This window comes from Pseudomonas sp. GW821-FHT02H09, assembly GCF_059421425.1.
The window spans coordinates 56212-111011 of the sequence record NZ_JBWKVA010000009.1 but is presented as its reverse complement, the minus strand read 5'-3'; the positions used below and the strand labels follow the sequence as shown (position 1 = coordinate 111011).

Genomic DNA, 54800 nt, shown 5'->3' with positions numbered 1-54800 from the left:
CATGACCTTTTTGCGCCCTACCCTGCTGACGCTCGCCTGCCTGCTCGCCTCACCAGGCTTCGCCGACGACCTGCCGTCACTTGGTGACGCCAGCTCTGCCATCGTCTCACCGCAACAGGAGCACCAATTGGGCCGTGCCTGGCTGGCGCTGTTGCGCAGCCAGGTGTCGCAGCTCAACGACCCGCAACTCAAGGACTACGTCGAGTCCAGCGTCTATAAACTGGTGGAAACCAGCCAGGTCAATGACCGGCGTCTGGAGTTCATTCTGATCAATAGCCCGCAACTCAACGCCTTTGCGGCGCCGGGCGGGATCGTAGGGGTCAACGGCGGGCTATTTCTCAATGCCCAGACCGAAGGCGAATATGCGTCGGTGCTGGCTCACGAATTGGCTCACTTGTCGCAACGCCACTTTGCTCGCGGCGTAGAAGCCCAGCAACGCCTGCAAGTGCCAATGATGGCAGCCTTGCTGGCCGGGATCGTGATCGCGGCCGCCGGTGCCGGTGATGCCGGGATTGCGACCATCGCCGGTACCCAGGCTGCGGCGGTTCAGGAACAGCGACGCTTCTCGCGCCAGAACGAACAGGAAGCCGACCGCATTGGCATTCTCAACCTGGAAAAAGCCGGTTACGACCCGCGCTCCATGCCAACCATGTTCGAAAGGCTCATGCGCCAGTACCGCTTCGATGCCAAACCGCCGGAATTCCTGCTGACTCACCCGGTCACCGAATCGCGGATCGCCGATACCCGCAACCGTGCTGAACAATCCAAACCCGGCGGCACCGAAGACAGCCTGCGCTATCAATTGATTCGCGCACGGGTCCAGTTGAACTACGAAGGAACCCCGGGGCTGGGCGCCAAACGCTTCCGTGCTCAACTCGATGAAAACCCGAACAATGAGGTGGCCCGCTACGGCCTGGCGATCGCCCAGATCAAAGGCAGTCAGTTCAATGAGGCACGAGAGAACCTCAAACAACTGCTGGCCAAATCACCGAACGACATCACCTATAACCTGGCGCAGATTGACCTGGACATCACCAACAACCGCCTGCCAGATGCCCAATCACGAGTCGATCGGATGCTCAAGCAGTATCCGGGCAACTATCCGCTGAACCAAGTGCGTGTTGAATTGTTGCTCAAGCAGAACCACCCCGCTGACGCCGAAAAAGCGCTCGAGGCTCTGCTCAAGACCCGTCCGGACGATCCGGATGTCTGGTACATGGTGGCGGAAACCCGCGGGCTATCTGGCAACATCATTGGCCTGCATCAAGCCCGTGCCGAATACTTCGCGCTGGTCGGCGATTACCGGCAGGCGATTCAGCAACTCGACTTTGCCAAACGCCGCGCTGGCACCAACTTCCCCCTGTCCTCAAGAATCGATGCCCGACAAAGGGAGCTGATGGACCAGGAACAAATGATCAAAGACATGATGCGCTGACCTTTATCCCGCCCACAAAAAAAGCCCGTCTCTTTCGAGACGGGCTTTTTAATGCCGCGAATAACCGGTTACCCGGTTATTCAGCCAGTTTGAAGGTAATGAAGCTGGCACGACCTTGACGTAGAACCCGCATCGACACCGAACGATTCTTCGGCAGCGCCTTGGCGATCTCGGTAAATTCCTTGGCCGAACCAATTGCCTGGTTATTCAAGTGAGTAATCACGTCGCCCGGCTGCAAGCCGATCAAGGCGGCAGGACCATCCTGAACTTCCTTGATGACTACACCACCCTTGAGGTCGTAGGTCTTCTTCTGCTCATCGGTCAGCTCAACCACAGCAACACCCAAACGGTTGCTGCTGCGCTCGACACCGGATTTAGGCAGGGCGTCCAACTCTTTACCTTCTTCAGGAATAGCGCCAACGGTCAGCTCGACGTTTTTGCGCTTGCCCTCACGGACGACTTCAAGCTTAGCCTTGGAGCCAGCCTTGAGTGCGCCCACCAGATGCGGCAGATCCGCAGACATGACAATCGGCTGATCATTCATGCTCAGGATCACGTCGCCCACTTGCAGGCCACCCTTGGCCGCCGGGCCGCCATCCTGGATCTGTGCCACCAGCGCACCGGCGGGCTTCTCCAGACCGAAGGACTCTGCCAGGTCTTTGTTCACTTCCTGGATCACCACCCCCAGCCAGCCACGGCTGACTTTGCCGCCGCTCTTCAGCTGATTGGAAACGTCCATCGCAACATCGATCGGGATAGCGAACGACACGCCCATGAAGCCGCCGGAACGGGTGAATATCTGCGAGTTGATCCCGACCACTTCACCGGCAAGGTTGAACAGCGGACCGCCGGAGTTACCCGGATTGATCGGCACGTCAGTCTGGATGAACGGCACATAGTTTTCGTTCGGCAGACTACGACCGATGGCGCTGACGATGCCTTGGGTCACAGTGTGATCAAAACCAAACGGCGAGCCGATAGCGACAACCCATTGCCCGGCTTTCAAGTCCTGGGATTTGCCCAGCTTCAGAACCGGTAGATCCTTGCCTTCGATCTTCAGCAGCGCCACATCGGAACGCGGATCAGTGCCGATCAACTTGGCTTTCAACTCACTGCGATCAGCCAGCCGCACGACGATTTCATCCGCATCGGCGATCACATGGTTGTTGGTCAGGATGTAGCCGTCAGGCGAGATAATGAAACCCGAACCCAGCGATCGGGCTTCGCGCTGACGATCACCACGTGGCGAACGCGGCTGCGGCATGCCGTGCTCGAAGAACTCGCGCAACATCGGTGGCAAGCCTTCCAGATCAGGCATTTGAGCCGAATCGGAGACCTTGCGATCAGGGAGTTTTTGGGTGGTGCTGATATTCACCACCGCGGGCGAAGCTTGTTCGACCAGCTGCGTGAAGTCAGGAAGCTCAGCCGCCTGGGCGGCGACCGTCTGACCCAGCAACAACACAGTGGCGACAATGGATAGATAAGACTTCAAACGTGGTATCGACATACGGCTCCCGTTACAACGAGCATGGTTAAGCGATATGGAGCAAGAAACACCGGGAAAATATACGCCGGTACTTTTGTTCCGGGAACAACAAACAAGGCCAGAGCCGAGGACTCTGACCTATAGAAAAATTCTGGATTCTTTGCAAGTTGAAATACTCACCAAATATTTCGACATCTCAATTGTGGAGTAGACATTGCTGAACTCTTGCACAACCAAACGCTTTGATGAGCATTACTTCAGCCGCTCACTGCTTGGACGCAGTGGCATCGGTGCGCATGGAAAGCGCAATCCGCTCAGCGGTGCCGATCGGTATCTCGCCAACCACCGTCACCATCACCTCACCCTCCGGCGTGGTCAGTCGTCGCGAAACCGCAACGGTCGGGCCTAGCTGAGTTCGGGTATCGGTGACTACCGCACCGTTGAGTGGCTCAAGGAACACCGAGAATCGTGCCAGGCCATCGTCATACATCAGACTATTGACCAGTATCTTCGTGTCCGGATCCTTGCGGGCAGCGCTGCTGGTCAATTCGAATCCTGGTGGCAACCAGTCTGAATGCCAAGCCTGCGCAGTCTTCACTGCCGAAGCCTTGTCGCTGTCGAGAACCACAGGCTTGCACTCGGCACTGGCTTGCAGCTCGCCGTCCTTGGGCACATCACCAGTATTGAGCTGGGTAAACTGGAACCGCTCAAGCAATTGCCCTTTGTCATTCAACAGCAATGACTTCAACGGCAAGCCTGTTTCACGGTCCAGATGGAGTTCGAAACCATACCGATGCTGATCACGAGGAGTCAGCGAAACTATGACTGCCGGTCGACCGGCCACGCGCGACCTGCCAATAACGGCAAGGTCATACCAATTCTTGAGCTTTTGTGGATCAAGTGCACGAGCGGTAGAGTTGGGAGCATCTCCAAGCCCTGCTATCAGTGTGCCACTGACGCATTGAGTATGCCCATCAATGCGCACGACCTCCTGAGCTGAGCCGTCGAGCTGAATCAAACGCTCGAGGACCTTGCCATCCTGGACGCGGTGCCAGATGTGATGGGAAGAAAAACTACCGTTACGCTCGTAAACGAAAGTACCGTGAAAGCTTTGCTGTTGCTCGGCCTGCCCCAGACGGGTCAACCAGTCCTGGGCTTCATCGGCATGGGCTGGAACAATGAACCAGCCACCAAGCAGAAGCGTAAGTAGAGGTATGGCGCGCATGATCCTCCTTAGCGGTTTTCCAGGCTTGCCGCACGGGCATAAGGCAGAGCGCTTTCAGTGCCTTTCAGTGCAGCTTGTTGAGCATGTTGACGCAAGTAGCCTGGCAGACGCTGATCATGCCAGCCTGGCTGACCTTGCAGCACACCATTGGTCATAGGACCAGCGGCTTCCGAGCTCTCACTATAGCCTGCCAACACCGCTGGTCCCTTAATTTGCGGAACAGCCAGACCTGGTTGAGTCGATTGCTGAGCCAATTCGACTCCCGCAATCTCATCGTGGTTATACAGGCGTACACCCGCCAGCACGGCAACCGTCACCGAAGCGGCAACAGCCAGACGACCCAGGCTGCGCCATGGACCACGAGTCGCTTTTACCGGTACGGTTTCATCTGCCAGAGCCGCAGAAACTGCTGCAGCGATGTCCAGACGAGGGAGCAACAAGTCCTTGTGCATCGCTGCCCGAGCGATTTGGTAACGAGCCCAGGTGTCGCGGGTTTCAACATCGTCAAATGCATTCAATACCCGACGTAATTCCAGTTCGTCCGCTTCGTTATCCATCACTGCGGACAGCGATTCCTGCAGGGCTTCACGACTCATGGCGGTTCCTCTCTTGGCTATCGCCGCTGTCTCGGTTATTCCTGCAACAACGGCTGCAGGGCTTTATCGATGGCTTCCCGAGCACGGAAAATCCGGGAACGCACGGTACCCACCGGACACTGCATGACGCTCGCAATGTCCTCGTAACTCAGACCATCGAATTCACGTAAAGTTAACGCCGTACGTAAATCTTCTGGCAGTTGCTGAATGGTTCGATGGACGGTGCCTTCGATCTCATCGCGCAGTAATGCACGCTCCGGCGACTCGAGATCCTTGAGGCCATGATCGCCGTCGTAGAACTCCGCATCTTCAGAACTGACATCGCTATCCGGCGGCCGACGGCCGCGTGAAACCAGATAGTTCTTCGCCGTGTTGATGGCGATACGGTACAGCCACGTATAAAACGCACTGTCGCCACGAAAATTGCCAAGTGCACGATAAGCCTTGATAAAAGCTTCTTGTGCGACATCCTGGGCTTCATGGGTGTCGTGCACGAAACGCACGATCAACCCGAGAATTTTGTGCTGGTATTTCAGCACTAGCAGATCGAAAGCTCGCTTGTCGCCGCGTTGAACGCGCTCTACAAGCTGCTGATCCTCTTCCTGGGTTAGCATGAACACTCCTCGTTAAACTCGGAGGAGGCTTGCATTACCAAACGATCTAGCCTGCAAACATAGACTCGGGTTTTTCGCAAAAGTTCTCCCCCTCCAAGCAAGTTTCCTGCGTGCTCTGATTTGGCACGCACGAAAAGCGCAGCTCGGGCAATGCCGGCCGCGCGAATAATCCTGTCGTCGAAACCACCTGCAAAGACCGGTACACAAATCCGGCGTAGCTCCGACACTCTCCCCCTCCTTCGGGCAACCTACTATTGAGCCTGCCCACCCGGCAAAAGTTCCACATTTTTATAGCTGCGCATAACGAACATTGTGCAACCGTGATGAGAAAAACGCCGCTTCGTCCTCGATATGGTCGTCTATTCGTCGATTTACCGGAAAATCAACCGACACACCGTCAGTCTGATGACAGTCTTTTCAGTCACAGTAGTTTCACAATGCCACGAAGGCCCGACTATTGTGCCGATCCCCCCCTCTATATACTAGTGGGCTGTATGGCTGCCTAGACTCGCCGATCCAGGTGTCTTGCGCCAACCCCGACCCGGGTCGCTTTGAGCGGAATCCTGAAATGAGCCAACAGTTTCAACACGATGTACTGGTAATAGGTAGCGGCGCTGCCGGCTTGAGCCTTGCGCTGACCTTGCCCGGTCATCTGCGCATTGCCGTACTGAGCAAAGGCGACCTCGCCAATGGCTCGACATTCTGGGCCCAGGGCGGCGTTGCTGCCGTGCTGGATGACACCGACACCGTTGAGTCCCATGTCGATGACACGCTCAATGCTGGCGGCGGCCTGTGCCATGAAGACGCCGTACGCTTTACTGTCGAGCATAGCCGAGAGGCGATTCAATGGCTGATCGATCAGGGCGTGCCCTTCACCCGCGATGAACAATCCGGCACCGAAGACGGTGGTTTCGAGTTCCACCTGACCCGCGAAGGCGGCCACAGTCATCGACGGATCATCCACGCCGCGGATGCCACTGGCGCGGCAATTTTCAAAACCTTGCTGGACCAGGCAAAACAACGGCCAAATATCGAACTGCTGGAACAACGAGTCGCAGTCGATCTGATCACTGAAAAGCGCCTGGGCCTTGGCGGCGACCGTTGCCTTGGTGCCTACGTGCTCAACCGCGGCACCGGCGAAGTCGACACCTTTGGCGCGCGCTTCACCATTCTCGCCTCCGGTGGCGCAGCAAAAGTCTATCTCTATACCAGCAACCCTGACGGCGCCTGCGGTGATGGCATCGCAATGGCCTGGCGCTCGGGTTGCCGGGTGGCAAATCTGGAATTCAATCAGTTCCACCCCACCTGCCTCTATCACCCACAAGCCAAGAGCTTTCTGATTACCGAAGCCCTGCGCGGCGAAGGTGCGCACCTGAAGCTGCCGAACGGCGAACGCTTCATGCAGCGCTTCGACCCTCGAGCCGAACTGGCGCCGCGCGACATCGTCGCCCGCGCCATCGACCATGAGATGAAGCGTCTGGGCATCGATTGCGTATACCTGGATATCAGTCACAAGCCGCAAGCATTCATCAAGACCCACTTCCCGACCGTCTATGAGCGCTGCCTGGAATTTTCCATCGACATCACCAAGCAGCCGATCCCGGTTGTCCCGGCGGCGCACTACACCTGCGGCGGAGTGATGGTCGATCAACAAGGCCGCACCGATGTACCAGGCCTGTACGCCATCGGCGAAACCAGCTTCACCGGCCTGCACGGGGCCAACCGCATGGCCAGCAACTCGCTGCTGGAGTGTTTTGTCTACGCCCGCTCGGCGGCCGCGGACATACTTGAGCAGTTGCCGAAAATCCAGGCGCCTCTGGCCCTGCCCGCCTGGGATGCCAGCCAGGTCACCGATTCCGATGAAGACGTGATCATTGCGCACAACTGGGATGAGTTGCGGCGCTTCATGTGGGACTACGTCGGTATCGTGCGCACCAACAAACGCCTGCAACGAGCGCAGCATCGTGTGCGTTTGCTGCTGGACGAGATTGACGAGTTCTACAGTAATTACAAGGTCAGCCGGGATCTGATCGAATTGCGCAACCTGGCTCAGGTTGCCGAATTGATGATCCGCTCAGCCATGGAGCGCAAGGAAAGCCGCGGCCTGCATTACACCCTCGACTACCCGAATATGCTGCCGGTTGCCCTCGACACTATTCTGGTGCCGCCCACCTACGCCGACTGAACTTGAGCCGAACCCGCAGGCGCCGGTGCACATCCGCCGCCTGCGAGTCATGCGGCACACAGATCGCCCGCACGCGCCGCTCACCGCGCAAACGAAAACGCAGCACGACGATCACTGGTAATGCCAGGCTGTCAGGCCGCAACTGTGCGGCCTGCCAGCCATGGGCGGCACTCCAGAGTTGCCAGCCATCGGCATTACGGCGCAAACCGGTAAACGAGGCGCGATGAGTCAATAAAATTTGCCGCGGTAGCGCCCACAGGCCATGGGCCAGGCACAGTACAACGCCGGGCAGACTCGCCCAGATCGGTATAGCGAGAAGAGATAGCGAACCCAGCGTGAGCATCTGAGCCAGAAGATACGCCGCCAGCAATTGCCGTGAGGCATGCCAGCGGCATTCGAAATGATTACTTGGGCTGGACACGGTCCAGAATCATCCGGACCATGCGCTGCAACTCAGGATCTTGCGATTCGGTACGTTCCATGAACCAGCCGAACATGTCCTGATCTTCACACTCAAGCAACTTGCGATAGCATTCGCGGTCTTCAGCATTCAAATGCGGGTAGACCTCTTTCACGAATGGCACCAGCAACACGTCCAGCTCAAGCATGCCGCGGCGGCTATGCCAGTAGAGGCGATTGAGTTCAACATCTTCGACCATGGAGCGCTCCTCAAATAGAGCGCAAGTATACAGGGGGCGGCTGCGACGAACAGTCGGCTTTGGTCGGGCACTACCTATCCTTTGTAAACTACCCATTTCAAGGGCGCCCCCTTATGATGTCCCCCAGACTTTTTACCCTGTGATGACCCATGGCTGATTCCGCATTTTTCTGCATCTTGTCTCACGAAGGCGTTCTTGCCGTTCGTGGCCCGGACGCCAGCAAATTCCTTCAGGGGCAACTGACCTGCAACCTCAATTACCTGAGCGAAACCCAGGCCAGTCTCGGCGCACGCTGCACCCAGAAGGGCCGTATGCAATCGAGCTTTCGCATCCTGCTTGAAGGCGACGGCTGCCTGCTGGCGATGGCAACCGAGCTCCTGGAACCGCAACTGACGGACTTGAAAAAGTACGCCGTATTCTCCAAATCCAAACTAACCGACGACAGCGCATCCTGGGTTCGCTTCGGTCTCGGCCAGGCGGACGCCGCTCTGTCGGCCCTGGGTCTTGATCTGCCACAAGAAACCGACGCAGTGGCGCGTGGTAATGGTTTGATCGCGATTCGCGTGTCCCCCGACAGAGCCGAACTCTGGGCTGCTGCGGATCAAGCCCAAACCCTGCGTGGTCAATTGTCCGGGCAACTGGTCGAAGGCGATCTGAATCAGTGGTTGCTGGGGCAAGTTCGCGCCGGCATCGGCCAGGTCATGCCGAGCACCCGTGAGTTGTTCATTCCGCAAATGCTCAACCTGCAAGCCGTTGGCGGCGTGAGTTTCAAGAAAGGCTGCTACACCGGCCAGGAAATCGTCGCGCGCATGCAGTACCTGGGCAAGCTCAAGCGTCGTCTGTATCGACTGCAACTGGACGCGGCCGAGCTGCCTGAGCCCGGCACGCCGCTGTTTTCCCCAAGCCACGGCAGTTCCATCGGCGAAGTGGTCATCGCCGCCAGTGCCGGACAAAACGTTGAACTGCTGGCGGTGCTGCAAGCCGAAGCAGCAGAGGGTGGCATCATCCATCTTGGCGCCCTTGAAGGCCCCGCCCTGCAACTGCTCGATCTGCCTTACCAACTGGACCGTGATCGCGAAATCCAGCGTTAATTGCAGCACCTTTTTTGCAATACCCTAGAGAACAGAAATGAGCGAGCTGGCGGAAAAGGTCCAACAGGATTTGGTTGAGGCCATCGATAACGATGACCTGGTTCTGCCAACGTTACCGGAAGTGGCCCTCAGGATTCGCAAGGCCGCTGAAGACCCGGAAATCAGTGTCAGCACCCTGAGCAAAGTGATTGGCCGCGATACGGCGCTGTCTGCGCGCCTGATCAAAGTGGTCAACAGCCCTTTGCTGCGTGCAACCCAGGAAGTGACCGACCTGCATACGGCGATCACCCGGCTGGGCGTCAACTACAGCAGTAACCTCGCCATCGGCCTGGTCATGGAACAGATTTTCCATGCCCGCTCCGAAGTGGTGGCGCAGAAAATGCACGATGTCTGGCGCAAGAGCCTGGAAGTGGCCGGAGTCAGTTATGCCCTGTGCCGCAGCCATACTCAATTGAAGCCGGATCAGGCGGCCCTCGGCGGGCTGGTGCATCAGATCGGCGTACTGCCGATTCTGACCTACGCCGAAGATCACTATGAGTTGTTGTCGGACCCGGTCAGCCTCAACCATGTGATCGAGCGCATTCACCCGTTGCTCGGCGACAAGCTGCTCAGGGTCTGGGAGTTTCCCGAAATGCTGGTAAAGCTGCCGGGGCAATACCTCGACTTCAAGCGCCGGTCGGAGCGGGTTGATTATGTCGATCTGGTGCAGATTGCCACGCTGTATTGCCACAAAGACACCGATCACCCGCTCGCCAGAATCGATCCCCTCAGCGTGCCGGCCCTCAAAAAGCTGGGCATCGATCCCGAGAACAAAACGATGTGCAGCGATCTGGAAGAGTCGCGTTCAATGTTTTATTAAACCGGATTTTTGTATCAAGGCGGCTATTGCATCGCGGGCAAGGACTGACAGCACAAGCATTCAGCCTTACCCCGCGATAAAACTCACCCGCACCTTCAAGCCGGCCTGCGCGCCGTCGTGCAGGCTGATCTGCGCCAGGTGAGCGCGGCAGATTTCGCCAACAATCGCCAACCCCAAGCCGGAGCCCGCGACCTGCTGATTACGCCGATAGAAGCGCTCGAACACCCGATCACGCTCCTCAAGCGGGATCCCCGGTCCGTCGTCCTCGACTTCCAGCACGGCTGGAGCGGTGACCCGCAGGATCACGTTGCCACCTGATGGCGTGTGGGCCAGAGCGTTGTCCACCAGATTGCTCAATAGCTCATTCAACAGTGTTGGCTCGCCGCGCAGCCACACCGGCTCGTCGGCTTCCAGGGCCAACGCCACGCCGCGCGCATGAGCCAGTGGCGCCATGGCCATACCCAGTTCGCGGGCCAACTGACTGAGATCCAGCAATTGTGCGCCACCCTCGGCAATCGCCCGCGCACCGTTTTCAACGCGAGCCAGGGAAAGCAATTGATTGGCCAGATGAGTCAAACGATCAGTGCCTTGGGCGGCGCTCTCTAAAGTGTTTCGCCAGATTTCCGGCTCCTTGGCGCGCAGACCCAATTCAAGGCGTGCCTTTAGTGCCGCCAGCGGTGTGCGCAACTCATGGGCCGCATCGGCAATGAACTGCGCTTGACGCTCGAACTGCCCACGCAAACGCTCGGTAAAGTGATTGAGTGCCCGCACCAACGGCCACAGTTCCCGCTGCACCTGCACCAGTGGCAAGGACCGCAGATCATCCGACTGACGCTCTTCCACCGCCGTGCGCAAACGCTCCAACGGGCGCAAAGCCGCACTGACCGCAAACCACACCAGCAGCAGCGCGCCCATCGCCAGCAGGCCCAGCCGCAACAAGGTATCGGCCATCAGACTGCGAGCCATTCTGACTCGCGCCTCATCGGTTTCCGCCACACGAATTTCCGCCATGCCGTTCATGTTCGGATCACTGACGGGCTTGAGCAGGCTCACCACTCGCACGTTTTGCCCTTGATAGGTGGCATTGTAGAAGCGCGCCAGCGCCGGATAATCGTCGGTACGCGGCGTACCTGGCGGTGGACCTGGCAGGTTTTCGTAGCCGGAAATCAGCTTCTGATGAGTGTCATTGACCTGGTAGTAAATCCGCCCGGCGCTGTCATAAGCGAAGGTATCGAGGGCGACGTAAGGCACATCGGCACTCAGACCTCCATCGCGCTGGGACAGGCCGGCGGCGATAGTCCGAGCCGAGGCCAGCAAGGTCCGGTCATAAGCGGTGTCGGCAGCTTCCCGACCGTTCCAGTAAGCGCTCAAGCCGCTGGCCACCATCAACACCACCAGCAACAGCGCGAGGTTCCACAGTAACCGCCAACGCAGACTGCCGGGCTTATGCATCGCGGCTTTCCAACAAGTAGCCAAGCCCCCTGAAGGTCACGATTGCCACTGGCTGTCCATCGAGCTTCTTGCGCAAGCGGTGGACGTAGATTTCGATGGCGTCAGGGCTGGCTTCTTCGTCCAGACCAAACACCTGCGAAGCAAGCTGCTCCTTGCTCATCACCCGACCGGGCCTGGCGATCAGCGCCTCGAGCACCGCCTGTTCGCGGGAAGTCAGGGTGAGCAATTCATCGCCCAGGGTGAAGCGCCGCGTATCCAGGTCATACACCAGCACGCCGCAACGCTGCTGGCGCTCGCCACCCAGCACACTGCGACGCAGCAGCGCCTTGACCCGCGCTTCAAGCTCCGTGAGTTCAAAGGGTTTTGCCAGGTAATCGTCGGCGCCGAGGTTGAGTCCATGAACCCGATCCTTGACGTCGCTGCGGGCGGTCAACATCAGCACCGGCAGGTTTTTCCCACGAGCGCGCAATCGCGCCAGCACCTCGAAACCGTCCATGCGCGGCAAGCCCACGTCGAGAACCGCCACCGCGTATTCCTCGCTGCTCAAGGCCAGGTCGGCGGCCACTCCATCGTGCAGCACATCGACGGTCAGACCGGTGCTTTTCAGCGCCTGGGCGACACTTTCGGCTAGCTGAAGATGGTCTTCGACAAGAAGAACACGCATGGATCACTACCTCATTCAGGAACGGTCGACACCATTCTTTGGCGCGGAGTTTACAGCCGCACCCGCCGCTGTGAAGCCTGAAAACAGTGAAAGTCTGCTGAAAGGTTAGCGAAAGGTAGGCCCGTTAGAGTCCAGCCGCGGACAGTTTCGACTGCCGTGACTATTGAAGATCAGTTAGAAAAACGCCTCGAAGCGTTTTCGCCAATAAGAACAATAACGGAGTACTTCACAATGCTGTCCATGCAGCCTCAGGCTCGTCCGCCTGCTCGTTTTTCCCGCTTTGGCCAGACTGCCCTTGCCAGTGCCGCCACCCTCGCCGGCTTTTCGCCGTTAAGCCAGGCAGCCTTCTTCGAAGACAGTAGCGCCACGTTCGAAACCCGCAATATGTATTTCAACCGCGACTTTCGCGATGGCACCAGCGCCCAGCAATCCAAGCGTGACGAATGGGCTCAGGGCTTCATGCTCAACCTGCAATCGGGTTACACCGAAGGCACCGTAGGTTTCGGTGTCGACGCACTGGGCATGCTCGGGGTCAAACTCGACTCCAGCCCCGACCGCACTGGCACCGGCCTGTTGCCAATCCATGATGATGGGCGTGCCGCAAACGAGTACTCCAAACTCGGCCTGACCGGCAAGGTGAAGATCTCCGCCACCGAACTCAAGATCGGCAGCCTGATCCCGGAACTGCCGATCCTCAAGCCCAACGACGGGCGCATCCTGCCGCAGACCTTCGAGGGCGGCCTGCTGACCTCCAGGGAAATCAAGAACCTGACCTTCACCGGCGGACGTCTGGACAAGGCCAAGGATCGCGATGACACCAACTTCGAGGACATCGCCCTCAACAACAAGAACAGCCGCTTTGTGTCGGGTGCCACTGGCAAGCATTTCGACTTCGGCGGCGTAGATTACAAGTTCACCGACAAAATCACCGGCAGCTACCACTACGCCCAACTTGATGACGTGTACAAGCAGCACTTCGTCGGCGTGGTCGCGTCGCAACCGTTCGGCCCCGGCACTTTCGCCACCGACCTGCGTCTGGCCATCAGTGATGACCAGGGCGCAGCCCGTGGCGGCAAGATCGACAATAAATCCCTCAACGGTCTGGTCAGCTATGCCTTGAACGGGCATAAACTCAGTGCCGGCTATCAGCACATGTCCGGCGATAGCGCCTTTCCCTATGTCGATGGCAGTGATCCGTACCTGGTCAACTTCGTCCAGATCAACGACTTTGCCGGCGCCGAAGAACGCTCATGGCAGGCCCGCTACGACTTTGACTTCGCCAGGCTGGGCATTCCCGGCCTGAGTTTCATGAGCCGTTACATCAGCGGTGACAACATCAAGTTGAAAAACGGCGAGACTGGTAAAGAGTGGGAACGCAACAGCGAGATCAGATACGTCGTGCAAAGCGGCACCTTGAAAAACGTTGCCGTGCGCCTGCGCAACGCCACTTACCGTTCCAACTACTCTGCCCGCGATGCCGATGAAGTGCGTTTGCTGGTGAGCTACAGCGTTGATCTTTGGTAATCGCCTCATCCAATAACAACAATAGGGAGATCCACATGAACTTATCACTGCGTCGCTTCGCCTTGGCCGCCAGTTGCATGCTCTTTGCCAGCCAATTGCTCGCCGCTACAGAGCCAAAACGCCCGGAATGTATCGCACCGGCCTCGCCGGGCGGTGGTTTCGACCTGACCTGCAAACTGGCGCAAAGCGCGCTGGTCAACGAAAAACTGCTGAGCAAACCAATGCGTGTGACCTACATGCCTGGCGGTGTTGGCGCAGTGGCTTACAACGCGGTGGTCGCTCAGCGTCCGGCCGACGCCGGTACGCTGGTCGCCTGGTCCAGCGGTTCGTTGCTGAACCTGGCCCAAGGCAAGTTCGGACGTTTCGATGAAACCGCCGTGCGTTGGCTGGCAGCGGTTGGCACCAGCTACGGTGCTATCGCAGTGAAAAGTGACTCGCCCTACAAGAACCTCGACGATCTGGTCCAGGCGCTGAAGAAAGATCCGAGCAAAGTGGTGATCGGTTCCGGCGGCACCGTCGGCAGCCAGGACTGGATGCAGACAGCACTGATCGCCAAGGCCGCCGGGATCAACCCGCGTGACCTGCGTTATGTCGCCCTCGAAGGCGGCGGTGAAATCGCCACCGCCCTGCTTGGCGGCCACATCCAGGTCGGCAGCACCGACATCTCCGACTCCATGCCGCACATCCTGAGCGGTGACATGCGCCTGCTGGCGGTTTTCGCCGAGAACCGCCTGGACGAGCCGGAAATGAAAAACATTCCGACCGCCAAGGAACAGGGCTATGACATCGTCTGGCCGGTGGTACGTGGTTTCTATCTCGGGCCAAAAGTCAGCGACGAAGACTATGCCTGGTGGAAAAACGCCTTCGACAAACTCCTGGCCTCGGAAGACTTCGCCAAGCTGCGTGATCAGCGTGAGCTGTTCCCGTTCGCCATGACCGGTCCGGAGCTGGACGCCTACGTGAAGAAGCAAGTCGCCGACTACAAGGTGCTGGCCAAAGAGTTCGGTTTGATCCAGTGATCGCCTCTGTCTAGCGGTTGCGCCCTTGCGCATCAGGGGCGTGACCCAGGAGTTCCTCATGCTCTTACAACGCATTTTCGCGTCCGCACTGCTATTGGTCTGTATTGGCCTGGCACTGATGGCGTGGCCGTATCAGGCCGCCTTTTCCTACGAACCTGTCGGGCCTCGAGCCTTTCCGCTGCTGATGCTCGGCCTGATGGGGCTGGCTCTGCTTTACCTGTTTTTTCGCCCGACGCCGATTGTGCACAGCGACGACGAACCGCAACTTGACCGCGAAACCCTGACCAAGATCGGCATCTGCGTAGTGCTGTTGCTGGTATTCGCCGGGACCTTCGAACCGCTCGGATTCGTTGTTTCCAGCATCCTGGTCGGCATTCCAATGGCCCGTCTCTATGGCGGTCGCTGGTTACCCAGCATGGTGATCATCAGCCTGATGAGTATCGGTCTGTACCTGCTGTTCGACCGGGTGATGGACGTGCCACTGCCTTTGGGCCTGCTCGACGTTCTGGAGAATTGATATGGATACTCTGAATTATCTTGGCCAGGGCTTCGGCGTTGCGTTGACACCCTACAACCTGGTGACCGCGTTGAGCGGTACCCTGATCGGTACCGTGGTCGGTCTGCTGCCGGGCCTGGGTCCGATCAACGGCGTGGCGCTGTTGATCCCGATTGCCTTCGCTCTCGGTCTACCGCCGGAATCGGCGTTGATCCTGTTGGCAGCGGTTTATCTGGGCTGCGAATATGGCGGCCGCATCAGCTCGATCCTGCTGAACATCCCGGGCGAAGCTTCCACCGTGATGACCACGCTCGACGGCTACCCGATGGCCCGTCAGGGCTTGGCGGGCGTGGCGCTTTCCTTGTCGGCGTGGAGCTCGTTCATCGGTGCCTTTATTGCCACCTGCGGCATGGTGTTGTTCGCGCCGCTACTGGCGAAGTGGGCAATTGCCTTCGGCCCGGCGGAATACTTTGTGCTGATGGTTTTCGCCATAGTCTGCCTCGGCGGCATGGCCGGTGATCGACCACTCAAGACCTTCATCGCGGCGCTGATCGGTTTGTTCCTGTCGAGTGTCGGTATCGATGCCAACAGCGGCGTGTACCGCTTCACCGGTGACAACATCCACCTCACCGACGGCATTCAGTTCGTCGTGCTGGTGCTGGGCCTGTTCTCCATCAGTGAAATCCTCTTGCTGCTGGAAAAAACCCATCGCGGCCAGGAAGCGGTGAAGGCTACTGGCCGGATGATGTTCAACTTCAAGGAAGCGGCGTCGGTATTCACGGTGAATATCCGTTGCGGTGTGCTGGGTTTCATCATGGGTGTGTTACCGGGTGCCGGTGCAACCCTGGCCAGTGCCGTGGCCTACATGACCGAGAAACGCATTGCCGGTACGAGCGGTAAGTTCGGCCAGGGCGACAAGCGTGGCCTTGCGGCGCCTGAAACCGCGATCGGCGGTGCTGCCTGCGGCGCGCTGGTGCCGATGCTGACTCTGGGTGTACCAGGCTCAGGCACCACTGCGGTGATGATCGGCGCGCTATCGCTGTACAACATCACCCCCGGCCCGCTGCTGTTCCAACAGCAGCCGGACATTGTCTGGGGCCTGATCGCCTCGTTGTTCGTCGCCAACGTCATGCTGGTGATCCTCAACATCCCGATGATCCGCATCTTCACCCGCATCCTCGCCGTGCCGAACTGGGCACTGGTGCCGGTGATCGCCATCATCACCGGGATCGGCGTCTATGCAGTGCACGCCACGACCTTCGATCTGTTCCTGATGATCGGCATCGGCATCTTCGGCTACATCCTGCGCAAGCTCGACTTCCCGCTGTCGCCGGTACTGCTGGGCTTTATCCTCGGCGGCCTGATGGAGCAGAACCTGCGTCGTGCGTTGTCGATTTCCAACGGCGCACTGGAAATCCTCTGGTCGAGCCCGATCACCTTCGGCGTCTGGGTTCTGACTGCAATCATGCTGCTGATGCCGATCCTGCGGATCTGGCGCAAACGTTCCGTGCAGCGTCGTGCCCTGGCCGATGCCTGAGACCTCCTTCAAAAACTGGTGGGGAACACCGCTGGCCGGTTTGCTTGGCGGTTACCTCGCCAGCCAGATCGGTTGGCCGCTGCCCTGGATGGTCGGCTCATTACTGGCGATCATCCTGGTGCGCTGCCTGACACCCTGGCAACTGGCGGAAATCCCGGGCGGGCGTAAATGCGGCCAGTGGATCGTTGGCATCGGCATCGGCCTGCACTTCACCCCGGTGGTGATCGAGCAGGTCATGAGCCACTTCGGTTTGATCTTCTTCGGTGCCTTGGTCACCAGCCTGTCCAGTGTGGTCGGGGTCTGGTTGCTGCGGCGTACCGGCGAAGATCGCGCCACCGCGTTTTTCTCCAGCATGCCCGGCGGTTCCGGTGAGATGGTCAATCTCGGCGCGCGTAATGGCGCGGTGCTCAGTCGCGTTGCGGCCGGGCAGAGTTTGCGGGTGCTGGTGGTGGTGCTATGTGTACCGGCAGCGTTCAAGTATTTGTTGGGAGAAGGTGCGCCGGTGCTTCATCCGACGGCAGTCGATTGGCGCTGGCTGGCGGTGCTGTTTCCGGCGGGCGCCCTGCTCGCCTGGCTCTGGCAGCGTTTGCACCAACCTAACCCCTGGTTGTTCGGACCGTTGCTGGTGAGTGCGGCGGTGAGCATCGCCTGGGATGTGCACATCGGTTTGCCCAAGGGTGGCAGCCAGATCGGCCAGTGGTTGATCGGCAGCGGTTTGGGCTGTCACTTCAACCGGCAATTCTTCCGCCGGGCACCGTCGTTCATGGGCCGGACGTTGATCGCAACGGGCTTGACCATGTTGATCGCCGCACTCGCGGCCTTGGGCCTTAGCGCGGTGACGAATCTGGATCTGCGTTCGCTTACCTTGGGCATGATGCCCGGCGGCATCGCTGAAATGAGCCTGACTGCCGAAACCCTGCAACTGTCGGTGCCTCTGGTGACGGCGATGCAGGTGATGCGGTTGCTGTTTGTGTTGTTTCTGGCTGAACCGTTGTTTCGGTATTGGGATAAGTTGCCGCACAAGGCCTGACATTTGATCGTTCCCACGCTCACGCGTTGATCGTTCCCACGCTCTGCGTGGGAATGCAGCCCGTGACGCTCCGCGTCACAAGAGCGGACGCAGAGCGTCCATTGAGGTATTCCCACGCAGAGCGTGGGAACGATCATTGTTACTAGACCGGCGGCAATCGCCACTCGATCGGCGTCTGGCCATTCTGCTCAAGAAACTTGTTGGCCCGGCTGAAGTGCCCGCAACCAAAGAACCCGCGATAAGCGGATAGCGGAGACGGATGCACTGAAGTCAGCACCAGGTGTTTGGTCGCGTCGATCAGTTTCTGCTTGCTCTGGGCATGCGCGCCCCACAGCAGGAACACCAGATGCGGCTGGTGTTCGCTGACGATCTCGATAACCCGGTCAGTAAAGAACTGCCAGCCCTTGCCCGCATGGGAGTTGGCGTTGGCGCGTTCGACGGTCATGGTGGTGTTGAGCATCAGCACGCCCTGCTCGGCCCAGCTTTGCAGGCAACCGTGAGCGGGAATGTCGATGTTCAGGTCACGCTTGAGCTCTTTATAGATGTTTACCAGCGACGGCGGTGCCGGCACACCCGGTTGCACCGAGAAGCATAAGCCGTGAGCCTGTCCCGGGCCGTGATACGGATCCTGACCGAGGATCACCACCTTGACCTTGTCCAGAGGGGTCAGGTTCAGCGCATTGAAAATCATTGACCCTGGCGGATAGATTTCCTTGCCGCTGGCGTATTCCTGACGCAGGAATTCGCGCAGCTCGGCCATATACGGCTGGTCGAACTCCGCACGCAGTGCCTCCTTCCAGCTCGGTTCGAGTTTGATACGGTCGTCAGAATTCATCGCTTGGTCCAGAAAAAACTATCGGCGCACCCTAAGAAAGCCCGTGACCCTTGTCAATTGATCTGACGCAGAACCGGCACTTTCCCGTATACCGATCATACTGAACGCTCAATTCAGTCATCGAGGTCAAAATGAATCTGCACTTCGAAGAACTCACGGGCACCGACGGCGCGCGCATTGGCATCGCCAGCCTGGATGCCGAAAAGTCCCTGAACGCCCTCTCCCTGCCGATGATCCACGTCTTGAGCGAACGCCTGGACGTCTGGGCCAAAGACCCGCAGATCGTTTGTGTGCTGTTGCGCGGCAACGGCACCAAAGCTTTTTGCGCGGGTGGTGAGGTCCTTAACCTGGTTGAGGCCTGTCGTGCTCATCCGGGTGAAGTTCCGCCCTTGGCTGCGCACTTCTTTTCGGCAGAATACCGCCTCGACTACCGCCTGCACACCTACCCCAAACCACTGATCTGCTGGGGTCACGGCTATGTGCTTGGAGGTGGCTTGGGGCTATTGCAAGGCGCGAGTATTCGCATCGTCACCCCCAGCAGCCGGCTGGCCATGCCGGAAATCAGCATCGGCTTGTACCCGGATGTTGGCGCCAGTTGGTTCCTTTCGCGCCTGCCAGGCAAACTCGGGTTGTTCCTGGGATTGACCGGTGCCCATATGAATGGCCGCGATGCGATCGATCTGGACCTGGCCGACCGCTTTCTGTTGGATGAACAGCAAGAGGAGTTGATCGAGGGACTGTTGCAACTGAACTGGCAGGAACAGACGCCGATGCAGCTCAACAGCCTGCTCAAGGCCTTGCAGCAGGAAGCCATCGGGCAATTACCGCCAGCACAGTGGCTGCCGCGGCGTGAACAGATCGACGAATGTCTGGATGTCAGCGAGGTGCGCTGTGCCTGGCGTGCCATCAGCCTGCTGCGCGATCACAACGACGTTCTGCTCAGTCGCGCGGCGAAAACCATGAGCGAGGGCTGCCCGCTGACCGCGCATCTGGTCTGGGAGCAGATTGTCCGTGCCCGCCACCTGTCACTGGCCCAGGTGTTCGAGATGGAATACACCTTGAGTCTGAACTGCTGTCGTCATCCGGAATTCAGTGAAGGGGTGCGCGCACGGTTGATCGACAAGGACCAAAAGCCCCATTGGCATTGGCCCGATATCAATGCAATTCCTGACGCGGTGGTCGAAGCGCATTTTCACAAGGTTTGGGAGGGTCGACATCCGCTCGCGGACTTGTCCGACTACTGAAATCCCGGACAAAAAAAGCGGCGCTTGATGCGCCGCTCGATAACAGTCGTGCTTAGCGGTTCCAGTCGCGGTTCCAGTCACCTCTGTGGCCGCGGTCTCCGTGATCACGGTCGCCGTGACGGTTGTCGTCATGACGTTCCTCATGACGCTCCTCATGACGACTCTCACGACGCTCATCATGGCGATCATGGAAATCCCAACCGCGGTTTGGAAAAGACCGGTACACCACGCGTGGAGCCTCTTGGTAATACCGTGGCGCCGGGTAGTAACGCGGCGACGGTGCATAGTAACGGCTGCGGTCCTGATAGTAGTAGGACCCGCCGCCGTTGTAATAAGCCGGGGCAGGCGCGGTATAGACCTCGGAACGGTAGTAGCTCGATTCCCCATCGTAGTAGGGCACACATGCAGAAAGAGACAAACCCAGTAAAGCAATCAGAATAAGTCGTCGATACATGGCGGCCTCCTGGACCGCGAAAGTGCACACACCAGCGTCGCTGGTCGGCGGCAGTCAACAATCAGCTGACTGACGAAACATCTGACAGCAAAAAAGGAATCCGGTGCGATTCAGCAATACATTTATATAGGTGGTGCACGGCCATGATTGCCCTATCCCGGTGCGAACAAGCACCACAACACAGCAGGATTACCTGCGCCCATCCTCCGATCTTTGAGCCAGGCCCTCTGGATCAACGCTCGACAACACTTGGCACGCCTCTCGCTTAGTCAACTGCGTGCAGGAGTCATCACAGGTTCGCGGCACCACAATTTGCAATGGCTGACTAGGGTTCCGGCTCGCTTGGGCGAGTGACTGGTCCGAGAGTCGGCGACCTCCAGTTGAGGTTACACGGCGGGATAAAAGCCCGGGAGACAAGCCACCGTTCGCGGTGCCGCGTGCTCCTGTGCGCCCTTGATCAACTGGAGAACCACTCATGTCCCAACTTCGTTTACCCGCCCTGCTCGCCGCCGCTTTCGCGGCCCTCGTGAGCTTCTCGTCCCAGGCCGCACAGAAAGACCACTTCAGCGTCTGCTGGACCATCTACGCCGGCTGGATGCCCTGGGAATACGCAGGCACCCAAGGCATCGTCGACAAGTGGGCGAAAAAGTACGGCATCAAAATCGATGTGGTGCAGCTCAATGACTATGTCGAATCGATCAACCAGTACACCGCCGGCCAGTTCGATGGCTGCAGCATGACCAACATGGACGCCTTGACCATTCCCGCCGCTGGTGGCGTGGAAAGCACCGCGCTGATCGTCAGCGACTTTTCCAATGGTAATGACGGCATCGTAGTCAAAGGAGAAGGCAAGACTGTCGCCGACCTTAAAGGAATGAGCGTCAATCTGGTGGAGCTGTCGGTCTCTCACTACCTGTTGGCGCGCGCGCTGGACTCGGTCGATCTCACCGAGAAAGACCTGAAGGTAGTCAACACTTCCGACGCCGACATCTCCGCCGCCTTCAATACCGATCAAGTACACGCCGTCACTACCTGGAACCCGATGCTGTCGGACATCAAAGCCAAGCCTGGCGTCACCCAGGTGTTCGACTCGAGCAAGGTACCCGGCGAAATCATGGACATGATGGTCGTCAACACCCAGACCCTGAAGGACAACCCGGCACTGGGCAAGGCACTGACCGGCGCCTGGTTTGAAGTGGTCGCCCTGATGAACGCCAAATCCGCCGCCAGCACTGCAGCGCTGGAACACATGGCCAAAGCGTCGGGCACCGACCTGCCGGGCTTCCAGTCGCAACTGGACACCACCAAGTTGTTTTCCACCCCTAAAGAAGCACTCGATTTCGCTACCAGCGCGCAACTGCCGAACACCATGCGCAAGGTCGCCGAGTTCTCCTTCCAGCACGGGCTTCTCGGTGAAGGCGCCAAGGACACCAGCGCTGTCGGCATGTCCTTCGCCAACGGCGTGACCAGCGGTGACAAGGCCAACCTCAAGCTGCACTTCGACCCGAGCTACGTGCAGCTGGCCGCCGACTCCAAGCTGTGAGCCACGTTGTCAGTAACCGGAGAACATGGCCATGCGCCTGATCAATCGCCACCCGGATAACCCGAGTCGCCTGTTGCTGGTCATTCTGCCGTTCGCCTTGGTGCTGTTCGCCTATTTCACGGGCTCGGCCGAGCGGCTGACGGACAACCCCAACGACAAGCTGCTACCCAGCGCCGGGCAAATGGCCGACGCGGTGAAACGCCTGGCCTTCACCGCCGACCCGCGCAGCGGCGACTACCTGCTGTGGCAGGACACCGGTGCCAGCCTCCAGCGGCTGGCCATTGGCCTGGGCATCAGCGCTCTGGCGGGCCTGTGCCTGGGCATCGCCGCCGGCACGCTGCCGTTGTTCGGCGCGCCGTTGTCGCCCTTGTTGACGGTGTTGTCGATGGTGCCGCCGCTGGCGATCCTGCCGATTCTGTTCATCGTTTTTGGTCTGGGCGAGTTATCGAAAGTGATGCTGATCGTGATCGGCATCACCCCGTGCCTGGCCCGCGATCTGGAACAGCGCGCCCGGGAAATCCCCGTCGAGCTGCTGATCAAGGCCCAGACGCTCGGAGCTTCGACCTGGACCGTGATTCTGCGGGTAGTCCTGCCGCAACTGCTGCCACGCTTGCTGATCTCGCTTCGACTGATGCTCGGTTCCGCGTGGCTGTTTTTGATCGCCGCTGAAGCGATCGCCTCCACCGACGGCTTGGGCTACCGGATTTTTCTGGTGCGCCGCTACCTGGCGATGGATGTGATCCTGCCGTACGTGGTGTGGATCACCCTGCTCGCCTGGCTGATGGATTGGGGACTCAAACGCCTGACCCAGCGGGCTTTCCCCTGGTACGAAGGAGCGCGGATATGAGCTACGAAGGAGCGCGGGCATGAGCTTCATCACGGTGAACAATGTCTGGCAGCAATACGCTGATCAGGTGGTGCTCGAAAGGCTCAACCTCAGCGTCAACGAGGGTGAGTTCTGCACCCTGGTAGGTGCTTCGGGATGCGGCAAATCGACCTTTCTGCGATTGCTGCTGGGGCAGGAAACAGCCAGTCGCGGAGAAATCCTGTTGGACGGCAAGATGCTGGCCAGCGAACCGGATGCCAGCCGTGGCGTGGTGTTTCAGCGTTACTCGGTGTTCGCGCATTTGTCGGTGCTGGACAACGTCGTCCTTGGCCTGGAACTGCCACGCTCGCCACTAATCGGGCGCTTGTTTGGCCATGCCAAGCGCGAGGCGCGGGAGCAAGCAGGCGCATTGCTGAAAAAAGTCGGCCTCGGTCATGCCCTGGACAAGTACCCGGCGCAGCTCTCCGGCGGTATGCAGCAACGGCTGGCCATCGCCCAGGCGCTGATCATGAAACCCCGCGTATTGCTGCTCGACGAACCCTTCGGCGCCCTCGATCCGGGCATTCGCAAAGATATGCACAGCCTGTTGCTGGAGCTGTGGCGCGAGACGCAACTGACGGTATTCATGGTCACCCATGACCTGTCCGAAGGCTTCAGCCTCGGCACCCGCTTGCTGGTGTTCGACAAGGTTCGCCTCGACCCGCACGCCCCCGGTGCCTATGGCGCACGCATCACCTACGACATCCCTTTGAACAGCGACCGCCGCGCCAACAGCAAAGCCGTCGACGCCCTGCCGGCAGCACTGGCGGGCACGCTTCGCATCGCTTAGAGGTTTTTTCACATGACTGATTCGACTCAACTGTTCCCCCCCTTCGCCGAAGAAATGCTCCCCGGTGGCGGTCATCGTTCCTTTGTCCTCAAACGCGGCCAACTGCTGCGCCTGACCGATATTCGCGGTGGCGCCAATGTCAGTCTGACCCTGCTCAACGCCAACGAGAAAACCGAACGGCTGAACCTGCCGGACAGCCTCAAATGCCAACACACCGCCAGGCTCACCGTCGGCCATTGCCTGTACTCGGACATGGGCCGCGTTCTGGCGGCGATCACCGCCGACACCTGCGGCTGGAGCGATAGCATCGGCGGCGTGCTCTGCGCGCACGAGGTGGCGGAAAAGTACGGCCAGGGCCGCTTTCAGGAACTGCGCAACGGTTTCTACCGCAACGGTACCGACAACCTGTTGGTGGAACTGGGCAAATGGGGGCTGGGCCTGTCCGACCTGCTGATGACCCTCAACCTGTTCAGCAAAGTCAGCGTCGATGCCGACGGACGTTTGCACTTCATCGAAGGTAACTCCAAGGCCGGTGACTACATCGAGCTTTACGCGCCGATGGACACCTTGGTGGTGCTCACTGCTCTGCAACACCCCATGGATCCCAACCCGGAATACGCCCCCAAGCCGCTCAAGCTGAGCTGGATGAACGCTGACGCCAGCGTCGCCAAGCATTGCCGCACCTCGCGTCCCGAGAACGAGCGCGGCTTCATCAACACCGACCGTCTGTTCGCCTGAGGATCGCGCCATGTCTTTAGCAATCGCCCCTGCCACCAGGCATCCTGAAACCGCGGTGTACCGTGCCACCATTCCGTCCGGCGAGCCGTGGCTGATGGAGGTCAAGGCCGGACAGACCTTGCGCATCCTCGATCTGGAAGGCAATCAAGCCGTCGACACTTTGTTCTACAGCCTGAAAAACCCCAGGGAACGCTATGACGTGCAGCGCACCTTGCGCCGACAAAACAGCGTCTACCTGAGCACCGGCAGCGTGCTCTTTTCCAACCTGGGCCAGCCGATGCTGACCATCGTCGAAGACACCTGCGGACGCCACGATACCCTTGGCGGCGCCTGCGCCCAAGAGAGCAACAGCGTGCGATACGCGTTGGAGAAACGCTACATGCACAGCTGCCGCGACAACTACCTGCGGGCCTGCGCTCATGACGGGCGCCTGGGCAAAGGCGACATCGGGCCGAACATCAACTTCTTCATGAACGTTCCGGTCACTGCCGACGGTGGCCTGACCTTTGAGGACGGTATTTCCGCCCCCGGAAAATACGTCGACCTGCGGGCCGAAATGGACGTGATCGTGCTGATATCCAACTGCCCGCAACTGAACAACCCGTGCAACGCCTACAACCCCACACCAGCGGAGCTACTGGTATGGAACTGAAATGCGTGCGCCTGCGCCGTTGGTTGTTCGCCCTGTGCCAGAGCCGGTCGGGGCAGTGCATCAAGTAAACACAGGTGATCACCTGGCTAAGCCAAATTGATTCTGCCGCCTGGGACGACCCCGGCGCACATCGAAAACTGCGGGACGGCCCGCATCCCAGGTCGGGGCTGAGCTGCCTTCAGCCTCCAGGGGTTTTGTCATGTTCAAAAAACTGTTGATAGCCAACCGTGGCGCCATTGCCTGTCGCATCTTGCGAACCCTGCGTGAATTGCAGGTCAAGGGCGTCACCGTGTATTCCGAAGCCGACGCCGCCAGCCTGCATGTCCTGCATGCCGACGAAGCTCACAGCCTGGGCGAAGGTGCTGCGTCGGCTACCTATCTGGCGGTGGAAAAAATCCTCGCCATCGCCAAAACCAGCGGCGCCACGGCGATTCATCCCGGCTATGGTTTTCTCTCGGAAAACGCCGCGTTCGCCGAGGCCTGTGAAGCGGCCAATATCGCCTTCGTCGGGCCAACGCCAGAACAACTGCGGGTGTTCGGCCTCAAGCACACCGCCCGTGCCCTGGCCAAACAACACGGCGTGCCGATGCTCGAAGGCACCGGGTTGCTGGACAGCCTCGACGCCGCGCTGATCGCAGGTGAGCAGGTCGGTTACCCGGTGATGCTCAAAAGCACCGCCGGCGGTGGCGGCATTGGAATGCGCGTTTGCCGCAGCGCGGCGCAGCTAAGCGAATCCTTCGATGCAGTGAAGCGCCTGGGACAGAACAATTTCAGCGACGCTGGCGTGTTCATCGAGAAGTACATCCAGCGTGCCCGGCACCTTGAAGTTCAGGTGTTCGGTGACGGCCAGGGCGAAGTCATCGCCCTCGGCGTGCGCGATTGCTCGGTGCAGCGGCGCAACCAGAAAGTCCTTGAAGAAACCCCGGCGCCGAACCTGCCCGACGGCATGGCCGAGGAGCTGTGCCTGGCGGCGATCAAACTCGCAAAAGCGGTGAATTACCGCAGCGCCGGTACCGTGGAATTCGTCTTCGACAGCGACGCCCAGCGCTTCTATTTTCTGGAAGTGAACACCCGTTTGCAGGTCGAGCACGGCGTCACTGAACAAGTGTGGGGCGTGGATCTGGTGCGCTGGATGGTGCAACTGGCAGCCGGTGATCTGCCGCCGTTGAGCGAGCTGAGCCGCACCTTGAAAGCCGAAGGTCATGCGATTCAGGCACGGTTGTATGCCGAAGATCCGGGCCGGGATTTCCAGCCCAGTCCTGGCCTGCTGAGCGCCGTGAATTTCCCGGTGGCCGATGGCAAACAGCTGCGCATCGACACCTGGGTCGAGGCCGGTTGCGAGATCCCGCCCTACTTCGATCCGATGATCGCCAAACTCATCAGCTGGGCGCCCAGCCGCGAAGAGGCGCGCGCCGATCTGCATCAAGCCTTGGGCGACAGCCTGCTGTACGGCGTGGAAACCAACCGCGATTACCTGCGGCAGATATTGCTCGATGTACCGTTCGCCAGCGGCCAGCCCTGGACCCGTTGCCTCGAAGGTCTTCTCTACCAGGCCAATACCTTCGAAGTGCTCAGCGCCGGCACCCAGACCAGCGTGCAGGACTACCCCGGTCGCCTCGGTTACTGGGCGGTTGGCGTGCCGCCGTCGGGTCCGATGGACAGCCGCGCTCTGCGCCTGGGCAATCGCTTGCTGGGTAACGAAGAAGGTGTCGCCGCGCTGGAAATCACCATGAGCGGACCGTTGCTGCGCTTCAACTGCGACGCCGTAGTAGCGGTCACTGGCGCTGTCATTGCGCTGACGCTGAACGGCCAACCGGCACCGATGAACACCACCCTTCTGATCCCGGCCGGTGCGACCCTGGGTCTGGGTAGCATCACCGGAGTCGGTGCTCGCAGCTACCTGTGCCTGCGCGGTGGCCTGCAAGTGCCGGACTATCTGGGCAGCAAAAGCACATTCACACTCGGCCAGTTCGGCGGCCACGGCGGTCGTGCCTTGCGGGCCGGGGATGTGCTGCATCTTTGCCCGTTAAGTGACCATGGCGCGGGGGAAAGCCTTGCGGTTGAACAGGTGCTCGAGTTGCCGCCAGTGCGACAAATCCGGGTGATCTACGGCCCCCATGGCGCGCCGGAATATTTCACTGAAGGCTATATCGAGACCTTCTTTGCCACCCAATGGGAGGTCCACTTCAACTCCAGCCGCACCGGCGTACGGCTGATCGGACCCAAGCCCGAATGGGTTCGCGCCGATGGCGGCGAAGCCGGGCTGCACCCCTCGAATATCCATGACAACCCGTACGCGATCGGCGCGGTGGATTTCACCGGTGACATGCCGGTGATCCTCGGTCCCGACGGCCCAAGCCTGGGTGGGTTCGTTTGCCCGGTGACGGTGATCGAGGCGGATCTGTGGCAGTTGGGGCAGTTGAAGGCCGGGGACAAGGTGCAGTTCTTTCCCGTCGGTATCGACACAGCACGAGCCTTGGCTTGTAAACCCTATCTATATGGGAGCGAGCTTGCTCGCGATGAAGTTGACGCGGTGTCTGGTCTGGCCCCATCGCGAGCAAGCCCGCGCCCAGAGGAATTGGTTTCGCCCATCGTTCTGGACCTCGGTCAGGACGACACTCGCTTGATCGCACGGCTGTCCGGCGACACCCATCTGCTATTGGAAATCGGCGCCCCCGAGCTGGATCTGGTGCTGCGCTTCCGTGGTCATGCGCTGATGCAAGCGCTGCAAAGCAAAGCACTGCACGGGGTGATCGACCTGACCCCGGGCATCCGCTCGCTGCAAGTGCATTACCAACCCGAGCAACTGCCGCTGGCCGATCTGCTCGGCATCGTTGCCGGCGAATGGGATGCGGTGTGCGCCGCCGAAGACCTGCAAGTACCGTCGCGCATCGTCCACCTGCCGTTGTCCTGGAATGACCCGGCCTGCCAGCTGGCCATCGAGAAATACCTGACCACCGTGCGCAAGGATGCGCCCTGGTGCCCAAGCAACCTGGAGTTCATCCGCCGCATCAACGACCTGCCCAATCTCGACGAAGTCCAGCGCACGGTGTTCGATGCCAGCTATCTGGTGATGGGTCTGGGCGACGTCTACCTCGGTGCGCCGGTCGCCACCCCGCTCGATCCACGGCACCGGCTGGTCACCACCAAGTACAACCCGGCACGGACCTGGACCGCCGAAAACTCGGTGGGCATCGGTGGCGCCTACCTGTGCGTGTACGGCATGGAAGGCCCAGGTGGTTATCAGTTCGTCGGTCGCACGTTACAAATGTGGAACCGCTACCGCGAGGTCGCGGCATTCGACGGTAAACCGTGGCTGTTGCGCTTCTTCGACCAGATCCGGTTTTACCCGGTGAGCGCCGATGAGCTGCTGCAGATTCGTCGTGATTTCCCGCTGGGGCGCTTTGAGCTGAGCATTGAACATAGCCAGCTCAGGCTTGCCGACTACCAAGCCTTTCTGGCCAAAGAAGCCGAGAGCATCGCTGCGTTCCGCCAACAGCAACAGAGCGCCTTCAACGCCGAGCGCGAACGCTGGATCGCCAGCGGCCAGGCGCATTTCGACAGCGAGGAGCGGGTACCCGAACAGGCCGAAGCTGCGCCACTGGAAACAGGCCAGCAGAGCGTCGACAGCCACATTGCCGGCAACCTCTGGCAGGTTCAGGTAGCAACCGGCAGCCGGGTCGCCGCCGGTGATGTGCTGGTGATTCTGGAGTCGATGAAGATGGAAATCCCGGTGCTCGCGCCCATGGCCGGTGTGGTCCGGGAAATTCGCGTGCAACCCGGTTGCGCGGTGCGCGCCGGGCAGCGGGTCGTGGTGCTGGAACTCGACTGATCTCATTTAAAGAAGGAAGGACTCAAGCCATGACCATCAATCTGCAACTCGATGCTCTGCGTGCGGCCTATCGCGCCGGTAGCACCACGCCTCGGCAGCTGCTGCTGAGCCTGCGGGAAAAAGCCGCGGCGCTGAACCCGGACTATCACCTGTTTATCCACCTGCTCAGCGTCGCTGAACTGGAACCGTACCTCGCCATGCTGGACGGCCGCGACATCGACAGTTTGCCGCTGTACGGCGTGCCGTTCGCGATCAAGGACAACATCGACCTGGCGGGCATTCCCACCACCGCCGCCTGCCCGGCGTTCGCCTATGTTGCGCAGCGCTCGGCAACCATCGTCGAGCAGTTGCTGGCGCTCGGCGCGATCCCGTTGGGCAAGACCAACCTCGACCAATTCGCCACAGGCCTCAACGGCAGCCGCTCGCCCTACGGCGCTTGCCCCAACAGCGTGTTGCCGGAATACCCGTCGGGAGGTTCCAGCGCCGGTTCTTCATTGGCGGTGGCGCTGGGTGTGGCGAGTTTTGCATTGGGTACCGACACGGCGGGTTCCGGTCGAGTACCCGCTGCTTTGAACAACCTGCTTGGGTTGAAAGCCACCAAAGGCTTGATCTCCACTGCAGGTGTAGTCCCGGCCTGCCGCACTCTGGACTGCGTGACGACCTTTACCGCGACGGCTCGTGAAGCCAGCCGGTTGCTGGCCCTGACCGCGCGGCTCGATCCGCGTGACGAGTACAGCCGCTGCAACCCACTGTGGAACGATGGCTCAGCCTTTGGCACTCCGCGACCGTTGCGCTTCGGCGTGCCGCGAGTTGAAGATTTGCAATTCTTCGGCTGCGAGGAAGGTCCCGTACTGTTCGATAACGCCATTGATCGACTCAAACAACTTGGCGGTGAAGCGGTGCAGCTCGACTTGTCACCGTTCCTGGAGGCCGCCCGTTTGCTTTATGAAGGGCCCTGGGTGGCCGAGCGTTACAGCGTGGCCGGCGAGTTGCTGGAACAAAATCCGGAAGCCGTACTGCCGGTGATTCGCGCCGTGCTGGCCAAGGCACCGGCAGTCGACGGCGTGCAAACCTTCCGCGCCCAGTATCGCCTGCAGGCCTTGAAAACCCTGTGCGACAAGGCACTGGAAGACCTCGACTGCGTGCTCACGCCAACCATCGGCCGCCCGGTGACCCTGGCGCAGCTTGCAGCAGAACCGGTACTGCGCAACTCAGAACTCGGTTACTACACCAACTTCATGAACCTGCTGGACTACGCCGCCGTCGCCGTGCCCAGCGGTTTCATGAACAACGGCCTGCCGTGGGGCGTGACGCTGTTCGGTCGGGCATTTACCGACCAGTACTTGCTGAGCGTGGCTGATGCGCTGCAACGTCAGCAAGGCTCGACATCCCCGGCCCCTCCCCATCCTGCCCGTAATGACCGCGCCCGGCTGGTGGTTTGCGGCGCACATCTGGATGGGCTGGCGCTGAACTGGCAACTCAAGCAACGGGGTGGCCGTCTGGTTGAAACCACTCAAAGCGCGCCGCATTACCAACTCCACGCACTGGCCGGCGGCCCACCGTTTCGCCCCGCAATGGTCCGCGTTGCGGAAGGCGGCGTGGCGATTGCGGTAGAAGTCTGGGAATTGCCGAGCAGTGAACTGGGTTCGTTTCTGACCGGGATTCCCGCGCCGCTCGGGTTGGGCAAAGTACAGCTTGCGGATGGACGTTGGGAGAGCGGGTTTATTTGTGAACCGTACGGGTTGGAAGGTGCTACGGATATTAGCCACTCAGGGGGTTGGCGGGCGTACCTGCAAAGCCGCAATTGACCCGATCATGAGCCCCCCCACCCTGTAGCAGCTGGCGCAGCCTGCTGCTACAGGGGTTTCAAAAAACCCTACATATTAAGCAGTTATTTCCGCACAGCGCCATTAGAATGCCCCACCCGGTCTCTGCCAACGGAACTGCCATGCCGCTTCGCTCTGCGCTGTTTTCGCAACGCTCGTTGGTACTCACACTCATCGCGCTACTGGGCTGTGGTTTCCTCGCCACCTCATTGCTCAGCTACTACGCCTCACGGGCGTCGATTCGCGACAATATCGTCAATACCGAGCTACCGCTGACATCCGATACGGTCTACTCGGAAATCCAGAAAGACCTGGTCCGGCCGATCCTGATTTCCTCGATGATGGCCCGCGACACCTTCATGCGTGACTGGGTAGTGGCTGGCGAACGCGAGCCTGCGCAAATGACCCGCTACCTCAACGAAGTCATGACTCACTACAATGCCTACACCGCGTTCTTCGTCTCCGACAGCAGCCTGACCTACTACCACGCCAAAGGTGTGCTGAAAAAAATCAGCACCCAAGAGCCCCGTGATGCCTGGTACTTCCGCGTGCACGACATGGCCAAGCCGTATGAGATCAACGTCGATCCTGACTTGGCCAACCACGACAGCCTGACCTTCTTCATCAACTACAAAGTCTACGATTACAAAGACCAGTTCATCGGCGCTGCCGGCGTTGGTCTGACCGTCGACGCGGTGGTCAAGCTGATCGACAAATACCAGCAGCGTTACCAGCGCAGCGTGTACTTCGTCGACACCTATGGCCGTCTGGTGCTCACCGGTGCCGAGGGTGGGCCCCAAGGTGCGCGGGTCGGGCAGACCCTCAGCGAACTCGATAGCATGAAAGACCTGCTGACCAAACTGCCCAAACCCCACAGCGGCAGTTATGAGTATTCGGCCCAGGGCCAGGGACATTTCCTCAACGTGCGCTTCATCCCGGAGCTGAACTGGTACCTGTTCGTCGATAAACGCGAAGACAGTGCCCTCGGTGAAATCCGCCAGTCGCTGTACCTCAACCTGCTGATCTGCCTGATCATCACGCTGATTATCCTGGCCTTGCTCAACCGCCTGCTGAACCGTTACCAGAGCAAGATCCAAGCCCAGGCTACCCTCGACAGCCTCACCAGCCTGCCGAACCGTCGCGGCTTCGATCTGCTGGCTGTCCAGGCCATGCATGAAGCCCAGCGTGAACCGAAACCGCTGACAGCCTTGCTGCTGGACCTGGACCACTTCAAGCGTTTGAACGACACTTACGGCCACCTCGCCGGTGACCAGGTGCTGAGCGGTTTCGCCCGCGATCTGCAAAGCTGCCTGCGCCAGTCAGACATCGTCTGCCGTTGGGGCGGTGAAGAATTCATCGTGCTGCTCAAAGATACCGACAGCTGCAACGGTCAGATGATCGCCGAGAAAATCCGTCAACAGATCAAGCAACAACGCTATGCCTATGAAGGCCAAGCGCTGCAGATCACCGTCAGCATCGGTCTCACCACCCTCCAACCCGACGACACGCTGCACAACCTGTTGTCGCGTGCCGACCATGCGATGTACCGTGCGAAACAGACTGGCCGTAATCGAACCTGTGTGGAAAAACCTCTCCCAAGCTATGAATAAACCCAATCTCTGCCCGGCCTGCGGTGCTGGCAACGACTGCACCCTGGCCGATCCGCGCACCGCCGCCCAAGCGTGCTGGTGCTATGGCGTCAGCATCGATCCGGCAGTGCTCCGGGCCCTGCCCGTCGAACTGCGCGACCTATCCTGCCTGTGCCCGCGCTGCGCGCAGGTCGAGGCGCAGCTGCAGGCGGCCACCGGGAAGATCACGTAAGATGCGCGGCCCTTTTCTGATCAGCCGATAGCCATGCGCGTTGACCGTTTCCTCAGCAACCTGCCCCGTTTCAACCGCAAACAAGTGCGCTTGCTACTGGTCGGGCGCAGGATCAAGGTCGACGGGCAAATAATCAGCGACCCTCACTTTGATGTGCGCGAGTTCAGCCGCGTGGAGTGCGACGACGAAGTACTGCAAGCCGGTAAACCGCCGCGCTACTTCATGCTGCACAAACCGCCGGGCTGCGTCAGCGCCACCAGCGACCCTGAGCACCCGACCGTGCTCGACCTCATCGATGAGCCGGACAAACACGAGCTGCACATCGCCGGGCGACTGGACTTCAACACCACCGGCCTGATGCTGATCACCAACGACGGCAGCTGGTCGCGACGCCTGACCCAGCCGCAGACCAAACTGGGGAAGATCTATTACGTCGAGACCGAACAAGACATCGGCCCCGAGTATGCGCAGACCTTCGCCCGGGGCCTGTACTTCGCCTTCGAAGATCTCACCACCCAACCGGCCGAACTGGTCGTGCTCGGGCCAAAGAGCGCGCGGCTGAGCATCGTCGAAGGCCGTTACCACCAGGTGAAACGGATGTTCGGCCACTTCAACAATAAAGTCCTGCGCCTGCATCGCGAATGCATGGGGCCACTGGTACTCGACGACGCTCTCGCACCCGGCGAGTATCGCCCGCTGACCGCTGAAGAAATCCAACAAATCTAAAACCCGCCGCCAAGTCACGACCATTCAGCAGAAAGTTGTCGATCAATTTACAAACGGCACTTGCGGGATGGGGATCTCCCTGCTTGAATCAAACCGTCGGCCGAAATGTGACCGATGAGTCACCAACGCATTCTAAGAAACCTTTTGCCGGCAGTGAGCCTTCAGGCTCCGCATTCCCCCGGCAGATTGCCCGCCTATAACAATACCCGTCGACCAGATTTCACCGGATCGACATGGGCAAAAAATTCCAGGCGTATGCCTACCTGTCACAAAGCTCGTGCAATCTCATTGCGCGCATACCCGCTTGCCAGGAGTCTTATGACATGAGGCCAGAAATCGCTGTGCTGGATATACAGGGTCAGTTTCGGGTCTACACGGAGTTCTATCGCGCAGATGCCGCAGAAAAGACCATCATTCTGGTCAACGGCTCAATGGCCACCACTGCGTCCTTTGCCCAGACCGTGAAGAACCTACATCCGCAATTCAACGTCGTGCTTTACGACCAGCCCTACGCGGGCAAGTCCAAAGCCCACAACCTGCACGAGAAAATGCTCACCAAGGAAGTCGAAGGGCTGATCCTCCTGGAGCTGATCGACCACTTCGCCGCCGAACACGTGTTGTCGTTTTCCTGGGGCGGCGCCGCGGCGTTGGTCGCCTTGGCCCATCGTCCACGGCGCATTGAAAGGGCCGTGATCAGTTCGTTCTCCCCAGTGGTCAACGAACCGATGCTTGACTACCTCGAACGTGGTGTCGACTACCTCGGCAGCCTGGACCGCGACCGTGTCGGCAACCTGGTGAACAGCACCATCGGCAAACACCTGCCGTCGTTGTTCAAGCGTTTCAACTACCGGCACGTCAGCAGCCTCGCCGAACACGAATACGGGCAGATGCACTTCCACATCAGTGAAGTGCTCAACAGCGATCGCCTGTGCTATCTCAACGCGGCCAAAAAAATCAACGTACCGATGCTGTTCATGAACGGCGAATGGGACGAATACACCTCCCCCGACGACGCCAAACTGTTCGCCAACCATGTGCAACACAGCACCTTCAGCACCATCCAGGCCGCCGGACATTTTCTCGACATAGAGCATAAAGCCGCCTGCCGAGACAGTCGCCAAGCCCTGATCGACTTTTTGAAACCGGCCCGACACGAAAGCCGACCGCGTTACCACTACGTTCGGGACCACCATGCATTGGCAATGTGAAACTGCGTCAACGCAGGCAACCTCGCTCCCCTAAGAACTCCACATTCTTGTAGGAGCGAGGCCTGCCCGCGAAAGACCGCAAAACGGTCTCTCACTTCATCTGTGCCCCGATCGTCAGCGCTGCCTCCGCCGCCGTCGACGATTGAATGTTGCCCACTGCGTCCCGAAAAAAAACACATAAACGCAGATCCCCCCAAAGAAAAACTTCAAATCCCCGCCCACATCTGGTACAAAGTCAGCCGCTCTGAGCGGGTGTCGTATAATGGCATTACTCCAGCTTCCCAAGCTGATAACGAGGGTTCGATTCCCTTCACCCGCTCCACTTGATTGAATCCAGCGTCAGGCAGCTTTGACGAGGGATGTAGAGACAACAAAAAACCGGCTCAGTTAGCCGGTTTTTTTGTGGGTGCGGTTTAAGTGCTGCTTTCAAGACCCACGTACAGCCCGTGTCGAAAGCGTCTGGAAGGACGAGCGCTTCCTCCGTTTTTACCGCGTCGCCACAATAAACAACCGTGGAAATGGCAACTGCACCCCGCCATCAGCCAACACGGGGGTACGCCTGCTCGATCGCCCCGCCAACGAACGTCGACGCTCCGAAAATACGAGCCCCATGAGCGCCAGCTTGAAGCGCTGCGCCAGCAGCTCGGCAAACAGCCCTTGGGCGCGCATCCACGCGCCTGAAGGCTGTCATACAGCTCGCTGAGGTCACCCCGGTCTTCCAACAGTTCTAAACCTGCGTCTGGCCGATTTCAGGACCTGTTTCCGGCCTTGTTGGGCGAACTTTCTGGTGGCGCTGCGAGGCAGAATTCGTCGGGGTGCGCCAGGCCCTAATGCTGTTTTTAGATTTTGACACTTACCAGCATGTATGCCATGGAATGCTATACTTCGTTCGAATTGCATGAAGTGTGCAACGTTCCCCACGGGTACAGATACCGACTGCAAATTTCAGTTAACGGCTGCAGGACAGAGGAGGTCTACGGCAAAAGCGAGATGGGAGGTGTGGAGTGAATCGATACTATTATATCAGTGACAATTTCGACGATCTAGAAACCGTTGAAAATGAATTGGAAGCCAACGGCATCAATACCGAACAAATTCATGTGCTCAGTGAAAAAGCTTCTGATGTTGAACAACATCACCTCCACGAGGTTAACTCGTTAATGAAACAAGATGCTGTTCACTCTGGCGAGATTGGTGCGGTGGTCGGTGTGCCACTCGCGGCGCTGGTCCTTGGCGGTGCCTATTGGCTGGGTTGGACCAAATCCCCCGCAGGCTGGGTGCCTTTTATCTTCCTTGCCATTGTTGTATTGGGCTTCTGTATCTGGGAAGGTGGTTTTTTTGGTATCCAGGTGCCAAATACTCACTTCCGCAGTTTTAAACAGGTGGTAGAAGAGGGCAAACATATCTTCTTCGTGGATGTTGAGCCGGATCAGGAATCGGTATTGAACCGGGTAATCGAACATTATCCAAGGCTGAAGATCGCCGGCACGGGAGCGGCAGCCCCCCACTGGACAGTAGCCTGGCTGCACAGATGGCATCAGTTCAAGCGAACGATATAACGATATAACGCATAAAGCCATTTATTGCGGATTAGCCCCAGGAGGCTTCTTAAGGCCATCCGGAAGTTACTTATTGGCCGAAGAAAATTACCCGACTGAGGAAAACATAGTCCGCCTCGGTGGCCATCAGTCCGACGAGCACCAGTAAACATAAAGGTGGCACCAATATGGCGTAGACCATGGCCAACCGTTCCCAGGCCATATGCATGAAGACGGAGACAATTAAACCTGCCTTCAACAACATGAGAGTGATAATCAGGGACCACCTAAGGTAGCCCTGGAAGTGAAAATAGTCGACAAGGTACGACAGCGTGCTGAGGACGAATAACAGCCCCCAGATTTTAAGGTACAAACTAATTGGATGTTGCTGACCCTGAGCATGCGCCATCATCAGTGCTCCTCTTCAGAACCTGTTCATGATTGTCACGATCATGAACAGTCTCTTAGACCTACCATAAATAGAAGAAAGCAAAAATAAACACCCACACCAAGTCCACGAAGTGCCAGTAAAGCCCGGCTATCTCGACGATCTGATAGTTTCCGGAGCGCTCATAATCTCCCCGCAATACTTTCAGCGCCACAATGCTGAGGTAGATGACGCCGACTGACACATGCAGTCCGTGGAAACCGGTAATCATGAAAAAGCTGGCACCAAATTGCGCCGCCCCCATGGGGTTCCCCCAGGGACGAACCCCTTCTGCGATGAGCTTGCTCCATTCAAATGCCTGCATGCTGACGAAGGTCGCACCCAAGGCTGCGGTCGCCAGCATCAGGGCAGTGGTTTTCGCGCGATCACGGCGATAGGCGAAATTAACTGCCATGGCCATGGTGCCGCTGCTACTGATCAGCACAAAGGTCATGATGGCGATCAGAATAAGCGGGATTTCTCTACCGCCGATCGTCAATGCGAACACTTCACTAGGGTTCGGCCAGGCGCTGGTGATGGTCATGCGTACCGACATGTAGCCGGTTAAAAAACAGGTGAATACAAAAGTATCGCTGAGCAGGAATATCCACATCATCGCCTTGCCCCAGGGGACCTGCTTGAAAGCCTCTCTATCCGAGGACCAGTCGCTGGCGATGCCCTGCCATCCCGGTGCAGGCGGCGAGCCTGGTGGATTGGATGAACTGGACTCGACTGGGGCTGGTGGGTGCGATGCCATGGCTTTTCACCTCAGGCCGCAGAATCTGGCGATGGCTTCATAGGTTGCCGGCGTGCTGGTCAGCAGAGCGAATAGCACGAACCAAAGACCCAGTAAGTAATGCCAATAGATGGCACAGAGCTCTACGCTGGCGCTGAGTTGCGACAACGGTACGTGATGCAGGAATTTAGCGACGGTTCTACTCCAGGCTATCAGCCCGCCCAGCAGGTGGAACCCATGCAGGCCGGTCAACAGGTAGAAGAAACTGTTGGCCGGATTGCTGGCGACAAAATAGCCCCAGGCGACAAACTGCTGCCAGACCCAGAGTTGTCCCGTCAGAAAGGCAACTGCAAATACGCCCCCCAATGCAAAGCCAATGACCGTTGCGTCCAGTCGAGCCTGTCGGGCGGCCATACGCGACCACTGCAGCGCGATGCAACTGAATACCAGAAAAGCCGAATTCAGCCATAGCTGCCATAGATTGGCTAACGGCGCCAAGGGCTCCGTCAAGGGTTGCCAGTCGGCCACCTGTGAGCGCTCGATAAAGGCGACCAGGAAGAGAAAGAATAACGAGCTCACCACGGCCAGAAACAAGCGCAGGCCTATTCTTGCGTTTTGGATTCTATCGGCACCCTCGACGGCCTGAATATCCTCAGGATCGCGACTCCAACTGCCGCCGGGATCAGCGCTGTCGGCGTTTTTCAATAGCAGTCTGTTCATGTTTTAACGTCCGCTATCCTGGTTCCGGCACTGAGTTGCCGCATCTGCTCCAGCTCCTCGGCGGAGACCGTTTGCGGAACGAAATCCTGTTCTATCCCCGGCACACTGTAGTCATAGGCCCAGCGATGCACGACCGGCAGCTTCGCTCCCCAGTTACCGTGTATCGGCGGGGTGTTCGGCGTTTGCCATTCCAGACTGGCCGCGCCCCAGGGATTACTGCCTGCAGGCTTGCCTTTAAATACACTCCAGGCCAGGTTGAACAGGAACAGCAGTTGGGAAACGCCGACGGTCAATGCGACCACCGTAATGAAGGCATTCAAATCTTGCGCAGACTGCGGGATGAACGCGTAGTTGTCATAGGCATAGTAGCGGCGTGGCATGCCCTGGAAACCCAGGTAGTGCATGGGGAAGAAGATGGCGTAGGTGCCCAGAAAGGTAATCCAGAAATGCAGCTTGCCCAGGGTGTCGTTGGTCATGCGCCCGGTTACTTTCGGGAACCAATGATAAATGCCGCCGAACACCACCAGTACCGGTGCGACACCCATGACCATATGAAAGTGGGCTACGACGAAATAGGTGTCCGAAAGCGGAATGTCCACGATCACATTGCCGAGAAACAACCCGGTCAGACCGCCGACCAGGAAGGTGACGATAAAGGCCAGGGCAAACAGCATCGGCACGGTCAGATGGATGTCGCCCCGCCACAGGGTCAGAATCCAATTGTAGACTTTCAGTGCGGTCGGCACCGCGATGATCAAGGTGGTGGTGGCAAAGAAAAAGCCAAAGTAGGGGTTCATTCCACTGACATACATATGGTGCGCCCAGACCACAAAGCTGAGCACGCCAATCGCGATAATGGCCCACACCATCATTCGGTAGCCGAAGATACTCTTACGCGCATGCGTGCTGATCAAGTCAGAGACCAGACCAAACGCGGGGAGAGCAACGATGTAGACTTCCGGGTGGCCGAAGAACCAGAATAGATGCTGGAATAATATTGGGCTGCCACCTTGGTGATTGAGCTGCTGCCCCAGCGAGATGATCGCCGGTATAAAGAAGCTGGTGCCCAACAGTTTGTCAAACAGCGTCATGACCGCACTCACAAACAACGCCGGGAAGGCTAGCAAGGCCATAATCGAGGCCATGAAGATTCCCCATACGGAGAGCGGCATGCGAAACAATGTCATGCCGTGCGTGCGCGCCTGCAACACCGTGGTTACGTAGTTCAACCCGCCCATGGTGGTTGCGACAATAAAAATCGCCAGTGAGACGAGCATCAGTACGATGCCCCACTCGGTCCCCGGTGTCCCCTTGGTAATGGACTGTGGCGGATAGAGCGTCCAGCCCGCACCAGTGGGCCCGCCAGGGACAAAAAAACTGGCGAGCAACACCAGTACCGCCAGCAGGTAGGTCCAGTAACTCAGCATGTTGACATAGGGGAATACCATGTCGCGGGCCCCCACCATCAGCGGGATCAGATAGTTGCCGAAGCCACCCAGAAACAAGGCCGTCAGCAAGTAAATGACCATGATCATGCCGTGCATGGTCATCGCCTGATAGTAAGTACTGGCGTCCATGAACCCCAAACTACCGGGGAAGCCTATCTGCAAGCGCATCAAATCGGACAACACCACGGCGATGAGACCCACGAATATAGCCGTCAAGGAATACTGAATGGCGATGACCTTGTGGTCCTGACTCCAGATATATTTGGTCAGGAAACTTTTGGGTTCGTGCAGTGCTTCTGTTTCGGCTTGCTCCGCATAGGCCATCACGTCATCCTCCTGCTGAAGTTTCGGTGTATTGCTGGCTGCTTACGGCGACTTTCCTGGCTGCGCCTTGCTCGCATCAGCGTCGGCATTCGCTTTGGATTTGATAAAAGCGATCAGTGCGCTCAACTCCTTATCACTCGGCGTAAAGGTAGGCATGATGGGTGCGTAGCCCTTGACGATTTTGGCGTTAGGCTTAAGAACCGATTCTTTTATATAGTCCTCATCGACCTTTATCCTCGTATCGTCGTCAAGGGTTTCTGTCTTGCCATACAGGCCCCGCCAGCTGGGGCCGACGCCCTTACTGCCATCGACGCTGTGGCAGGCCAGACAGCCGAGCGACTCCGCCAGCCGCTGTCCCTGCGCCGCCAGGTCGTCACCTGGGCCCGACGCTTCGCTGGCAGAAAGTTCATCGCCTTGGCGCGCAGTACCCAGTGATTTGATCAGGGCGACGAGAGCACCCAGTTCATCGTCACTGAGAGTATAGGCCACCATGACTGGCGGGTAGCCCTGTACCCGTCGGGCCTTCGGATCGAGGATCGCCGCTTTCAGGTAGGCCTCATCGACCAGCACACTGGTGCCATCGGCAAGCTGCTCAGTGCGGCCGTACAGCCCCTTCCATCCCGGGCCGAGACTGGCACTGCCATCCTGGCTATGGCAGGCACTGCAGCCGTGCTTTTCGACCAACAGGCGGCCTTTTTCCAGCACGCTGTCCCGACTGGGCTTGGCAGCTGTCGCTAATGTCTGCGCAAAAGTCGGTTGGCTGCTCAGCCATTGATCGAAGGCGTCCTGTTCATCGACGATCATATGGCCGCGCATGTTGTAGTGCCCTACGCCACAATATTCAGCGCAAAGGATTTCAAATTTCCCGGTTTTAGTCGGCGTAAACCAAAAGTACGACACCATCCCTGGCACCATATCCATCTTGCTGCGCATTTGCGGTACATCGAAATCGTGCAGCACATCTTTAGAACGCAGTAAAACTTTTACCGGCTTATTGAGCGGAAGGTGAACTTCATTGCTTCTTATAAGCACATCGTCCTGCCCGGCAGGATCCATGGGATCAAGGCCGAAGGGGTTGGTGGAATCAACAAACTTGATATCCGATCTGCCCAGCTTCCCGTCCTGGCCGGGAAAACGAAAGGCCCACTGCCACTGCTGGGCGACCACTTCAAGTTCATAAGCTTTTTTCGGCACCCGGACGAAATCACTGTAAACAACCAGCCCTGGCGCCAACATCACGGCAATACCTACCGAGGTAACGATAATTAACCATAACTCCACCTTTTTATTTCCTGGCTGGTAGGCCGCCTTGGCACCCTCCTTGTGACGATAACGCATCAAGGCTACCGCCATAAATACCGTGATGGCGATGAAAAATATTCCGCTCATGACCAGGGTGATGAACTGGGTGGTGTCTATTGACCCCCAGTTGGAAGCTGCTGGTGTCGCCTGCCAAGGCGCTAGTATGTTGAACAGCACTGATGCAACAACGATTAGAATCAAGATAATTGCTATTGCCATTTTCTCTTCATCCTATTCCTGTTACTCGCTGGTTATGCAAAAGCATCGCCACTCAACAGCATCGTCAAATTAATATCAATCTGACGCCCAAGCAGGATAGACAAGCACCACCCATCCTGGCGGCAAAGTCAGCAAGAAGTATAGTGCATGAACGGAACAAGCGCTTTTTCTGAAAAACACGACGCCCAGATATTCCAGTTCCAACATTAAGTTAATCGTTTAAAACCTATTCGCTACCTATAACTGCAGATACTCGGCATCACGTCTCCCGAGACTAATTTTGGCGTAGCGACTTGTTTCCGATCAGTCAAAATGATTAGGGAAACACTGAAAAAGACTTTCCAAACTTGATGAAATACGCCTATCCCGTCACACGAGCTTTTCCGATGAAGCAAATAACCTTCGCCGACGCCGAGTATGCCGGTAAGCATAAGCAGACCCGCAGAGAACGGTTCCTGATCGAGATGGATCGGGTAGTGCCGTGCAAAGGCTTGATCGCCCTGATCGAGCCTCACTACCCAAGCGAGACCCGGTTGCCAGCTATACTCAATTTCTGATTACGGACGGCAGAGATCGGCCAGAAGCGGCCCAAAAGACGAACCCTGCCCATGCGTAGTGATCGGCTAAGTGATGGCATTGAGAAGAGGCAAGAGCTACAGAGTCCAGCAGTCCACAACGGAGGTTTCGTCATGAGTACCTTGACGATCGAAGGCTGGTGCAAAATCAGCGGCGACCAAAAGTCCACCCCGGTGGGGGACATCCATTTTTACGTCGATGGCCCTCTCCACGTGCGTCTGGAGCAGGCCGAAGAACACCTGCAGAAGACCCATGAGCCTGAAGCCATGGTCGATGTCGATATGAACTCGCTGGACTTGATCATGCCGGAGGGATACGGCCCCTTGTCCGATTGCCAAATGCGTGTCTATTTGCACCACGAACGCGGTCAGTTCCATTTGGTCGGGCATCGAGCGAGCGATGGCAGCTTGATCTATTCCAACGCGGTTTTGGTTGATCAGCTGCTTTAGAAGCTACTACGTGCTTCTCGGCATCGGTTTTTCTCTGTGGGGGTGTTTTTACCGCGTTGCCACAATAAACAATCGTGGAAATGGCAACAGCACCCCGCCATCGGCCAACACTGGGTATGCCTGTTCGATCGCCGCGGTATAGCGCCGCAGGTACTCCTCCCGCTCCGCCTCGTCGAGCGGATCAAGAAAGGGTCGCAAGCCACTGCCCTTGAACCACTCCACCACCGCAGCGGCGCCGCCTGCAAGGGGGTGATGGTAGGTGGTGCGCCACACATCCACCCGGGCACAGCTTGAACTCAACAAATCGTAGTAGCCGTTTGCATCAGCCATCGCCGTTCGTTGGCCAGCCGCCCCGGCGAGTTTGTCGGCCCACGGGCCTTGGGCAGCCGTTTTGCGCATCAGCCGGTGGGCGGGTTCATTGAGATTATCTGGCATCTGAATGGCCAGACTGCCGCCCGGAGCGAGCCGCGCTACAAGAGACGGCAGCAGGGTCGTATGGTCAGGCACCCATTGAAGGACAGCGTTGGCCAGAATCACATCAAATGGGCCGGGCTCATCCCACCCTTCGATGGCCACCGTGTCGAACTGAACATCCGGTAAACGCTTGCGGGCGGCTTCGATCATGTCGAGCGAACTGTCCAGCCCTCGGGCCGCAGCGTCCGGAAAGCGCGCCGCCAGCAGTTCTGTCGAATTACCGGGGCCGCACCCGATATCGATGACGGAACGGGCTTGCGTCGTGGGTACGGCGGCCAGCAGATCACGTACCGGACGCGTGCGTTCATCTTCAAAGACAACATATTGCCTGGCAGACCAGCTCATTGCGCGCTCCTGTCGGTTCGGTTCTTTGTCTTGATGGGTAGACCACTCTTCAGGTTAAAGCACGATACATCGACAAGCGTGCTTTGCTCCTGTGCTCGCCAAGGTATGCCGTGGCTGACATTCGGGCAATCACTGCCAAGCCCCCGAAAAGATTCAGAAACACATCAAGCTCAGGCAATCCGCACTCTCGCGCCTCACCTTTCTACACTTCAGCCCTTAACGCTTATCGGCACCCATCAGTTTTTTCGGTGGTTATAGTGTTGATAAGAAAATTTCAGTAGGTATAGTAACCACCTACACACACCACAGGGAGGTGTTGTGAATAGCCTGTTTTCGATAAGCCAAATCGTCGCTGACGGTTGGTATCTGGTAAGGGTCAGAGGTAGTCATCACCACTTCAAGCATCCGACGAAGCCCGGCCTGGTAACGATCCCTCATCCAGAAAAAGATTTACTGAAAAAGACGGCCACCAGCATTTTGAAGCAGGCTCTGCTCTGATGAACCGGTACACACCGTCCGTGGAGAACAACGAACATGCTTTACCCAATTGCGATTTCAATGGGCGATGAAGAACACGCCTGGGGTGTAGAAGTGCCGGATATTCCTGGCTGCTTTTCGGCCGGTGATGATCTGGACGATGCCATGGCCATGGCTCGGGAAGCCATCGAAGGCCACTTCGAAATTCTGGCAGAGGACGGCGCCCCGATCCCTCCCGCCAACAAAGTCACCGTTCATGCCGCCAATCCGCAATACGCGGGTTGCACTTGGGCTGTGGTTGATATCGATGTGACCAAGTACCTTGGCAAAGCCCAAAAACTCAACATCACCCTGCCCGGCTATCTGCTGACCCGTATCGACGAATACGTGCTCCATCACCCGGAAGAGAAAAGCCGCTCGGGGTTTCTGGCCTCGGCAGCGCTGAAGGTGTTGCAGCAGGGTTGAACGTCTCGGAAAGAAGGTGCGGCCCGAACTTTTGCAAGAGCGGTAGCGGCCGATGATGTTGGCGCGGGTGCAGCGGTAAGTATTGCTCAATCGCCCGCGTCACCAGTTCCTGTGTTGATCGTGGGTGGACGCGAGGTTGAGGCGCTCGTGCATATTTCAACAAAACAAAACCGGCCTGGATCGCCGGTTTTTTATCGCCAATCGTTCACAACAACTACCGTTCGTCGACCTTATAGCCGGCTGTTTTGACAGCTCGACTTTCGGATCTATCATCCAATCGCGGCCTGCTGGAAGGAACCCGGACCGTTACGTTCAAGGCAAGGAGCCAGGCCAGCTCGTACCCTGTGACAGGTGGGTTCCGCTAGTAGTGTGAAGTTACAACAGCCGTAGGAGAGTCACTGTTGTCGTGTCTGGCAGATGCCAGGCAACCACTATGAAAAGGAGCTTTACGATGTCTAGAGTCACGGATGTGTTGGTCTCCATCGATACTGAAACCATTCTGAAAAACTACCCGAACATCAGTAAAAACCCCGACGCCCCTACAATGATCGACGTCAACCATGTGTACATGGTGACCAACCAGAACAATGTGGTCAGTGGTCAGGCTGGCGGCGAGCTCAATTTGAAAGCCCAGGTCGGTGACCTGATTCGCTGGCGCGAAACCAGCCTGTCGCAGAGCTTTGAAACCGCGGTGATTTTCTACAAGTTCATCGGCAACGTGGGCAATGAGCTGATCTCGACGCCCACGCCGCGCAAGGCTACCGCCTGTGTTGCAGTTCCCAATACCAGCAATCCATCCGTGCCCAGCTGCCAGAAAGTCGATAACCATTACTGGTCTTCGGAAACCCTGTCCACCGGCAGCGTGACGTACCACTTCAATTTCCTGATCGTGGATCGCGACTGCAGGATCGTTGGCTGCTGCTCATGGGATCCGTTCATTACCATCCGTAACTGACGTGGCCGGCCCCTTGGCGACAAGGGGCTTTCCGATTTCGTTACCGCCCCCACTGGAACTGGATGTCGTGCTTGAGCCGGGGGCGGCTGTCACAACCCGTCTACATCATGAAAGGAATCCGTGATGTCCACAGACAACCTCGTCTCTACTTCAGAAAAAACCGAACTCGCCAACAATGTGTTGCTCATCGTCGACACTGAAACCTTGCTGTCACGTTATCCGCAACCCAGCCTTGAGCCGGATACTCCAACGCTGATTGACGACGGATTCATCTTTTTCGCGGGTAGCACTCAAGTAGAAAAAATCGTCAAAAATGACAGCCTTATTACTCTGACTGCGACCAACGGCAACACCTTCCGCATTCGCGGCCGCACCGTAAGTCTGCGGGCTGAACACAGCGTGGTGTTTTACGACATAGCGGTGGGCGACGCAGGCGTCCTTTCGCCCCCGCAGCTAATCGTCCACAGTGGCCTGACCTTGCCCGCGCCCAACCCTGCAGACCCGATTCAGCCGGTCAGCCAAGAGGCTGATGACCATTACTGGCAATGCAAACAACTGGCCTGCGGTGTGGAGAAGTGCGAGTTGAGTTTTATGGTGGTGAACCCGAGTTGCGAAGCGGTGGGTTATTTCAGCTGGATGGTTGAGGTGAAGGTGATCAGTTGAAAGCTCTCAAATAAAAAAACGGCTCAGAGGCCAATGCCGGTCATTTAAGCACTTGATGCTCAAAACGATCGTCCGAACGCGGCCCGAACCTGAGGCAACTCCTAGACCGCCCAGGTATACGCAAAACCTGTAGGAGCAACTGTCTCGATTGGCTCGCTTGGCATCGACAACAGAACGCACAACGGCGCTTCAATCAGCCGTCCGTTCGGGCGGGCTGAAGGCTGGATTACAGCGCCTTGGCCATTTTCAGGTGATTTTCCAGTTTGGGCAGGGTTTCTTCGGCGAAGGCTTTTAGCTCTGGCACCTCAGAAGTCTGAGCTACCAGTTGAAGCTGCTCGATGGCCGCTTCAGTGGTTTTCACCTGGCTGGCGGCATAGGCCGCGTCGAAGGTGGCGCCGTCCTGTATGTCGGGCATCAGAGTCTTGGCCTTGCTCGCTACCTCTTCTCTGTCTGCGACGGGCAACTCGAGCTTCCTGGCGATTTTGGCCAGATGCTGGTTGGCGGTGGTGCGGTCGTCGATGACCTGAATCGTGTAGTCCTTGATCACTTGGGAGGTGGTTTTCTGGTGGGCCAAGCGGCTGACTTCAATGTCGGCGATGCCTTTGACCGAGACGTCGTTGACAAACTCGACAGGCGATTGTGCAAAGACACTACTGGCGCCAAGCCCCAGCAGCACGGCGAAACTGGCGGTGCGTAATCGGGTAGTCATCCGGCTCATGTGCCGCTCCCTCGTTAAAATGAAAACTCAAGCGGGAGCTTGCGCCCCCGCCTCTCAATCGTTGACTGGATGCGGCCGCTTCAATGGCTTTGCTGCCCGCCTCTACGACCGGCTTTGGCTTTTCCAGGGTCTTTATCGACGCTCATGGTGGTGGTTTTCCCACCTTTACGGCCGGCTTCGGAGGCCTTGGTGCGATCGTTGGCGGTGGTCCCCGAGTTCGGGTTTCTTGAGGTAGGCATGATTCTCTTCCTCTTGGTGAATGATTGCGGCGAGCGATGCCCGCATAGGATCTGAATTTTTATGGCCACAAAGGTTTAGAAAAGTTGTGTCTTTACCGACGAACGGTGCCGGGGAAAAATGCGAAAGCCCGATCAGTGATCGCAATGATTAGCCCTCAAAGTATCGTGGTCTGCCCCTGATTTCCCTGGTCGGCATCAAGGCAAGCTGGGAACAACTCAATTACTGGATGTGTGGTTTGAGTCAGGCCGACACTGATTACGTCGACTGGTTGGCTGAAATCAATCGATGGTGTGAGACACGCCACAAGACGTCGGACTACACGACACCCAAAGCCCTGCGCCTGCAATTGACGGCGCTGGCGTTAACGCCGATGCTCACGATCAAACAGGACGAATTTATCTTCGACAACCTTGCTCAGGCGCCGGTAAATAAATCAGCCCACTTTTCCTCAGACCGTTAATCCCGCCCCAGTTGCGTTCATCGCAACCGGCGATCGGTATCTGCTCACACGGCAACTGTCAGTCCCGGAACAAACCTACAAACAAACCACCTGCATCAGACCTTGGGCCGATTGACTGCCACAGCCTCACTCCCTATCCTCGCGCCTGTCACGACTCATTCGTGATCGGGTTTGACGGCTCGGTGGTTTTAAGGCGCGCACTGTCCTTCAACTTTGCCCGTGCACTTCTGTGCTCGACGCAAAACTTAATGGTGACTGTGCGCGGGGCACTTTCGAGTGCGCCGGGTGCCTTAGACCGGTCCGTCAACCTGCGCACAGTTGCCACCCTATCGTTTGACGGCGACCACGTGGCAGCTCTTGATCACTAAGGAGCTACACCCATGACCGATCCAACCACAAAATCCACCCCTTTCGCCCGCTGCGACCACGTCGACCATTACCTGTTCGCCGTCCAACCCGACATCCCGTTACTCGACGCACTCGAACACGCCTCGGTCTACCTGAGCTGCCCCGAAGCCCTCGCCCATCAAGCCCCCACCGCCACCCGCCCGGAACATATCGTCTCGTTGCGCTGGGCCAGCCAGCAGATGCTCGGCACCGCCCGCTCATTGGTCCAGGCTTCGATCGACGGACTGCACACCGCCCAACCGGGAGTTGACGCATGAACCCGCACATGCCGATGACCAACAACGATTGCGATATCCCGGTGCTGCTGATCGCCACCCAAGCGCCGCTGGATGTGCTGCACCGCAACGCCGCTGCACGGTTTCTGGCGGTCACGCAGATGATGGAAAGCCTGGCCAGCCTCGACATTGCCCATGCCAAAGGCGCCGACGTGCAGCAGATCGCCCACGCAGCGGCCATGCTGCTGCGTGATGGCTGCGATGTGATGGATGTGTTGGGGCGCCAGATTCGGGCGCAGCACTGAAGTAACGCATGCGCAGTTCCCGCACCTTGCGGGGAAGGAGCAACTGAGCCTCAGGCCGTGCGTGCAAAATCTTGCAAAACGATGGTGCTCAACGCCGTACCCCGCGATAACTATGTACCTCATCGCGGGGTATGACTTATTTGAGAGTCAGGCTCATTTTCAGAGTGAGCCCAATGCTGGAGCCTTCCAAGCCGCAATCAATCTGCACCAAAAAGGGGACACCTATTAGCCGGTCTCAAGTCAAGGTGAGGTGCTGTTGCTGATCTCGGCATTGGCCAACTACATCATTTGCTTAATGGGTTTGCAGACCCGCAAAACGCGGTCATGACCATCGTTTTCAAAGCAACAGCCTTGAACGTCGAAGGGTGTTGTCGCAGTGGCGACTGGGCTTGGAATACTGGCGCAGCGGAAGCGGCTCAAGCTCTCAAAAAGCCTTGGAGATACTTGAACACGCGTTGCGAGACGAGGTGCGTCAACAGGCCCTTCTACTTGCCCAAAACCTGTTGCACCTTTAAGTCACTTTATTATTCCTTATTGAAAATCTCATACACCCATTTGGCCAACACTTCCGGCGACGTCGTTTCTTTCCTTAGACATTCTTCACCGCGATCTTTCGCAACAATAGCCAGCTTCCCAGCATCAGAAATCTCAATATAGGGAGCACCAAACTCATCCACTTCAGTTCCTAAAGGAAATTTCTTATATGGATTTCCCTGCTCACGCGCATATTTGAAAAAACAATCGGCTAACTGCTCAAGATCCATTGTTGCTACCCTCAGGTTATTTTATCGGTCTGATGAAACCTTCCTTCACCAACTCATCAATACTCATAGGTAATTGATACTGAGTCCCCATGCCAGGCTTTCCAAACCAAGGAGCTGCGCTTCCAGAGTTTACCTCTGACCAAAAAGGGGACCGACCAAAAAGGGGACGGATTTATTTACGACGACAAAACTCACCCATAAATAAATCTGTCCCCTTTTCCCCTTTAGGTTGAGTTGCTGTTTGCTGGCGATGGCGTTGTCCATCAGGTACTTGTAGAGCTTCTCGTCCGAGGTCTGGCCGTCGATGAAGCGCTGGCCGGTGCGGGCGACCACCGCTTGTTGAATCAGTTTCTGCTCGTAGAAGCCATCGACCAGACGCTTGGCACTTTTGTCCGGGTCGTAGCCGAGGTTCGCCAACAGGTAGTCCGAGCTCATGAATCAAAAAGGGGACGCCCATTAGCCGGTCTCCAGTCAAGGCTCAAAGCCAACTCTCCCTGCAGTTGTTAACTGCAGGGTTGTCCCTCTCTCGCAACCAGCCCGGTTGAACCCGTCGTACCCGTTTTCTCGTCATTGGCTGCGACCGAGTCGTGCCTGACACCCATTAGCCGGTCCCCTTTTCCCGCCTTTTCCCGTCTTTTTAGCTCAATCTACGACCTTCCAACTAATGGAGGTCCCATCAGGGAGTGATCGAATCTGTTGGGCAAGATTTGCTCTCATCCGCATTCCTTTCACTGACTCGATGGACACTAGATTCTCCGCAGAAAACTCCCCGCCAGTAACGAAAGGAATCTTGGGAATTAGTCTATGGCCAGCCTCCAGAGGCCCATTTATCTTCTGCCAGGCATGGGCAAGAGGATAACCCGTCAGAACTTCGTAATCGCTGAGTAGGACATGAGCCCATTGTTCAAGATCATCGGAAAAGAACTCAAGACTGCCGGTTTCCGGATCAAACAGATAGACACCATTCGCCTTGATACAGAATTGCTCGCCGAATACATCTTCCGCAAAAAACAAACAATCATGGACCATGTGTTGATATTCACCACACCAAAGCTGATGATCATTCCAATCAACTAGGCCCATTTCGTTTCCATTAGTCTGCGCTGGAAAGACATGCAAAGCAGATTCAAACGCATAAAAACCGTTCTTTCTAGTCAATAACTCGAAGAGCTCGTGCCTCAATAGGCTTGCATGCTTTAAAAAAGCAACAGCCGATGGCATGACGGCAGAAGAAAGCGCCTCTCCAGCTATATTAGTTAACTTATCTAATGCCTTACCCATATCGCTAATCCGTAATGTGAATTTCTACTTTAGCTCCATTCGGAAAACCACGACACTGTGCGCCCATGCAAGCTCCGGCGCCGCGGTTATCCGACGAAGTAATGGGCCGAACAGATGAGCCCGTCCCCCCCTCTTTAAACATTGCCGGAGGGTATTCATCTCGGTCCATATCAAACGCAAAAAGGGGACGGATTTATTTACGACGACAAAACTCACCCATAAATAAATCTGTCCCCTTTTCCACGCTTACCCCAAATACCTCCTTAAGCTCTCGAAGGTCGGCAAGATAACGCTGATGGTCCTCGGCAGCAGCAAACACCACCTGACGATTATGACCACGCTGTACAACGTGATGCGGGTAGTTCGGCAAAACAATGCGTCCCATCCTGGGCATGAGCAACCTCCTTCCATGGAGCTTTCAGCCTAGCAAATCAGCGGAAAATAAATCTGTCCCCTTTTTGTTCCAACACATCATTGCGGTAGCGAGTAGCACGCGCCGCCAGCGCCTTCATTAGCTGCCCGAGGCCTGCCACCGATTCGCTTGGCGCCAACAACAAATGGACATGATTGGTCATCAGGCAGTAGGCATACACCCTTACCCCAAATACCTCCTTAAGCTCTCGAAGGTCGGCAAGATAACGCTGATGGTCCTCGGCAGCAGCAAACACCACCTGACGATTATGACCACGCTGTACAACGTGATGCGGGTAGTTCGGCAAAACAATGCGTCCCATCCTGGGCATGAGCAACCTCCTTCCATGGAGCTTTCAGCCTAGCAAATCAGCGGAAAATAAATCTGTCCCCTTTTTGTTCCTTTTTGTTCTGTCCCCTTTTTGTTCCTTTTTGTTCTGTCCCCTTTTTGTTCTTTTATTTTCGTTGCTTGCACAAACTAATCAAATTCGTACGTAAATTTATCCTTCCATCCGAAACTTTCATCCTGCTGTTTCACCCGTTCTAGGACTTCTACGATCTCATCAAAGGAAGTACCTAAGTTTATCTTAGATATTTGAGCATTCCTCCACACCAAGACTACAGGTCTTTCCACACCTGCACTGAGCAAGTCCCATAATGCGTCCTGATTGAAACCATAAAACTCCTGCACACCAAGTGCTGCCGCCAATTGCTGATGAAAGTCCATTTCACTCATTATTTCCTTACCGCGAATTACAACATCCACGCACACCACCTCACTTCCAATTCCCAATAGGTGCCACAGTCTTATAGTGATCAGTCGTTATGTACAATAGGCCGTCGCTGGAGTATAGCAACCTTGTTCCTGGCTGATTACTACGGGACATTGTGCTAGTAAGCCCAACATCCGCCTCAAACCATGTCCTACCTGCAGATGATGGGAGAACGTTCGTGCTATTAGCAAAAACGTCACCACCCATCTGCCCACTTGGAACACTGTTGTTCAGTGCTTTTCCAGGCTGCCATCCTTGTTGAGCGGCCTGAGCCTTAGTAACGTAATTACTCGGAAGCTCGCCCGTCGTTCTCAGACTATCGACAATGCTATTTGCGGCCTCCGTTGTATTGAGATCAAGCTTCAATCCAGCATAGCTGGCGGCATTGTGCGCTGCATTGTCTACAACCCCACCTGTTGCTTTCGCAGCTAACGGCCCCCCTTTTACAGCGCCACCTCCAGGTCTAGCCACCCCCACAGCGGCCCCCAAAAACGTTGCCGCTAACGCAAAAAGGGGACGGATTTATTTACGACGACAAAACTCGGCTACCTATAAATAAATCTGTCCCCTTTTCCAGTGGTGTTACAGGTTGACCGTGGTTGCATGATTTGCGACTGCTGCGCAGCCGAACGCAGGCTTCGCCAGCTGCTACGGATCGCGTCGTCGCCTTAACTGAACGGCATTACGGACAGTGTCCGGGCTTTCGCGTTAAAGAATTCCAGTCCTGGGTGCTAGGCGAGTACTCGCTGCGCTCGCTTGACCGCATACATCGCCTCATCGGCATGTTTGAACAGCTGCGTTTCTTCACTGCCGTGTTCGGGATACAGCGCGATGCCGATGCTCGGCAGGATGCTCAGGCTGTGGCCGTCCAGGCGTAACGGCTGGTTAAGGACGTAACGGATTTTATCGGACACGGTGCTGGCATCTTCCGGTTCCTGAACGCTGTCGAGCAGGACTACGAACTCATCACCGCCAATGCGCGCCACGGAGTCGGTTTCACGCACACAGCCTTTGAGCCGATTGGCAACGGCTTGCAGCAGCAGGTCGCCGACAGCGTGGCCGTAGGTGTCGTTGACCTGTTTGAAGTGGTCCAGATCGACATACAGCAGCGCCATTCGTCCAGTCTCTTTTCTGGCCCGCGCCAGCGCCGCTTTCACCCGTTCGCGGAGCAATTCCCGGTTGGGTAGCTGGGTCAACTGGTCGTACTGCGCCAAGTACTGCAGCCGGGCATGCAGTTGCTTGCGCTCGATGGCCGCCGCCACTTGTGCGCACACGTATTGCAGCAGCTCTTTGTCTTGCTCGGTGTAGCGCTCGCCACCGGGTGTGCTTTTTACGATCAGCGCGCCGATGGTACCCTTCTGTGAGCTGAGCGGCACCCCGAGCCAGCAAGGGGAATCCTGTCCCCTGCTGAGGTCGCGAAACTCGGGCAGCCGGCCATAATCGTCGGGAGTCAACAGAATCGGCTGACCGCTGCGAATCACCTCGGCGCACAGACTGCCGGTCGCCGTTCCTGTCTGCTCCGGGCACTTTTCGTGGTCGTCGATATGGTAGGGAAAACTGATTTGCCCGCACTGTTCGTCGTACAGCGCCACGGAGAAGTTCAGTGCTGGCAGCCATTCGCCGATGATCCGGTGGATACGCTCGAACAGTGCCAGCAAATCCTCGGCAGCATGAGCAGCCTCAGAGATCGCATAAAGCGCCGCCTGTTTGGATTCAGCCTGTTTACGCTCGGTGATGTCATGGGCCACGGCAATACGCAGTTGATCGACTTCGGACCAGCGCGCCGACCACATGATGTGCGCTATTTGCCCGTCCTTGCGCAAATAGCGGTTCTCGAAGTTGGGCTTGGGCTGGCCGCTCATGATTTCCCGGGCAGCTTGCAAGGTCCGGGCACGGTCGGCGGGATGGACCATGTCGATCATCGGCTGGCCGATCAGTTCGTCAGGCGTATAGCCAAAAATACGCTCACAGGCGGCGCTGACGAACACGAAGCGACCCTGGGCATCGACCGCACATACGGCGTCCAACAACAGGTCAATGTAGCTCGCCAGCGGCGCGGAGTTCTGGGTGGCCATCAGTAATCGATACTGTCCTGAAATTTAAAGCACTGAGTACCAATCCCTCGATCCGATCAACGGCTGTCGCCGATGAACTCTTTTTGCTGCCGCAGCCCTGCGATCAGCCTCAAGCCTTGTTCGCCAACAATCCTGGCACTGCATGCAGCAAGGCATTGACGGCAAAGCCGATGAACATCACCCCGCAAATCCGGGTGATCGCCAGCTCATGCTGTTGGTACACCGTACGCACCTGCCGCGCGCCGACAACTGCGATGAGAATAGCGTATGCAGCGATCCCGCCAACGAAACTCAAGAAGATTAGCCAGGGCAGCATCGACCAGTTCAACAACTCGGCGTGTCGCAACAGCCACCGGATAGGCTTTGGGGTTGGTCAGACCAAACATGATGCCGTGCCGGAACGGTTGCCGCGCGGGCCCTTGAGGCGTTTCGGCGCCACTGCGACGGGCGCGAATGGCCCGGGGTGATGCCGTAGATGAAACCGCAAGCAAGTACGGCCAAGAGCAACGAGGATGTCATCAAGGGTTTCTCATCAAGGGCAATCCCGCCAATCGGAGGGCGAAGGGGCCGAAGTTTATCGCAGCAAGATGGACTGCGGGATACCGTCCGGCAAGCGCTGATAAATCCGCAAAAAAATTCAGCCCCCGCCCTACCACTTTCTCAATCTGCCCATTCAACCAGTTCAATGCCTGATCAGCGCCGCGGCGATTATGCCAGGCGCGGACGAAGGTGAATGAGGGGATCTTGAAGGGCGGTGGCATCACCAGCAGCTGTTGCTGATCAATGTTGCGCAGGCCGCGGGAAGCGACGGTGAGAATCAGGTCGGTGCCGCTGATGAATTCCGGGGCGAAACTCCGGTGCGGCCGGCTCCAGGCCTAAGGAGCTGCACGGCTTCCGGGTCCCGCCCTCGATGATCAGTCAAAAACTATCGCTCCTGACGGAGCGATAGTCGAGATACAAGGCGCTGCCGACAGGCTGCGATCTTTCAGGGCCTTCAATCCCCCTGAAGCTTGTCCAGCGTGCGCAGTTTCTGCGGCAATCCCCACAACAGCAGTGCAGCAGCAATGAGCGCGGCAACACCGATGACGTACAGCGCGGGTGTGGTGCTGCCGGTCAGGTCCTTGATCCGCCCGACCATGACCGGGCTGACGATACCGCCGAACTGTCCGAGGGTGTTGATCACCGCGATCCCGCCCGCCGCACCGGCGCCTGCACCAGCCAGCAGTTTCGGTGGCAGGGTCCAGAAGGTCGGGATCGAGGCGATGATGCCCGCGCCCAACAAGCTCAGAGCGACAATCAGGAACGTGGTGTGGTCGGCAAAAATCCCCGCACAGAAGAACCCCACCGCGCCAAGCGCTACCAACCCGCTGACGAACTTGCGCCGCTCGCCGGTGGCATCGGACAAGCGCCCGATCACTACCATACTGATGGCGCCACACACATAAGGGATGGCCGTCAGCAAACCGATTATCACCGGGCTCTGGGTGCCGGCGCTGCGGATCAATTGCGGCGCCCAGAAGTTCAGGCCATAGGACGCGATCTGGATCAGGAAGTAGATCAGGCCCAAGGTCAGAAAGCCCGGAATACGCAACGCCGCCAGCAATGAACTGCCGCCCTTGTGCGGCT

General features: G+C 57.8%; 56 protein-coding genes, 1 tRNA gene, 8 pseudogenes and 1 riboswitch (1 of these 66 running past the window's edge). Of the genes and pseudogenes, 33 read left to right on the top strand and 32 right to left on the bottom strand.

The window, feature by feature from the left end:
* Window position 1 precedes the first annotated feature (1 nt).
* The gene (locus AC07VR_RS14375) at window positions 2-1435 is read left to right on the top strand and encodes a M48 family metalloprotease (protein ID WP_494994542.1); all 1434 of its coding nucleotides are present in this window, start codon (window positions 2-4) and stop codon (window positions 1433-1435) included.
* A 76-nt stretch (window positions 1436-1511) separates the two neighbouring features.
* Here the strand turns inward: AC07VR_RS14375 and AC07VR_RS14370 are convergent, their stop codons facing one another.
* The 4 genes from AC07VR_RS14370 to rpoE all read right to left on the bottom strand — a co-directional run bounded on the left by AC07VR_RS14370 (window position 1512) and on the right by rpoE (window position 5356).
* A complete protein-coding gene (locus tag AC07VR_RS14370) occupies window positions 1512-2942 on the bottom strand; it encodes a DegQ family serine endoprotease (protein ID WP_494994541.1) in 1431 nt (476 codons plus the stop codon).
* A 244-nt stretch (window positions 2943-3186) separates the two neighbouring features.
* Window positions 3187-4146, bottom strand: coding sequence for a MucB/RseB C-terminal domain-containing protein (locus tag AC07VR_RS14365; RefSeq protein ID WP_494994540.1), 960 nt, complete (start codon window positions 4144-4146; stop codon window positions 3187-3189).
* 8 nt (window positions 4147-4154) lie between these two features.
* Window positions 4155-4742, bottom strand: a complete 588-nt coding sequence (locus AC07VR_RS14360; protein ID WP_494994539.1) for a sigma-E factor negative regulatory protein — start codon at window positions 4740-4742, stop codon at window positions 4155-4157.
* Window positions 4743-4777: 35 nt separating this feature from the next.
* Window positions 4778-5356, bottom strand: a complete 579-nt coding sequence (gene rpoE / locus AC07VR_RS14355) for an RNA polymerase sigma factor RpoE/AlgU (protein ID WP_494994538.1) — start codon at window positions 5354-5356, stop codon at window positions 4778-4780.
* 568 nt (window positions 5357-5924) lie between these two features.
* Between rpoE and nadB the strand changes: the two genes are divergently transcribed.
* Window positions 5925-7541 carry an L-aspartate oxidase gene (nadB, locus tag AC07VR_RS14350; RefSeq protein WP_494994537.1) on the top strand — a complete coding sequence of 539 codons (1617 nt, stop codon included), beginning with the start codon at window positions 5925-5927 and terminating at the stop codon, window positions 7539-7541.
* On the opposite strand, the gene AC07VR_RS14345 is transcribed toward nadB, so the two are convergent.
* Window positions 7510-7962, bottom strand: coding sequence for a protein YgfX (locus tag AC07VR_RS14345; protein WP_495011585.1), 453 nt, complete (start codon window positions 7960-7962; stop codon window positions 7510-7512). The genes nadB and AC07VR_RS14345 overlap by 32 nt on opposite strands.
* The gene (locus tag AC07VR_RS14340; RefSeq protein WP_494994535.1) at window positions 7946-8200 is read right to left on the bottom strand and encodes an FAD assembly factor SdhE; all 255 of its coding nucleotides are present in this window, start codon (window positions 8198-8200) and stop codon (window positions 7946-7948) included. Before AC07VR_RS14340 ends, AC07VR_RS14345 begins: the two co-directional genes overlap by 17 nt.
* A 149-nt stretch (window positions 8201-8349) precedes the next feature.
* Here AC07VR_RS14340 and ygfZ point away from each other — a divergent pair, with 149 nt between their 5' ends.
* Window positions 8350-9291 (top strand): CAF17-like 4Fe-4S cluster assembly/insertion protein YgfZ, encoded by a 942-nt coding sequence (gene ygfZ / locus AC07VR_RS14335; RefSeq protein WP_495011584.1) that lies wholly within the window; start codon window positions 8350-8352, stop codon window positions 9289-9291.
* 37 nt (window positions 9292-9328) lie between these two features.
* Window positions 9329-10150 (top strand): HDOD domain-containing protein, encoded by an 822-nt coding sequence (locus tag AC07VR_RS14330; protein WP_495011583.1) that lies wholly within the window; start codon window positions 9329-9331, stop codon window positions 10148-10150.
* Window positions 10151-10216: 66 nt separating this feature from the next.
* On the opposite strand, the gene AC07VR_RS14325 is transcribed toward AC07VR_RS14330, so the two are convergent.
* The gene (locus AC07VR_RS14325; RefSeq protein WP_494994532.1) at window positions 10217-11602 is read right to left on the bottom strand and encodes a sensor histidine kinase; all 1386 of its coding nucleotides are present in this window, start codon (window positions 11600-11602) and stop codon (window positions 10217-10219) included.
* Entirely contained in the window at window positions 11595-12266 is a 672-nt protein-coding gene (locus AC07VR_RS14320; protein WP_494994531.1) for a response regulator, read from the bottom strand. Before AC07VR_RS14320 ends, AC07VR_RS14325 begins: the two co-directional genes overlap by 8 nt.
* Before the next feature lie 231 nt (window positions 12267-12497).
* On the opposite strand from AC07VR_RS14320, the gene AC07VR_RS14315 reads away from it, so the two are divergent.
* The 5 genes from AC07VR_RS14315 to AC07VR_RS14295 are packed head-to-tail and all read left to right on the top strand — an operon-like array spanning window position 12498 to window position 17872.
* Window positions 12498-13790 (top strand): OprD family porin, encoded by a 1293-nt coding sequence (locus AC07VR_RS14315; protein ID WP_495011582.1) that lies wholly within the window; start codon window positions 12498-12500, stop codon window positions 13788-13790.
* Between the two features lie 29 nt (window positions 13791-13819).
* Complete coding sequence (locus tag AC07VR_RS14310; protein WP_495011676.1) at window positions 13820-14809, top strand: Bug family tripartite tricarboxylate transporter substrate binding protein; 990 nt, start codon at window positions 13820-13822, stop codon at window positions 14807-14809.
* A 58-nt stretch (window positions 14810-14867) separates the two neighbouring features.
* Window positions 14868-15326 (top strand): tripartite tricarboxylate transporter TctB family protein, encoded by a 459-nt coding sequence (locus AC07VR_RS14305; RefSeq protein WP_494994529.1) that lies wholly within the window; start codon window positions 14868-14870, stop codon window positions 15324-15326.
* A gap of 1 nt (window position 15327) precedes the next feature.
* Window positions 15328-16842, top strand: coding sequence for a tripartite tricarboxylate transporter permease (locus AC07VR_RS14300; protein WP_494994528.1), 1515 nt, complete (start codon window positions 15328-15330; stop codon window positions 16840-16842).
* Entirely contained in the window at window positions 16835-17872 is a 1038-nt protein-coding gene (locus AC07VR_RS14295) for an AbrB family transcriptional regulator (protein WP_495011581.1), read from the top strand. Before AC07VR_RS14300 ends, AC07VR_RS14295 begins: the two co-directional genes overlap by 8 nt.
* 142 nt (window positions 17873-18014) lie before the next feature.
* Here the strand turns inward: AC07VR_RS14295 and ung are convergent, their stop codons facing one another.
* Window positions 18015-18707 carry a uracil-DNA glycosylase gene (gene ung, locus AC07VR_RS14290; RefSeq protein ID WP_494994526.1) on the bottom strand — a complete coding sequence of 231 codons (693 nt, stop codon included), beginning with the start codon at window positions 18705-18707 and terminating at the stop codon, window positions 18015-18017.
* A gap of 131 nt (window positions 18708-18838) precedes the next feature.
* Here ung and dspII point away from each other — a divergent pair, with 131 nt between their 5' ends.
* Window positions 18839-19951, top strand: a complete 1113-nt coding sequence (dspII, locus tag AC07VR_RS14285) for an enoyl-CoA hydratase/isomerase DspII (protein WP_495011580.1) — start codon at window positions 18839-18841, stop codon at window positions 19949-19951.
* Window positions 19952-20003: 52 nt separating this feature from the next.
* On the opposite strand, the gene AC07VR_RS14280 is transcribed toward dspII, so the two are convergent.
* Window positions 20004-20405 carry a hypothetical protein gene (locus AC07VR_RS14280; protein ID WP_494994524.1) on the bottom strand — a complete coding sequence of 134 codons (402 nt, stop codon included), beginning with the start codon at window positions 20403-20405 and terminating at the stop codon, window positions 20004-20006.
* A 314-nt stretch (window positions 20406-20719) separates the two neighbouring features.
* Window positions 20720-20820: riboswitch (guanidine-I (ykkC/yxkD leader) on the top strand.
* Window positions 20821-20880: 60 nt separating this feature from the next.
* On the opposite strand from AC07VR_RS14280, the gene AC07VR_RS14275 reads away from it, so the two are divergent.
* From AC07VR_RS14275 to AC07VR_RS14220, 12 genes are all read left to right on the top strand, one after another.
* Entirely contained in the window at window positions 20881-21948 is a 1068-nt protein-coding gene (locus tag AC07VR_RS14275) for a putative urea ABC transporter substrate-binding protein (RefSeq protein ID WP_494994523.1), read from the top strand.
* A gap of 31 nt (window positions 21949-21979) precedes the next feature.
* A complete protein-coding gene (locus tag AC07VR_RS14270) occupies window positions 21980-22795 on the top strand; it encodes an ABC transporter permease (protein ID WP_494994522.1) in 816 nt (271 codons plus the stop codon).
* Window positions 22796-22814: 19 nt separating this feature from the next.
* Window positions 22815-23603, top strand: a complete 789-nt coding sequence (locus tag AC07VR_RS14265; RefSeq protein ID WP_495011579.1) for an ABC transporter ATP-binding protein — start codon at window positions 22815-22817, stop codon at window positions 23601-23603.
* A 12-nt stretch (window positions 23604-23615) separates the two neighbouring features.
* Window positions 23616-24341: an urea amidolyase associated protein UAAP1 gene (locus tag AC07VR_RS14260; RefSeq protein ID WP_495011578.1), complete on the top strand. Its 726-nt coding sequence runs from the start codon at window positions 23616-23618 to the stop codon at window positions 24339-24341.
* A 10-nt stretch (window positions 24342-24351) separates the two neighbouring features.
* Window positions 24352-24993: an urea amidolyase associated protein UAAP2 gene (locus AC07VR_RS14255; RefSeq protein ID WP_494994519.1), complete on the top strand. Its 642-nt coding sequence runs from the start codon at window positions 24352-24354 to the stop codon at window positions 24991-24993.
* Between the two features lie 199 nt (window positions 24994-25192).
* A complete protein-coding gene (gene uca, locus AC07VR_RS14250) occupies window positions 25193-28825 on the top strand; it encodes an urea carboxylase (protein ID WP_495011577.1) in 3633 nt (1210 codons plus the stop codon).
* Window positions 28826-28854: 29 nt separating this feature from the next.
* Window positions 28855-30633 (top strand): allophanate hydrolase, encoded by a 1779-nt coding sequence (gene atzF / locus AC07VR_RS14245; RefSeq protein WP_494994517.1) that lies wholly within the window; start codon window positions 28855-28857, stop codon window positions 30631-30633.
* Between the two features lie 140 nt (window positions 30634-30773).
* Complete coding sequence (locus AC07VR_RS14240) at window positions 30774-32261, top strand: sensor domain-containing diguanylate cyclase (RefSeq protein WP_495011576.1); 1488 nt, start codon at window positions 30774-30776, stop codon at window positions 32259-32261.
* Complete coding sequence (locus AC07VR_RS14235; RefSeq protein WP_494994515.1) at window positions 32254-32472, top strand: cysteine-rich CWC family protein; 219 nt, start codon at window positions 32254-32256, stop codon at window positions 32470-32472. Before AC07VR_RS14240 ends, AC07VR_RS14235 begins: the two co-directional genes overlap by 8 nt.
* A 33-nt stretch (window positions 32473-32505) precedes the next feature.
* Entirely contained in the window at window positions 32506-33198 is a 693-nt protein-coding gene (locus AC07VR_RS14230; RefSeq protein ID WP_494994514.1) for a pseudouridine synthase, read from the top strand.
* Between the two features lie 323 nt (window positions 33199-33521).
* Entirely contained in the window at window positions 33522-34406 is an 885-nt protein-coding gene (locus tag AC07VR_RS14225; RefSeq protein ID WP_495011575.1) for an alpha/beta fold hydrolase, read from the top strand.
* A gap of 248 nt (window positions 34407-34654) precedes the next feature.
* Window positions 34655-34728, top strand: a tRNA-Gly gene (locus tag AC07VR_RS14220).
* A 164-nt stretch (window positions 34729-34892) separates the two neighbouring features.
* Here the strand turns inward: AC07VR_RS14220 and AC07VR_RS14215 are convergent.
* A pseudogene (locus tag AC07VR_RS14215) lies at window positions 34893-34977 on the bottom strand (trans-aconitate 2-methyltransferase); the annotation flags it as partial.
* A gap of 433 nt (window positions 34978-35410) precedes the next feature.
* On the opposite strand from AC07VR_RS14215, the gene AC07VR_RS14210 reads away from it, so the two are divergent.
* Complete coding sequence (locus tag AC07VR_RS14210) at window positions 35411-35965, top strand: magnesium transporter (RefSeq protein WP_494994512.1); 555 nt, start codon at window positions 35411-35413, stop codon at window positions 35963-35965.
* 70 nt (window positions 35966-36035) lie between these two features.
* Here AC07VR_RS14210 and AC07VR_RS14205 read toward each other — a convergent pair whose 3' ends face one another.
* The 5 genes from AC07VR_RS14205 to AC07VR_RS14185 all read right to left on the bottom strand — a co-directional run bounded on the left by AC07VR_RS14205 (window position 36036) and on the right by AC07VR_RS14185 (window position 41120).
* Window positions 36036-36353, bottom strand: coding sequence for a cytochrome C oxidase subunit IV family protein (locus AC07VR_RS14205; RefSeq protein ID WP_216743721.1), 318 nt, complete (start codon window positions 36351-36353; stop codon window positions 36036-36038).
* 61 nt (window positions 36354-36414) lie between these two features.
* Window positions 36415-37128, bottom strand: a complete 714-nt coding sequence (locus tag AC07VR_RS14200; RefSeq protein WP_495011574.1) for a heme-copper oxidase subunit III family protein — start codon at window positions 37126-37128, stop codon at window positions 36415-36417.
* A 6-nt stretch (window positions 37129-37134) separates the two neighbouring features.
* A complete protein-coding gene (locus AC07VR_RS14195; protein WP_495011573.1) occupies window positions 37135-37827 on the bottom strand; it encodes a cytochrome c oxidase subunit 3 in 693 nt (230 codons plus the stop codon).
* Window positions 37824-39599 carry a cytochrome c oxidase subunit I gene (gene ctaD, locus AC07VR_RS14190; protein ID WP_495011572.1) on the bottom strand — a complete coding sequence of 592 codons (1776 nt, stop codon included), beginning with the start codon at window positions 39597-39599 and terminating at the stop codon, window positions 37824-37826. The genes AC07VR_RS14195 and ctaD overlap by 4 nt, the downstream gene beginning before the upstream one ends.
* 42 nt (window positions 39600-39641) lie before the next feature.
* The gene (locus AC07VR_RS14185) at window positions 39642-41120 is read right to left on the bottom strand and encodes a c-type cytochrome (protein ID WP_495011571.1); all 1479 of its coding nucleotides are present in this window, start codon (window positions 41118-41120) and stop codon (window positions 39642-39644) included.
* A 386-nt stretch (window positions 41121-41506) separates the two neighbouring features.
* Between AC07VR_RS14185 and AC07VR_RS14180 the strand changes: the two are divergent.
* Both AC07VR_RS14180 and AC07VR_RS14175 read left to right on the top strand, forming a co-directional pair.
* Window positions 41507-41641: pseudogene (locus AC07VR_RS14180) on the top strand (IS5/IS1182 family transposase); the annotation flags it as partial.
* 168 nt (window positions 41642-41809) lie between these two features.
* A complete protein-coding gene (locus tag AC07VR_RS14175) occupies window positions 41810-42145 on the top strand; it encodes a hypothetical protein (protein ID WP_494994507.1) in 336 nt (111 codons plus the stop codon).
* A 48-nt stretch (window positions 42146-42193) separates the two neighbouring features.
* On the opposite strand, the gene tam is transcribed toward AC07VR_RS14175, so the two are convergent.
* A complete protein-coding gene (tam, locus tag AC07VR_RS14170) occupies window positions 42194-42964 on the bottom strand; it encodes a trans-aconitate 2-methyltransferase (RefSeq protein WP_495011570.1) in 771 nt (256 codons plus the stop codon).
* A 318-nt stretch (window positions 42965-43282) separates the two neighbouring features.
* Between tam and AC07VR_RS14165 the strand changes: the two genes are divergently transcribed.
* The 4 genes from AC07VR_RS14165 (at window position 43283) to AC07VR_RS14150 (ending at window position 45524) form a co-directional block, all read left to right on the top strand.
* The gene (locus AC07VR_RS14165; RefSeq protein ID WP_494994505.1) at window positions 43283-43462 is read left to right on the top strand and encodes a type II toxin-antitoxin system HicA family toxin; all 180 of its coding nucleotides are present in this window, start codon (window positions 43283-43285) and stop codon (window positions 43460-43462) included.
* A 36-nt stretch (window positions 43463-43498) separates the two neighbouring features.
* The gene (locus tag AC07VR_RS14160) at window positions 43499-43906 is read left to right on the top strand and encodes a type II toxin-antitoxin system HicB family antitoxin (protein ID WP_494994504.1); all 408 of its coding nucleotides are present in this window, start codon (window positions 43499-43501) and stop codon (window positions 43904-43906) included.
* A gap of 451 nt (window positions 43907-44357) precedes the next feature.
* On the top strand, window positions 44358-44861 hold the full coding sequence (locus AC07VR_RS14155) for an inclusion body family protein (protein WP_494994503.1): 504 nt from the start codon (window positions 44358-44360) through the stop codon (window positions 44859-44861).
* A gap of 123 nt (window positions 44862-44984) precedes the next feature.
* On the top strand, window positions 44985-45524 hold the full coding sequence (locus tag AC07VR_RS14150; protein WP_495011569.1) for an AidA/PixA family protein: 540 nt from the start codon (window positions 44985-44987) through the stop codon (window positions 45522-45524).
* Window positions 45525-45750: 226 nt separating this feature from the next.
* On the opposite strand, the gene AC07VR_RS14145 is transcribed toward AC07VR_RS14150, so the two are convergent.
* Together AC07VR_RS14145 and AC07VR_RS14140 are read right to left on the bottom strand one after the other, a co-directional pair.
* Complete coding sequence (locus AC07VR_RS14145) at window positions 45751-46242, bottom strand: DUF4142 domain-containing protein (protein ID WP_494994501.1); 492 nt, start codon at window positions 46240-46242, stop codon at window positions 45751-45753.
* 80 nt (window positions 46243-46322) lie between these two features.
* Window positions 46323-46481, bottom strand: a complete 159-nt coding sequence (locus tag AC07VR_RS14140; protein ID WP_494994500.1) for a con-10 family general stress protein — start codon at window positions 46479-46481, stop codon at window positions 46323-46325.
* A gap of 236 nt (window positions 46482-46717) precedes the next feature.
* On the opposite strand from AC07VR_RS14140, the gene AC07VR_RS14135 reads away from it, so the two are divergent.
* The 4 genes and pseudogenes from AC07VR_RS14135 to AC07VR_RS14120 all read left to right on the top strand — a co-directional run.
* Window positions 46718-46942 carry a hypothetical protein gene (locus AC07VR_RS14135; RefSeq protein WP_495011568.1) on the top strand — a complete coding sequence of 75 codons (225 nt, stop codon included), beginning with the start codon at window positions 46718-46720 and terminating at the stop codon, window positions 46940-46942.
* 380 nt (window positions 46943-47322) lie between these two features.
* Complete coding sequence (locus tag AC07VR_RS14130) at window positions 47323-47607, top strand: DUF3077 domain-containing protein (RefSeq protein WP_495011567.1); 285 nt, start codon at window positions 47323-47325, stop codon at window positions 47605-47607.
* Window positions 47604-47870: a short-chain dehydrogenase gene (locus AC07VR_RS14125; RefSeq protein ID WP_495011566.1), complete on the top strand. Its 267-nt coding sequence runs from the start codon at window positions 47604-47606 to the stop codon at window positions 47868-47870. The genes AC07VR_RS14130 and AC07VR_RS14125 overlap by 4 nt, the downstream gene beginning before the upstream one ends.
* 247 nt (window positions 47871-48117) lie before the next feature.
* Window positions 48118-48385, top strand: a pseudogene (locus AC07VR_RS14120) (IS4 family transposase); the annotation flags it as partial.
* Between the two features lie 9 nt (window positions 48386-48394).
* On the opposite strand, the gene AC07VR_RS14115 reads toward AC07VR_RS14120, so the two are convergent.
* The 13 genes and pseudogenes from AC07VR_RS14115 to AC07VR_RS14055 all read right to left on the bottom strand — a co-directional run.
* Complete coding sequence (locus tag AC07VR_RS14115; protein ID WP_495011565.1) at window positions 48395-48634, bottom strand: hypothetical protein; 240 nt, start codon at window positions 48632-48634, stop codon at window positions 48395-48397.
* A gap of 16 nt (window positions 48635-48650) precedes the next feature.
* Window positions 48651-48725, bottom strand: coding sequence for a hypothetical protein (locus AC07VR_RS14110; RefSeq protein ID WP_495011675.1), 75 nt, complete (start codon window positions 48723-48725; stop codon window positions 48651-48653).
* A 134-nt stretch (window positions 48726-48859) separates the two neighbouring features.
* Window positions 48860-49072 (bottom strand): annotated as a pseudogene (locus AC07VR_RS14105) (hypothetical protein); the annotation flags it as partial.
* Window positions 49073-49276: 204 nt separating this feature from the next.
* Window positions 49277-49915, bottom strand: coding sequence for an SMI1/KNR4 family protein (locus AC07VR_RS14100; RefSeq protein WP_495011564.1), 639 nt, complete (start codon window positions 49913-49915; stop codon window positions 49277-49279).
* A gap of 4 nt (window positions 49916-49919) precedes the next feature.
* Window positions 49920-50057: a hypothetical protein gene (locus tag AC07VR_RS14095; protein WP_495011674.1), complete on the bottom strand. Its 138-nt coding sequence runs from the start codon at window positions 50055-50057 to the stop codon at window positions 49920-49922.
* Between the two features lie 99 nt (window positions 50058-50156).
* Window positions 50157-50309, bottom strand: a pseudogene (locus AC07VR_RS14090) (transposase); the annotation flags it as partial.
* 58 nt (window positions 50310-50367) lie between these two features.
* A pseudogene (locus AC07VR_RS14085) lies at window positions 50368-50658 on the bottom strand (transposase); the annotation flags it as partial.
* A 146-nt stretch (window positions 50659-50804) separates the two neighbouring features.
* Window positions 50805-51092, bottom strand: coding sequence for a barstar family protein (locus AC07VR_RS14080; protein WP_495011563.1), 288 nt, complete (start codon window positions 51090-51092; stop codon window positions 50805-50807).
* Between the two features lie 10 nt (window positions 51093-51102).
* Window positions 51103-51570 carry a ribonuclease domain-containing protein gene (locus AC07VR_RS14075; protein WP_495011673.1) on the bottom strand — a complete coding sequence of 156 codons (468 nt, stop codon included), beginning with the start codon at window positions 51568-51570 and terminating at the stop codon, window positions 51103-51105.
* A 260-nt stretch (window positions 51571-51830) separates the two neighbouring features.
* Window positions 51831-53174, bottom strand: coding sequence for a diguanylate cyclase domain-containing protein (locus AC07VR_RS14070; protein WP_495011562.1), 1344 nt, complete (start codon window positions 53172-53174; stop codon window positions 51831-51833).
* A gap of 109 nt (window positions 53175-53283) precedes the next feature.
* Window positions 53284-53635, bottom strand: a pseudogene (locus AC07VR_RS14065) (LysE family transporter); the annotation flags it as partial.
* A 195-nt stretch (window positions 53636-53830) separates the two neighbouring features.
* Window positions 53831-54049 (bottom strand): annotated as a pseudogene (locus AC07VR_RS14060) (type 2 periplasmic-binding domain-containing protein); the annotation flags it as partial.
* A 119-nt stretch (window positions 54050-54168) separates the two neighbouring features.
* A protein-coding gene (locus AC07VR_RS14055; protein WP_495011561.1) for an MFS transporter crosses the window boundary here: on the bottom strand, window positions 54169-54800 show its 3' end. Its footprint extends 709 nt past the window's final position; the window shows 632 of its 1341 coding nt (coding positions 710-1341); the start codon falls outside the window, past its right edge — the gene reads right to left on this strand; its stop codon occupies window positions 54169-54171.

Bases quoted from the DNA above. Each gene is read 5' to 3' on its own strand.
- AC07VR_RS14375 (WP_494994542.1), top strand. From the start codon at position 2: ATGACCTTTTTGCGCCCTACCCTGCTGACGCTCGCCTGCCTGCTCGCC.
- AC07VR_RS14370 (WP_494994541.1), bottom strand. From the start codon at position 2,942: ATGTCGATACCACGTTTGAAGTCTTATCTATCCATTGTCGCCACTGTG.
- AC07VR_RS14365 (WP_494994540.1), bottom strand. From the start codon at position 4,146: ATGCGCGCCATACCTCTACTTACGCTTCTGCTTGGTGGCTGGTTCATT.
- AC07VR_RS14360 (WP_494994539.1), bottom strand. From the start codon at position 4,742: ATGAGTCGTGAAGCCCTGCAGGAATCGCTGTCCGCAGTGATGGATAAC.
- rpoE (WP_494994538.1), bottom strand. From the start codon at position 5,356: ATGCTAACCCAGGAAGAGGATCAGCAGCTTGTAGAGCGCGTTCAACGC.
- nadB (WP_494994537.1), top strand. From the start codon at position 5,925: ATGAGCCAACAGTTTCAACACGATGTACTGGTAATAGGTAGCGGCGCT.
- AC07VR_RS14340 (WP_494994535.1), bottom strand. From the start codon at position 8,200: ATGGTCGAAGATGTTGAACTCAATCGCCTCTACTGGCATAGCCGCCGC.
- ygfZ (WP_495011584.1), top strand. From the start codon at position 8,350: ATGGCTGATTCCGCATTTTTCTGCATCTTGTCTCACGAAGGCGTTCTT.
- AC07VR_RS14330 (WP_495011583.1), top strand. From the start codon at position 9,329: ATGAGCGAGCTGGCGGAAAAGGTCCAACAGGATTTGGTTGAGGCCATC.
- AC07VR_RS14325 (WP_494994532.1), bottom strand. From the start codon at position 11,602: ATGCATAAGCCCGGCAGTCTGCGTTGGCGGTTACTGTGGAACCTCGCG.
- AC07VR_RS14320 (WP_494994531.1), bottom strand. From the start codon at position 12,266: ATGCGTGTTCTTCTTGTCGAAGACCATCTTCAGCTAGCCGAAAGTGTC.
- AC07VR_RS14315 (WP_495011582.1), top strand. From the start codon at position 12,498: ATGCTGTCCATGCAGCCTCAGGCTCGTCCGCCTGCTCGTTTTTCCCGC.
- AC07VR_RS14305 (WP_494994529.1), top strand. From the start codon at position 14,868: ATGCTCTTACAACGCATTTTCGCGTCCGCACTGCTATTGGTCTGTATT.
- AC07VR_RS14300 (WP_494994528.1), top strand. From the start codon at position 15,328: ATGGATACTCTGAATTATCTTGGCCAGGGCTTCGGCGTTGCGTTGACA.
- AC07VR_RS14295 (WP_495011581.1), top strand. From the start codon at position 16,835: ATGCCTGAGACCTCCTTCAAAAACTGGTGGGGAACACCGCTGGCCGGT.
- ung (WP_494994526.1), bottom strand. From the start codon at position 18,707: ATGAATTCTGACGACCGTATCAAACTCGAACCGAGCTGGAAGGAGGCA.
- dspII (WP_495011580.1), top strand. From the start codon at position 18,839: ATGAATCTGCACTTCGAAGAACTCACGGGCACCGACGGCGCGCGCATT.
- AC07VR_RS14280 (WP_494994524.1), bottom strand. From the start codon at position 20,405: ATGTATCGACGACTTATTCTGATTGCTTTACTGGGTTTGTCTCTTTCT.
- AC07VR_RS14275 (WP_494994523.1), top strand. From the start codon at position 20,881: ATGTCCCAACTTCGTTTACCCGCCCTGCTCGCCGCCGCTTTCGCGGCC.
- AC07VR_RS14270 (WP_494994522.1), top strand. From the start codon at position 21,980: ATGCGCCTGATCAATCGCCACCCGGATAACCCGAGTCGCCTGTTGCTG.
- AC07VR_RS14265 (WP_495011579.1), top strand. From the start codon at position 22,815: ATGAGCTTCATCACGGTGAACAATGTCTGGCAGCAATACGCTGATCAG.
- AC07VR_RS14260 (WP_495011578.1), top strand. From the start codon at position 23,616: ATGACTGATTCGACTCAACTGTTCCCCCCCTTCGCCGAAGAAATGCTC.
- AC07VR_RS14255 (WP_494994519.1), top strand. From the start codon at position 24,352: ATGTCTTTAGCAATCGCCCCTGCCACCAGGCATCCTGAAACCGCGGTG.
- uca (WP_495011577.1), top strand. From the start codon at position 25,193: ATGTTCAAAAAACTGTTGATAGCCAACCGTGGCGCCATTGCCTGTCGC.
- atzF (WP_494994517.1), top strand. From the start codon at position 28,855: ATGACCATCAATCTGCAACTCGATGCTCTGCGTGCGGCCTATCGCGCC.
- AC07VR_RS14240 (WP_495011576.1), top strand. From the start codon at position 30,774: ATGCCGCTTCGCTCTGCGCTGTTTTCGCAACGCTCGTTGGTACTCACA.
- AC07VR_RS14235 (WP_494994515.1), top strand. From the start codon at position 32,254: ATGAATAAACCCAATCTCTGCCCGGCCTGCGGTGCTGGCAACGACTGC.
- AC07VR_RS14230 (WP_494994514.1), top strand. From the start codon at position 32,506: ATGCGCGTTGACCGTTTCCTCAGCAACCTGCCCCGTTTCAACCGCAAA.
- AC07VR_RS14225 (WP_495011575.1), top strand. From the start codon at position 33,522: ATGAGGCCAGAAATCGCTGTGCTGGATATACAGGGTCAGTTTCGGGTC.
- AC07VR_RS14205 (WP_216743721.1), bottom strand. From the start codon at position 36,353: ATGGCGCATGCTCAGGGTCAGCAACATCCAATTAGTTTGTACCTTAAA.
- AC07VR_RS14200 (WP_495011574.1), bottom strand. From the start codon at position 37,128: ATGGCATCGCACCCACCAGCCCCAGTCGAGTCCAGTTCATCCAATCCA.
- AC07VR_RS14195 (WP_495011573.1), bottom strand. From the start codon at position 37,827: ATGAACAGACTGCTATTGAAAAACGCCGACAGCGCTGATCCCGGCGGC.
- ctaD (WP_495011572.1), bottom strand. From the start codon at position 39,599: ATGGCCTATGCGGAGCAAGCCGAAACAGAAGCACTGCACGAACCCAAA.
- AC07VR_RS14185 (WP_495011571.1), bottom strand. From the start codon at position 41,120: ATGGCAATAGCAATTATCTTGATTCTAATCGTTGTTGCATCAGTGCTG.
- AC07VR_RS14175 (WP_494994507.1), top strand. From the start codon at position 41,810: ATGAGTACCTTGACGATCGAAGGCTGGTGCAAAATCAGCGGCGACCAA.
- tam (WP_495011570.1), bottom strand. From the start codon at position 42,964: ATGAGCTGGTCTGCCAGGCAATATGTTGTCTTTGAAGATGAACGCACG.
- AC07VR_RS14160 (WP_494994504.1), top strand. From the start codon at position 43,499: ATGCTTTACCCAATTGCGATTTCAATGGGCGATGAAGAACACGCCTGG.
- AC07VR_RS14155 (WP_494994503.1), top strand. From the start codon at position 44,358: ATGTCTAGAGTCACGGATGTGTTGGTCTCCATCGATACTGAAACCATT.
- AC07VR_RS14150 (WP_495011569.1), top strand. From the start codon at position 44,985: ATGTCCACAGACAACCTCGTCTCTACTTCAGAAAAAACCGAACTCGCC.
- AC07VR_RS14145 (WP_494994501.1), bottom strand. From the start codon at position 46,242: ATGAGCCGGATGACTACCCGATTACGCACCGCCAGTTTCGCCGTGCTG.
- AC07VR_RS14140 (WP_494994500.1), bottom strand. From the start codon at position 46,481: ATGCCTACCTCAAGAAACCCGAACTCGGGGACCACCGCCAACGATCGC.
- AC07VR_RS14130 (WP_495011567.1), top strand. From the start codon at position 47,323: ATGACCGATCCAACCACAAAATCCACCCCTTTCGCCCGCTGCGACCAC.
- AC07VR_RS14125 (WP_495011566.1), top strand. From the start codon at position 47,604: ATGAACCCGCACATGCCGATGACCAACAACGATTGCGATATCCCGGTG.
- AC07VR_RS14115 (WP_495011565.1), bottom strand. From the start codon at position 48,634: ATGGATCTTGAGCAGTTAGCCGATTGTTTTTTCAAATATGCGCGTGAG.
- AC07VR_RS14100 (WP_495011564.1), bottom strand. From the start codon at position 49,915: ATGGGTAAGGCATTAGATAAGTTAACTAATATAGCTGGAGAGGCGCTT.
- AC07VR_RS14095 (WP_495011674.1), bottom strand. From the start codon at position 50,057: ATGTTTAAAGAGGGGGGGACGGGCTCATCTGTTCGGCCCATTACTTCG.
- AC07VR_RS14070 (WP_495011562.1), bottom strand. From the start codon at position 53,174: ATGGCCACCCAGAACTCCGCGCCGCTGGCGAGCTACATTGACCTGTTG.